The 44,159-nt window shown below is 72.9% G+C and carries 45 protein-coding genes and 1 pseudogene; 21 read left to right on the top strand and 25 right to left on the bottom strand.

Features of this window, described 5'->3' with window-relative positions:
- The 3 genes from ADY59_RS26540 to ADY59_RS26530 form a co-directional block, all read right to left on the bottom strand.
- On the bottom strand, positions 1-951 hold a 951-nt coding region (locus tag ADY59_RS26540; RefSeq protein WP_049567094.1), incomplete at its 3' end, for a serine/threonine-protein kinase.
- A gap of 25 nt (positions 952-976) precedes the next feature.
- Positions 977-1,909 (bottom strand): YihY/virulence factor BrkB family protein, encoded by a 933-nt coding sequence (locus ADY59_RS26535; protein ID WP_197093865.1) that lies wholly within the window; start codon positions 1,907-1,909, stop codon positions 977-979.
- A 60-nt stretch (positions 1,910-1,969) separates the two neighbouring features.
- Positions 1,970-2,344 (bottom strand): YccF domain-containing protein, encoded by a 375-nt coding sequence (locus ADY59_RS26530; RefSeq protein WP_049567113.1) that lies wholly within the window; start codon positions 2,342-2,344, stop codon positions 1,970-1,972.
- Between the two features lie 60 nt (positions 2,345-2,404).
- Between ADY59_RS26530 and ADY59_RS50330 the strand changes: the two genes are divergently transcribed.
- Positions 2,405-2,560, top strand: coding sequence for a hypothetical protein (locus ADY59_RS50330; RefSeq protein WP_156325748.1), 156 nt, complete (start codon positions 2,405-2,407; stop codon positions 2,558-2,560).
- On the opposite strand, the gene ADY59_RS26525 is transcribed toward ADY59_RS50330, so the two are convergent.
- Entirely contained in the window at positions 2,538-2,900 is a 363-nt protein-coding gene (locus ADY59_RS26525) for a glutaredoxin domain-containing protein (RefSeq protein WP_231618896.1), read from the bottom strand. The two genes, ADY59_RS50330 and ADY59_RS26525, sit on opposite strands and share 23 nt — an antisense overlap.
- Before the next feature lie 76 nt (positions 2,901-2,976).
- Here ADY59_RS26525 and ADY59_RS54105 point away from each other — a divergent pair, with 76 nt between their 5' ends.
- From ADY59_RS54105 to ADY59_RS26505, 4 genes are all read left to right on the top strand, one after another.
- Positions 2,977-3,060 carry a putative leader peptide gene (locus ADY59_RS54105; protein ID WP_311132608.1) on the top strand — a complete coding sequence of 28 codons (84 nt, stop codon included), beginning with the start codon at positions 2,977-2,979 and terminating at the stop codon, positions 3,058-3,060.
- Positions 3,061-3,161: 101 nt separating this feature from the next.
- Complete coding sequence (locus tag ADY59_RS26520; RefSeq protein WP_049567090.1) at positions 3,162-4,835, top strand: nitrite/sulfite reductase; 1,674 nt, start codon at positions 3,162-3,164, stop codon at positions 4,833-4,835.
- A 136-nt stretch (positions 4,836-4,971) separates the two neighbouring features.
- A complete protein-coding gene (locus tag ADY59_RS26510) occupies positions 4,972-5,700 on the top strand; it encodes a phosphoadenylyl-sulfate reductase (RefSeq protein ID WP_049567084.1) in 729 nt (242 codons plus the stop codon).
- A 113-nt stretch (positions 5,701-5,813) separates the two neighbouring features.
- Positions 5,814-6,557 carry a sirohydrochlorin chelatase gene (locus tag ADY59_RS26505; protein WP_231618899.1) on the top strand — a complete coding sequence of 248 codons (744 nt, stop codon included), beginning with the start codon at positions 5,814-5,816 and terminating at the stop codon, positions 6,555-6,557.
- Positions 6,558-6,614: 57 nt separating this feature from the next.
- Here ADY59_RS26505 and ADY59_RS26500 read toward each other — a convergent pair whose 3' ends face one another.
- Positions 6,615-7,277: a DUF1707 SHOCT-like domain-containing protein gene (locus ADY59_RS26500; RefSeq protein ID WP_082310412.1), complete on the bottom strand. Its 663-nt coding sequence runs from the start codon at positions 7,275-7,277 to the stop codon at positions 6,615-6,617.
- 154 nt (positions 7,278-7,431) lie between these two features.
- On the opposite strand from ADY59_RS26500, the gene ADY59_RS26495 reads away from it, so the two are divergent.
- Positions 7,432-8,775: an ankyrin repeat domain-containing protein gene (locus ADY59_RS26495; protein WP_231618895.1), complete on the top strand. Its 1,344-nt coding sequence runs from the start codon at positions 7,432-7,434 to the stop codon at positions 8,773-8,775.
- A 51-nt stretch (positions 8,776-8,826) separates the two neighbouring features.
- Here the strand turns inward: ADY59_RS26495 and ADY59_RS26490 are convergent, their stop codons facing one another.
- Both ADY59_RS26490 and ADY59_RS26485 read right to left on the bottom strand, forming a co-directional pair.
- Positions 8,827-9,720, bottom strand: coding sequence for a maleylpyruvate isomerase family mycothiol-dependent enzyme (locus ADY59_RS26490; RefSeq protein ID WP_049567071.1), 894 nt, complete (start codon positions 9,718-9,720; stop codon positions 8,827-8,829).
- Positions 9,720-10,277, bottom strand: a complete 558-nt coding sequence (locus ADY59_RS26485) for a sigma-70 family RNA polymerase sigma factor (protein WP_049567106.1) — start codon at positions 10,275-10,277, stop codon at positions 9,720-9,722. The genes ADY59_RS26490 and ADY59_RS26485 overlap by 1 nt, the downstream gene beginning before the upstream one ends.
- Positions 10,278-10,426: 149 nt before the next feature.
- Between ADY59_RS26485 and ADY59_RS26480 the strand changes: the two genes are divergently transcribed.
- Genes ADY59_RS26480 through ADY59_RS26465 form a run of 4 tightly spaced genes read left to right on the top strand, consistent with a single transcriptional unit; the run spans position 10,427 to position 14,913 of the window.
- Positions 10,427-10,852 (top strand): OsmC family peroxiredoxin, encoded by a 426-nt coding sequence (locus tag ADY59_RS26480; RefSeq protein ID WP_049567068.1) that lies wholly within the window; start codon positions 10,427-10,429, stop codon positions 10,850-10,852.
- 33 nt (positions 10,853-10,885) lie between these two features.
- A complete protein-coding gene (glgX, locus tag ADY59_RS26475; RefSeq protein ID WP_082310411.1) occupies positions 10,886-13,006 on the top strand; it encodes a glycogen debranching protein GlgX in 2,121 nt (706 codons plus the stop codon).
- 30 nt (positions 13,007-13,036) lie between these two features.
- Positions 13,037-13,753, top strand: coding sequence for a pyrimidine reductase family protein (locus ADY59_RS26470; protein ID WP_049567062.1), 717 nt, complete (start codon positions 13,037-13,039; stop codon positions 13,751-13,753).
- The gene (locus ADY59_RS26465) at positions 13,750-14,913 is read left to right on the top strand and encodes an ATP-dependent DNA ligase (protein WP_082310410.1); all 1,164 of its coding nucleotides are present in this window, start codon (positions 13,750-13,752) and stop codon (positions 14,911-14,913) included. The genes ADY59_RS26470 and ADY59_RS26465 overlap by 4 nt, the downstream gene beginning before the upstream one ends.
- Here the strand turns inward: ADY59_RS26465 and ADY59_RS26460 are convergent.
- Entirely contained in the window at positions 14,910-16,130 is a 1,221-nt protein-coding gene (locus ADY59_RS26460; RefSeq protein WP_269433645.1) for a beta-ketoacyl-[acyl-carrier-protein] synthase family protein, read from the bottom strand. The two genes, ADY59_RS26465 and ADY59_RS26460, sit on opposite strands and share 4 nt — an antisense overlap.
- Before the next feature lie 99 nt (positions 16,131-16,229).
- A complete protein-coding gene (gene pgeF, locus ADY59_RS26455; RefSeq protein ID WP_049567056.1) occupies positions 16,230-16,934 on the bottom strand; it encodes a peptidoglycan editing factor PgeF in 705 nt (234 codons plus the stop codon).
- A 72-nt stretch (positions 16,935-17,006) separates the two neighbouring features.
- Between pgeF and ADY59_RS26450 the strand changes: the two genes are divergently transcribed.
- Entirely contained in the window at positions 17,007-17,936 is a 930-nt protein-coding gene (locus tag ADY59_RS26450; RefSeq protein ID WP_049567052.1) for a U32 family peptidase, read from the top strand.
- Between the two features lies 1 nt (position 17,937).
- On the opposite strand, the gene ADY59_RS26445 is transcribed toward ADY59_RS26450, so the two are convergent.
- Positions 17,938-18,525 (bottom strand): GNAT family N-acetyltransferase, encoded by a 588-nt coding sequence (locus tag ADY59_RS26445; RefSeq protein WP_049567050.1) that lies wholly within the window; start codon positions 18,523-18,525, stop codon positions 17,938-17,940.
- Positions 18,526-18,670: 145 nt separating this feature from the next.
- Between ADY59_RS26445 and ADY59_RS26440 the strand changes: the two genes are divergently transcribed.
- Positions 18,671-19,540 carry a tetratricopeptide repeat protein gene (locus tag ADY59_RS26440; RefSeq protein WP_197093864.1) on the top strand — a complete coding sequence of 290 codons (870 nt, stop codon included), beginning with the start codon at positions 18,671-18,673 and terminating at the stop codon, positions 19,538-19,540.
- Here the strand turns inward: ADY59_RS26440 and ADY59_RS26435 are convergent.
- From ADY59_RS26435 to hemG, 7 genes are all read right to left on the bottom strand, one after another.
- Entirely contained in the window at positions 19,506-20,741 is a 1,236-nt protein-coding gene (locus tag ADY59_RS26435; protein WP_049567046.1) for a low temperature requirement protein A, read from the bottom strand. The genes ADY59_RS26440 and ADY59_RS26435 overlap by 35 nt on opposite strands.
- 72 nt (positions 20,742-20,813) lie before the next feature.
- On the bottom strand, positions 20,814-21,215 hold the full coding sequence (locus ADY59_RS26430) for an RNHCP domain-containing protein (RefSeq protein WP_049567041.1): 402 nt from the start codon (positions 21,213-21,215) through the stop codon (positions 20,814-20,816).
- 11 nt (positions 21,216-21,226) lie between these two features.
- Positions 21,227-21,586, bottom strand: a complete 360-nt coding sequence (locus ADY59_RS26425) for an RNHCP domain-containing protein (RefSeq protein ID WP_049567038.1) — start codon at positions 21,584-21,586, stop codon at positions 21,227-21,229.
- Positions 21,587-21,859: 273 nt separating this feature from the next.
- Positions 21,860-22,855 (bottom strand): non-homologous end-joining DNA ligase, encoded by a 996-nt coding sequence (gene ligD, locus ADY59_RS26420; RefSeq protein ID WP_049567035.1) that lies wholly within the window; start codon positions 22,853-22,855, stop codon positions 21,860-21,862.
- Positions 22,856-23,052: 197 nt separating this feature from the next.
- Positions 23,053-23,454 (bottom strand): peptide-methionine (R)-S-oxide reductase MsrB, encoded by a 402-nt coding sequence (msrB, locus tag ADY59_RS26415; protein WP_049567032.1) that lies wholly within the window; start codon positions 23,452-23,454, stop codon positions 23,053-23,055.
- Between the two features lie 327 nt (positions 23,455-23,781).
- On the bottom strand, positions 23,782-24,492 hold the full coding sequence (hemQ, locus tag ADY59_RS26410) for a hydrogen peroxide-dependent heme synthase (protein ID WP_442937729.1): 711 nt from the start codon (positions 24,490-24,492) through the stop codon (positions 23,782-23,784).
- Positions 24,489-25,892, bottom strand: a complete 1,404-nt coding sequence (gene hemG, locus ADY59_RS26405; RefSeq protein WP_049567027.1) for a protoporphyrinogen oxidase — start codon at positions 25,890-25,892, stop codon at positions 24,489-24,491. Before hemG ends, hemQ begins: the two co-directional genes overlap by 4 nt.
- Positions 25,893-25,998: 106 nt before the next feature.
- On the opposite strand from hemG, the gene ADY59_RS26400 reads away from it, so the two are divergent.
- Positions 25,999-26,979 (top strand): DUF4349 domain-containing protein, encoded by a 981-nt coding sequence (locus ADY59_RS26400; RefSeq protein WP_197093863.1) that lies wholly within the window; start codon positions 25,999-26,001, stop codon positions 26,977-26,979.
- 236 nt (positions 26,980-27,215) lie between these two features.
- On the opposite strand, the gene hemE is transcribed toward ADY59_RS26400, so the two are convergent.
- Positions 27,216-28,235 (bottom strand): uroporphyrinogen decarboxylase, encoded by a 1,020-nt coding sequence (hemE, locus tag ADY59_RS26395; protein WP_049567022.1) that lies wholly within the window; start codon positions 28,233-28,235, stop codon positions 27,216-27,218.
- A gap of 328 nt (positions 28,236-28,563) precedes the next feature.
- Between hemE and ADY59_RS26390 the strand changes: the two genes are divergently transcribed.
- From ADY59_RS26390 to ADY59_RS26365, 6 genes are all read left to right on the top strand, one after another.
- A complete protein-coding gene (locus ADY59_RS26390; protein ID WP_231618894.1) occupies positions 28,564-28,800 on the top strand; it encodes a hypothetical protein in 237 nt (78 codons plus the stop codon).
- A gap of 60 nt (positions 28,801-28,860) precedes the next feature.
- Positions 28,861-29,457: a DUF3000 domain-containing protein gene (locus tag ADY59_RS26385; RefSeq protein WP_049567020.1), complete on the top strand. Its 597-nt coding sequence runs from the start codon at positions 28,861-28,863 to the stop codon at positions 29,455-29,457.
- Between the two features lie 45 nt (positions 29,458-29,502).
- The gene (locus tag ADY59_RS26380) at positions 29,503-30,723 is read left to right on the top strand and encodes an HRDC domain-containing protein (protein WP_049567017.1); all 1,221 of its coding nucleotides are present in this window, start codon (positions 29,503-29,505) and stop codon (positions 30,721-30,723) included.
- A gap of 66 nt (positions 30,724-30,789) precedes the next feature.
- Complete coding sequence (locus ADY59_RS26375) at positions 30,790-31,935, top strand: Gfo/Idh/MocA family protein (RefSeq protein WP_049567014.1); 1,146 nt, start codon at positions 30,790-30,792, stop codon at positions 31,933-31,935.
- The gene (locus ADY59_RS26370; protein ID WP_049567011.1) at positions 31,932-33,095 is read left to right on the top strand and encodes a dihydrodipicolinate synthase family protein; all 1,164 of its coding nucleotides are present in this window, start codon (positions 31,932-31,934) and stop codon (positions 33,093-33,095) included. The genes ADY59_RS26375 and ADY59_RS26370 overlap by 4 nt, the downstream gene beginning before the upstream one ends.
- Complete coding sequence (locus tag ADY59_RS26365) at positions 33,092-33,943, top strand: sugar phosphate isomerase/epimerase family protein (protein ID WP_049567009.1); 852 nt, start codon at positions 33,092-33,094, stop codon at positions 33,941-33,943. Before ADY59_RS26370 ends, ADY59_RS26365 begins: the two co-directional genes overlap by 4 nt.
- Positions 33,944-33,949: 6 nt before the next feature.
- Here the strand turns inward: ADY59_RS26365 and ADY59_RS26360 are convergent, their stop codons facing one another.
- The 6 genes from ADY59_RS26360 to ADY59_RS26335 form a co-directional block, all read right to left on the bottom strand.
- On the bottom strand, positions 33,950-36,544 hold the full coding sequence (locus ADY59_RS26360; RefSeq protein ID WP_049567006.1) for a PEP/pyruvate-binding domain-containing protein: 2,595 nt from the start codon (positions 36,542-36,544) through the stop codon (positions 33,950-33,952).
- A gap of 62 nt (positions 36,545-36,606) precedes the next feature.
- Positions 36,607-37,527 carry an alkaline phosphatase family protein gene (locus tag ADY59_RS26355; protein WP_049567002.1) on the bottom strand — a complete coding sequence of 307 codons (921 nt, stop codon included), beginning with the start codon at positions 37,525-37,527 and terminating at the stop codon, positions 36,607-36,609.
- Positions 37,528-37,535: 8 nt separating this feature from the next.
- Positions 37,536-38,306, bottom strand: coding sequence for a sugar phosphate isomerase/epimerase family protein (locus tag ADY59_RS26350; protein ID WP_063780793.1), 771 nt, complete (start codon positions 38,304-38,306; stop codon positions 37,536-37,538).
- 57 nt (positions 38,307-38,363) lie between these two features.
- A complete protein-coding gene (locus ADY59_RS26345; RefSeq protein ID WP_053175175.1) occupies positions 38,364-39,356 on the bottom strand; it encodes a LacI family DNA-binding transcriptional regulator in 993 nt (330 codons plus the stop codon).
- 110 nt (positions 39,357-39,466) lie between these two features.
- Entirely contained in the window at positions 39,467-40,525 is a 1,059-nt protein-coding gene (locus ADY59_RS26340; RefSeq protein WP_049566996.1) for a hypothetical protein, read from the bottom strand.
- A gap of 145 nt (positions 40,526-40,670) precedes the next feature.
- Complete coding sequence (locus ADY59_RS26335) at positions 40,671-41,219, bottom strand: TetR/AcrR family transcriptional regulator (protein ID WP_049566994.1); 549 nt, start codon at positions 41,217-41,219, stop codon at positions 40,671-40,673.
- A 106-nt stretch (positions 41,220-41,325) separates the two neighbouring features.
- Between ADY59_RS26335 and ADY59_RS26330 the strand changes: the two genes are divergently transcribed.
- On the top strand, positions 41,326-42,051 hold the full coding sequence (locus ADY59_RS26330) for an SDR family NAD(P)-dependent oxidoreductase (RefSeq protein WP_231618893.1): 726 nt from the start codon (positions 41,326-41,328) through the stop codon (positions 42,049-42,051).
- Here the strand turns inward: ADY59_RS26330 and ADY59_RS26325 are convergent, their stop codons facing one another.
- Positions 42,052-43,494 (bottom strand): LCP family protein, encoded by a 1,443-nt coding sequence (locus tag ADY59_RS26325; protein WP_231618892.1) that lies wholly within the window; start codon positions 43,492-43,494, stop codon positions 42,052-42,054.
- A gap of 144 nt (positions 43,495-43,638) precedes the next feature.
- On the opposite strand from ADY59_RS26325, the pseudogene ADY59_RS26320 reads away from it, so the two are divergent.
- A pseudogene (locus ADY59_RS26320) lies at positions 43,639-44,159 on the top strand (hypothetical protein); the annotation flags it as partial.

Below are 44,159 nucleotides of genomic sequence, written 5' to 3'. Positions count from 1 at the left end.
CTGCGCCGCGGCGGCGGCCCCGCCCGCGCGGCTCGCCCCCGCGTGGCCCGGTCCCGCGTGGCCCGGGGACGGGGGCGCGGCGGCGTGGGTGCCCTGGGCGGGCCGCAGGACGGGGGTCCAGGTCTCCGACACCATCTGCGTGGCGGTGTCCACCGGGACCTCGGTACGGCCCAGCAGCCTGTCCAGCAGTTGCTGCGCGGTGGGCCGCCGGGCGGGGTCCTTGTCCAGGGCGCGCTCGGCCAGTGCCCGGATGCGCTCGTCCAGGCCGTCGAGCACCGGCGCGTGGTTGATCACCCGGTAGACGACCTCGGCGACGCCTCCGGTGCCGAACGGCGGCCGGCCGGTGCCCGCGTACGCCATCAGCGCCCCCCACGCGAAGATGTCGCCGGCGGGGGTGACGGGCTCGCCCTTGGCCTGTTCGGGCGACATGTACGCGGGCGTGCCCATGCTCCGCGCGACCGTGAAGGGCAGCTCGGCGGTGTCGGCGAGCTGGGCGATGCCGAAGTCGATGACGCGCGGCCCGACGGGGCTGAGCAGCACGTTGGACGGCTTGAGGTCGCGGTGCACGACTCCCGCCTGGTGGATGGCGGCCAGCGCGGTGGCCACGCCGACGGCCAGCGCCTCCAGGTTGGAGCCCGTCATGGGGCCGTGCCGCTGGATCACGCCCGACAGGTCGGGGCCGTCGACGAACTCGGTGACCAGGTAGGCGGTGCCGGCGTCGAACCCGGCGTCGAGGACCGGCGCGGTGCAGAACCGGGCGACCCGCCGGGCGGCCTCGGCCTCCTTGCCGAACCTGCGCCGGAACTCCTCGCGGGCGGCGAGCTCGGGCCGCATCATCTTCAGCGCGACTTGCCTGCCGGACTCGTCACGAGCCAGGTGGACGAAGCCCATGCCGCCCTCGCCCAGCTTGCGGACCAGGACGTACGGGCCGACCTTCTGCTGCGCCTCCATCGGGGCGATTATGGCGGAACGACGGCTATTTCGCACGGCCGAGGCCCGGCCAGAGCCGGTCGACCTCGGCGTTGAGAATGGCCCCGATGAGCACGGCCAGCGCCGTGATGTAGAGCCAGAGCAGCACCGCGATGGGCGCCGCGAGCGAGCCGTACACCGAGACGGGCGAGAACCAGGCGGCCAGCACGCCGCGCAGCACGGCGGCGCAGACGATCCACAGGATGAGCGCGAGGAGCGCGCCCGGCAGCTCCCGGTACCACTTCGTGCGGACCGGGACGCTCACGTGGTAGAGCACGGTCAGGAAGAGCACCGACCCGACGATCACCACGGGCCAGTAGAGGACGTCGATGAGCACGCCGTACTGGCCCGGCAGCACGCCCCTGAGCAGGGTCGGCCCGATGACCAGGATCGGCATCACGATGATGCCGATGACCAGCCCGACCACGTACAGGCCGAAGGACATCAGCCGGGTGCGGATGATGCCGCGCTCCTCGCCCAGGCCGTAGGCGACCGAGATGAGGTCCACGTACACGTACAGGGCGCGCGATCCCGACCACAGCGACAGCAGGAAGCCGAGCGAGATGATCGACACCTTGCTGGCGTCGTCGCGCAGCACGTCGGCCAGGAGCGGGCGGACGACGCCGGTGACCGCGTCGTCGGTGAACAGCAGCCCGGCCTGGTCGATCACCCACGCCTCGATGTCGCGCACCCGCTGCCTGCCGAGCCAGGTGCCGAGCTTGGCCAGGACGCCGATCAGCCCCAGGACGAACGGCGGCAGCGACAGCAGGGCGAAGAACGCGGCCTCGCCCGCCAGGCCGGTGACCCGGTAGTTGACGCCGGCGTTGGTCGCGGCGCGGGCGGTCGCCCACGACCTCGTGTCGCGCACCCAGCTCAGCCTCGCGCGGGCCTGGGAGGCGAGCCGCCTCTTGGACCGGCTAGGCGCATCCGTGGACGTCATGGCACCCAACGCTATTTCGCAGTGACTCTCGGGAACAGCTTACGTCCCCCTCGTCCTGCCCTAGTCGTTGTCGACGATGCGCGCACCCAGGGGGAGGAGGGAGACGGGGATCATCTTGATGTTCGCCACGCCCAGCGGGATGCCGATGACGGAGATGAACAGCGGGATGGACGTCACCACGTGCCCGATCGCCAGCCAGATCCCCGCCACCACGCACCAGATCACGTTGCCGACCAGGGAGAACACGCCGGCGTCCGGGTCACGCTCCACCGTACGCCCGAACGGCCACAGCGCGTAGGCGGCGATCCGGAAGGAGGCGATGCCGAACGGGATCGTGATGATCAGGATGCAGCAGACGATCCCGGCGAGCGTGTAGCCGATGGCGAGCCAGATGCCGGCGAAGACGAGCCAGATGACGTTGAGGATGGTGCGCATGGTCACAGCATGTCACCGTGCGTACCCGCCCACATCGGGGATCACCCTGATAATGCAGAGGTGATCTGCGAACGCTGCAAGGAACGACGTCACGATGAGTGCCGGGGCGGATCCTGGTGCGACTGCCAGCACCAGGAGCCGGAGCCCGATCCCGGCGAGCCCGCCGAGCTCGCCGAGCCCGCCGAGCCCGTCGTCAACTGGCTGCGCCAGGGCTAGCCGCCGCCTCCAGGAGCTGCCGCCTCGACGGGTTGACCAGCACCCGGCCGGCCACGGTGACGGTCGGCACGGTCTCGTTGCCGTTGTTGACCGAGCGGACGAACGCCGCCGCCTCGGGGTCGCGCCAGATGTTGACCTCGGTGTAGGCCAGCGGCGTGAACCGCAGGCCCATGCGCAGCCTCATGCAGTAGCGGCAGCCCGGCCGCCAGTAGAGGACGACGCCCGTGTGGTCCGCCCGGCCGTACGACGCCGACCGGCCCCGGCGCGGCAGGTTGGCCACCACCATCCAGGCGACGTAGAGGGCCAGGAAGACGAGCAGGGCCGTCATCAGGGGAGACATACCGCGAACGTACCCGACGCGTCCAGACTCTGGACCCGGTCTTGGACATCGATGGCCACCGGGGTATCTTCGAGGCATGCCAGCGGACCCCATGCTCGTCGGTCGACGCCACGTCGACCTTCAGCGTGTCCGCAGTGCCATCTGTTGCGACGCCCGGTAACCGCAGATTTCTTCCGCTGAGCGCGTCGCACCTCCTCTCCCCTGCACTCGATGACGAGGCAGGAGGAACGCTGGGCGCGCCCATAAGACAAAGGACGCGCAATGAGCACCCCTGCCAGCCGGCACCACAAGCGCCCGCGCGGCGAAGGTCAGTGGGCCCTCGGTTACCGAGAGCCGCTGAACAAGAACGAAGAGAGCAAGAAGAACGACGACGGGCTCAACGTCCGCCAGCGGATCATCGACATCTACGCCAAGCGGGGCTTCGACTCGATCGACCCGGCCGACCTACGCGGCCGCATGCGCTGGTACGGCCTCTACACCCAGCGCAAGCCCGGCATCGACGGCGGCAAGACGGCGATCCTCGACCCCGAGGAGCTCGACGACCGCTACTTCATGATGCGGGTGCGCATCGACGGCGGCCAGCTCGACGTGCGGCAGCTGCGGGTCATCGCCGACATCTCCGACGAGTACGCGCGCGGCACCGCCGACATCACCGACCGGCAGAACGTGCAGCTGCACTGGGTGGAGATCGAGTCGGTGCCCGACATCTGGGAGCGGCTGGAGGCCGTGGGGCTGTCCACGACCGAGGCGTGCGGCGACACCCCGCGCGTGATCATCGGGTGCCCGGTCGCCGGGATCGACGCCGAAGAGGTGATCGACGCCAGCGCCAGGATCCGCGAGCTGAACGAGAAGTTCATCGGCAACCCCGCCTACTCCAACCTGCCGCGCAAGTTCAAGACGGCGCTCAGCGGCTGCACGGCGCACTGCACGGTGCACGAGATCAACGACGTGGCGTTCGTCGGCGTGGTCAACGACCAGGGCGAGAAGGGCTTCGACCTGTGGGTCGGCGGCGGGCTGTCGACCAACCCGATGCTGGCCAAGCGGCTGGGCGTGTTCATCGCCCCCGAGCGCGTGGCCGACGTCTACGCGGGCGTGATCGGGATCTTCCGCGACTACGGCTACCGGCGGCTGCGGCACAGGGCGCGGCTGAAGTTCCTGGTCAACGACTGGGGAGCGGAGAAGTTCCGCGAGGTGCTGGAGAGCGAGTACGTCAAGGAGCCGCTGCCCGACGGCCCCGCCCCCGAGCTGCCCCGCGCCAACCGGCGCGACCACGTCGGCGTCTTCCCCCAGCACGACGGCAACTTCTACGTCGGCTTCGCGCCCCGGGTCGGCCGCCTCGACGGCGCCAAGCTGCGCCTGATCGCCGACCTCGCCGAGCGGCACGGCTCCGACCGGATCCGCACCACGGTCGAGCAGAAGATGGTCATTCTGGACATCGCCCCGGACCGGGTCGACTCGCTCGTCGCCGAGCTGGAGGCCAACGACCTCAAGGTCAACCCGTCGACGTTCCGCCGCCAGACGATGGCGTGCACCGGCATCGAATACTGCAAGCTGGCCATCGTCGAGACCAAGGCCAGCGCCTCCCGGCTGATCGACGAGCTGGAGCGGCGGCTGCCGACGTTCGACGAGCCGCTCACCATCAACGTCAACGGCTGCCCCAACTCCTGCGCGCGCATCCAGACGGCCGACATCGGCCTCAAGGGCCAGCTCGTCATGGACGCCGACGGCAACCAGGTCGAGGGCTACCAGATCCACCTGGGCGGCTCGCTCGGCGTCAGCTCCGGCTTCGGCCGCAAGGTCCGCGGGCTCAAGACCACCGCCAAGGGCCTGCCCGACTACGTGGAGCGGGTCGTGACGCACTTCGACGAGCAGAAGAAGGAAGGCGAGACGTTCGCCGACTGGGTGCAGCGCGCCGACGAGGCGGACCTCAAATGACCACCCGCGCCGTGCCGTTCCACTGCCCGTACTGCGCAGACGAGGACCTCGAACCCTACGAGGGCGACGGCGGCTGGTACTGCCGCGCCTGCTCGCGTGCCTTCAAGCTGAAGTTTCTCGGAATCGGGGTGAACATATGACGCTCGTCGACATCGAGGTAGGGCTGAGCCGGCAGCGCGGCACGCTCGACCTTCAGGACATCGTCGAGTCGGCCGCCGTCTTCCTGGAGGACGCGCCCGCCCGCGAGATCATCCGGTGGGCCGCGGCGACGTTCGGCGACCGCCTCTGCCTGACCTCCTCCATGAGCGACGCCCTGCTCATCGACCTGGTCAGCCGCGTCAAGCCCGGCGTGGACGTGCTCTTCATCGACACCGGCTACCACTTCGCCGAGACGGTCGGCACCCGCGACGCCGTCCAGCAGGTCTACGACGTGAACGTGATCGACATCAAGCCGTCGCGCACCGTCCAGGAGCAGGACCGCGACCTCGGCCCGCGCCTGTTCGGCCGCAACCCTGACCTGTGCTGCTTCCTGCGCAAGGTCGAGCCGCTCAACCGGGCCCTGGAGCCCTACCTGGCGTGGATCTCCGGCATCCGCCGCGACGAGTCGGCCAGCCGGTCCGGCACCAAGGTCGTCGAGTGGGACGCCAAGCGGCAGATGGTCAAGGTCAACCCGATCGCCTCCTGGACCCAGGAGGACGTCGACAACTACATGGCCGACAACGGGGTGCTGATCAACCCGTTGCACTACGACAACTACCCGTCGATCGGCTGTGCCCCGTGCACCCGCCAGGTCGCCGAGGGTGAGGATCCGCGCAGCGGCCGCTGGGCGGGGCTGGGGAAGGTCGAATGCGGCATTCACCTGTAACTCCCGGCCGCCGGCCCGTCCCGTTGGCAGACGGGGCGGGCCGTGGCGGACGTCCCGCCCGCCACGACACGACGCTCGCGGCGCACGGCGCGGGGCGGGGCGGGGTGCCGCTGGTGGCGGTGGCGCACGGGTCACGGGATCCGCGGGCGGCCGCGACGGTTGAGGCGCTGCTGGAGGAGGTGCGGCGGGCCCGGCCCGGGCTGCCGGTGCGCAGCGCCTATCTCGACCACTCGGCGCCGTCGCTCGGCCAGGCCCTGCACGGGCTCACGGAGGCCGTGGTGCTGCCCCTGCTGCTGACGGAGGCGTACCACAGCCGGGTCGACCTGCCGGCGGCGCTCAACGAGGCGCGCGCCCGCGATCCCCGGCTGCGCGTCCACTACGGCGCCACGCTCGGCCCCCATCCGCTGCTGACGTCCACCCTGGAGCGGCGCCTGGCGGAGGCGGGCGTCCCCCCGGGTGACCCCGACACCGCGGTCGTGCTCGTCTCGGCCGGCTCCAGCGACGCCCGCGCCAACGCGGTCATCGCCGGGATGGCCCGCGCCTGGGAGCTCGGAGCGGGTCCGGCCGCCCCGCCCGGTTGGGCGGGGGGGCGGGCCGGGGCGGCCGTCCCGCCCGCCGCCGGGCCGGCGCCCGCCGAGGCGGTCGCGCTGCTCAGGCGGGCGGGGGCGCCGCGGGTGGCCGTGGCGCCGTATCTGCTGGCCCCGGGCTACTTCGCCGACAAGGTCCGGCGTGACACCCTGGCCGCGGGCGCCGACGTGGTCGCCGGCGTGCTGGGCCCGGCGCCGGAGCTGGCCCAGGTGGCGCTGGAGCGCTACGAGGCGGCCCTGCTCACCTCCGCCGATGCGGCGGCCTCCTAAGGCCCTCAGCGGCCCGTACGGCCCCGTACGACCTGCGGCGCCGTACGGCGCCGGGGGTCAGTAGCCGCGGTCGAGGTGGCGGCGCTCGTTCCAGTCGTCGCCGTGCAGCTCCCGCCAGTGCTCGCGCCAGGCCGACCAGCGGCGCTTGAGCGGCTTGGCCCGGGAGTCGCCGAGCACCTTGACGTCGCCCATCACCGCGTAGGCGTGCACCCGGATCACCGGCGCGCTGGTGCCGGGCGCGGCCTCCTGCACGTCGACGCGCTTGTCACCCATGATGGCCACGCCGTCGAGGTCCACGTTGACCCCGTCGGGGACGATGATCTTGACGTCGCCCATCACCGACACGGCCATGATCTCCACCAGGTCGGTGCGCACCTCGGCCTCGCGCAGGTCGAGCAGCACGTCGCCCATCACGGCCACGGCGCCGAGCTCCTGGTCGATGCGCCAGGTGCCGCGCCGCTTGGTGTCGCCCATGATGCCCACGAACCAGCGCCGCTTCTTGCCCTCGCGCGGCCGGACCTGAGCCGGGGCGGCCGGGGCGGCGGGCAGGTCCTGGGTGAGCAGGGTGAGCTCGGAGTGCGTGGTGGCGGTGTAGGCGGCCTCGGTGCGGTCGGTCAGCTCGGCCAGCGTGAGCCTGCCTTCGACGGAGGCCTCACGCAGCAGCTCCACGACGGCTTCCCGCTCGGCGTCGGAGGCCCGAACCTCCCCAGGGTCAGTCATACTCGCAACATATCGCGTTTGCGGCGGTTTGCGATCCTCCGGGAGGAGGAATCGGCATCCGTCGAACCGTGCAGGCCCTCCTGCGCGTATCAGTTGATGACACGGGCCCCGGCTTGGTCCCGCGGCGCGGCCGGGCCAGGCTAGGGTCCCTGTCATGCATGAGGAACAGCTCTACCGGGCGGCGTTGAACGGCGAGACCGTGACGGTGGGCGAGCTGCTCGCCCAGGGCGCCGATCCCAACGTCGCCAGCGAGGGCGCGGACGAGGAGGGCGGGCTGCCGCTGTGCGCGGCCGCCGCCTGGGACCGGGTGGAGGCCGCCGGGGCGTTGCTGGCCGCCGGGGCCGAGGTCGACGGCCGGGAGAGCGGCGGCTGGACCGCGCTGATGTGGGCGGCGGCCAACGGCAGCTCCGACACGGCCCGGGTGCTGATCGAGGCGGGCGCCGACGCCGACGCCGCCAACGAGTCCGGTGACACGCCGCTGACGCTGGCGGCCCGGCGCGGGGCGCTGGGCGTGGTGCGTGAGCTGCTGGCCGCGGGCGCCGACCCGGAGAGGTTCGACGGCGACGGCGACACCCCGCTCGACATCGCCGCCGACTGGGTGGGCGTGCACCTGGAGAGCGCGCTGCTCGACCAGATCGGGCAGGACGACTGGGAGTACGTGGTCGCGCGGCAGTTCGCCAAGGACGGCACCGAGCTGGTGACGGTGGCGGGCCGCTCGGCCGACGGGTCGCAGACCGAGCAGGTGCAGGCGCAGCGCGGCCACGCGGCGATCGCGACGCTGCTGGAGGACGCGGCAGGCGTCTACACGCCGGTCGACCGGCTGGTGGCGCGCGCGCTGGCGCACCGCGACGTGGACGAGGACGCCGAGACGTGGTGGGCCGTCGCCGACACGCTGGGCAGGCGCGCCGACGACGAGACCTACGACGCGCTGGCGAAGCTGTGCGTGAGCGAGGACGCCCGGGAGCGCGAGTTCGGCGTGGACGCGATCGCCCAGTTCGGCGTGACCGACGAGGGCAAGCCCTACCTGGAGCGGACGCTGCCGCTGCTGCAGAAGATGACCACCACCGAGGGCAACCCGCAGGTGCTGCGCTCGGTGCTGGCCGCGCTCGGCCACCAGGGCGACCCGAGGGCGCTGCCGCAGGTGCTCGACATCATCGGCCGCCCCGATCACAAGCGCACGATGACCGACGCGATCGCGCTGGCCGACGTGCTGCCGCCGGATCACGCGCAGGGGCTGGCGCTGCTCATCGGCATGACCCGCGACGACGACCGCGAGGTGCGCGACTGGGCCACGTCCGGCCTGGCCGGGCTGGACGCCGACACGCCGGAGATCAGGGAGGCGCTCGCGGCGCGGCTCGACGACCCCGACCTGCGTACGGTCGCCGAGGCCACGCGCGGGCTGCGCGCCCGGGGCGACGAGCGGGCCGAGCAGGGCGCCAAGCGGGTGCTGGCGGAGTCCGACGACCCGTACGACGTGGAGCTCGTCACCGAGTCCTGAACGCCCGCCAGCGCCCCCTCAGCGCTTCCTCAGCGCTTCTTCAGCGCTTCCTCAGGGGCCCGACAGGGCGGGGGCGGTGGCGAGCACGTCGCGGGCCAGCGCGTGGTCGCCGGTCAGCTCGGCGGGGAAGCTCGCCGGGTCGCCGCGCCCGCCCAGCAGGAAGCAGAACGCGACGACGTCCGCCGTGATGCTCGCGTCGGGCGCGGCCGGCGGGGCGGCGTCCTCGACGCCGAGCGCGACGTGCCAGTCGCCGCCGCCGGGCCCGGTGAGCGTCACCCGCACGCTGCGACCGGCCGCGTCGAGCCCCGACAGCAGCATCGTCCAGGGCAGCAGCCTGGCGCACAGGTCGGCGACCGGGTGGATGTGGCCGGGCAGCGGGTGCGGCAGGCGGATGCGGGCGGTGCGGGCGGCGTCGTCGGTGTGCACCCACGTCTCCAGCATCCTGGCCAGGACGTGGTCGGCGGCGGGCGCCTCCAGCCCGTCGAGGGTGGCGGGGACGGTGGCGGGCAGGTCCGCCAGGTGGCGGCAGAGCGCGTCGGCCTGGGCCCGCCAGTCCCTCCGGGTCTGTTCGGGGTCGCGGGCGCTCTCGTACGCCTGCACGTGCGCGGTGCGGGTGGCCGAGTCGGTGGCGGTGAGCTCGGGACCCAGGACGGGCGCGCCGACGGAAGCGGCGAGCAGGCCGTCCTTGGCGGCCAGGTGCGCGACGAGTTCCTGGAGCGTCCAGCCTTCGACGATCACGCGGGACCAGTCGTCGTCCACGGCCGAGGCGAGCAGCGCGTCCATGGCGGCCACGCGGCCGGCGTACGGCTGGGCCCAGGGGGCGGTGGGAGCGGCCGGCCGGCGCCGCGCCCTGGCCCCGGCCAGCAGTTGCGGACGCAGCGTGCCCGTGGGCTCCACCGGGTCCTCCAGCAGCGCGTCCAGGTACAGACGCTCGAGCGGCTCCATCACACCTCTTCCTCTGCCAGCGCGTCGGCCAGGCGGCGCAGCGCCAGCCGGATGCGCGACTTGGCCGTGCCCTCGGGCACGCCCAGTTCCTCCCCCACCTGCCGGTACGTCCTGCCGCCGAAGTAGGCGAGCTCGACCACCTGGCGCAGGTTGTCGGGTAACGCCGTGACGGCCTGCCGGACCCGTTCGGCCTCGTCGGCGGCGAGCACCGTGTCCTCCAGCCGGTCCGGCGCCCGTTCGAAGAGCCGGGGGCCCAGCGCGGAGACGCGGCGCCGCTCCTCGGCCCGCACGTGGTCGACGGCGCGGCGGTGCGCGATCGTGGCCAGCCAGGCCCGCAGCGTGCCGCGGCCGGGGTCGTAGGCCAGCGGGCGCTCCCAGAAGATCAGGAACACCTCCTGCGTGATGTCCTCGGCGATCACCCGGTCCCTGGTGACGCGCAGGGAGAGACCGAAGATCAGCGAGGAGAGCCGATCGTAGATCTCCCCGAGCGCGGCCTCGTCGCCGCCGACCACCCGCTGGTGCAGCAGGCGGTCGTCGTACGGTGCCTCCACTGGCACCACACTCCCGTGATCCGGACCTAGGCGGCGGGTGTGCCGCGACCCGAGCATGTCACTATTCGCCGGAAAAGGGCAGACGGATGTCGTGGCCGGGTACGTTCACGGCCCCGGGATAGGATCGGAGATCCACGAACAGAGGGAGCATTCTCATGGCCACCACGCGCACCGCCACGACAGAGTGGAAGGGAGCCCTGATGGACGGTCACGGCACCGTCTCGCTCAACTCGTCCGGGGTCGGCGCGTTCGACGTGTCGTGGGCCTCCAGGTCCCAGGAGGCGGGGGGCAAGACCTCGCCGGAGGAGCTCATCGCCGCCGCGCACTCCGCGTGCTTCTCGATGGCCCTCTCGCACGCCCTGGCGGGCGCCGGCACGCCGCCGGAGTCGCTGCAGACCTCCGCGGACGTCACGTTCCAGCCGGGTGAGGGCATCACCGGCATCGTGCTCAGCGTGCAGGGCCGGGTGCCGGACGTCAGCGCCGGGGAGTTTCAGGAAGCGGCCGAGACGGCGAAGGCGAATTGCCCGGTCAGCAAGGCGCTCGCGGGCACGACGATCACTTTGCGCGCCGAACTCCTGTAGCTGCACCGCGTTCGCGTGCGACAATCGGGTCACATGCGCGAAGTCTGGCCTGGCGAACCCTATCCACTCGGTGGCACCTGGGACGGCGTGGGCACCAGTTTCTCGGTGTTCTCCGAGGTGGCCGAGCGGGTCGAGCTGTGCCTGTTCGGCGACGACGGCTCCGAGGAGCGGATCGACCTGCCCGAGGTCGACGGGTTCGTCTGGCACGGCTACCTGCCCGGGATCATGCCCGGGCAGCGCTACGGCTACCGGGTGCACGGGCCCTACCAGCCGGCCCTGGGCTACCGGTGCAACCCGGCCAAGCTGCTGCTCGACCCCTACGCCAAGGCCGTCGACGGCGACCTGACGTGGAGCGAGGCGCTCTTCCCCTACCACTTCACCGATCCGTCGCGGCCCAACTCGGCCGACAGCGCGCCTTACATGCCGAAGAACGTGGTGATCAACCCGTTCTTCGAATGGGGCAACGACCGCTCGCCGCGGGTCCCGTACCACCAGAGCGTGATCTACGAGGCGCACGTGCGGGGGCTGACGATGCGCCATCCGGGCGTGCCCGAGGATTTGCGGGGGACGTACGCGGGGGTGGGGCATCCGGCGATCATCGACCATCTGGTGTCGCTCGGGGTGACGGCGGTCGAGCTGATGCCGGTGCACCACTACATGCCCGAGCACTTCCTGGTGGCGCGCGGGCTGACGAACTACTGGGGCTACAACACGATGGCCTACCTGGCCCCGCACGGCGGCTACTCCAGCTCCGGGACGCGCGGTGAGCAGGTGCCGGAGTTCAAGGCGATGGTGCGGGCGCTGCACGAGGCGGGTATCGAGGTGATCCTCGACGTGGTCTACAACCACACCGCCGAGGGCGACCACATGGGGCCGACGCTGGGCTTCCGGGGCATCGACAACGCCGCCTACTACCGGCTGCACGACGGCGACCGGCGCTACTACCTGGACTACACCGGGTGCGGCAACTCGCTCAACGTGCGCTCGCCGCACGCGCTGCAGCTCATCATGGACTCGCTGCGCTACTGGGTGCTGGAGATGCACGTCGACGGGTTCCGGTTCGACCTGGCGTCGGCGCTGGCCAGGGAGTTGCACGACGTCGACCGGCTGAGCGCGTTCTTCGACCTGATCCAGCAGGACCCGGTGATCTCGCAGGTCAAGCTGATCGCCGAGCCGTGGGACGTGGGGCCGGGCGGCTACCAGGTGGGCAACTTCCCGCCGCTGTGGACCGAGTGGAACGGCAAGTTCCGCGACACGGTGCGCGACTTCTGGCGCGGGACGCACTCGGCGCTGCCGGAGTTCGCGTCGCGGCTGACCGGCTCGGCCGACCTGTACGAGACGTCCGGGCGGCGGCCGGTGGCCTCGATCAACTTCGTCACCTGCCACGACGGCTTCACGCTGACGGACCTGGTCTCGTACGACCACAAGCACAACGAGGACAACTGCGAGGACAACCGCGACGGCACCGACGACAACCGGTCCTGGAACTGCGGGGCCGAGGGGCCGGTGGAGGATCCGCGCATCGTCGGGCTGCGGCACCGGCAGCGGCGCAACTTCCTGGCGACGCTGTTCCTGTCGCAGGGCGTGCCGATGCTCTCGCACGGCGACGAGCTGGGCCGGACGCAGCGGGGCAACAACAACGCCTACTGCCAGGACAACGAGATCGCCTGGATCGACTGGTCGATGCTGCGCACCGAGTCCGACCTGCTGGCGTTCGTGCGCAGGCTGTCGCAGTTGCGGCGGGAGCATCCGGTGTTCCAGCGGCGGCGCTTCTTCCACGGCCGCCATCCGGACAACGGCCGGCGCGACCTGGTGTGGCTGACGCCCGGCGGGGCGGAGATGTCGGCGGACGACTGGCACATCGGTTACGCCAAGTCGCTCATGGTCTACCTCAACGGCGAGGCGATCACCGAGCCGGGGCCGCGCGGTGAACGGATCGTCGACGACTCGTTCCTGCTGCTGATCAACGCCCACCACGAGGACATGACGTTCACGCTGCCGGGCGAGGAGTTCGGCGGCACCTGGATCCCCGAGCTCGACACCAGCCACGAGACGCTGGAGAGCATGTTCGTCGACGAGGGGTGGCGGCCCGGTGACCTGGTCGCGGTCACCTCCCGCTCGCTGCAGGTGCTGCGCCAGCCCCGGCGTCCATGAGTTGTCGCAGGCGTGTGCCAAGGTAGAGGGGTGCGTCGCATCCATCCCGACATAGAAGACAATCCGGACATCGAACAGGCTTACGCCTACCCCGACCGGCCGTGGCTGCGCCTCAACATGGTGGCCAGCGCCGACGGGGGCGCGTGGGTCGACGGGCTGTCCGGCGGGCTGTCCAGCAAGGGCGACCGGCGTGTCTTCGGGATCCTGCGCGGGCTGGCCGACGTGATCGTGGCGGGCGCCGCCACCGTCCGGGCCGAGGGCTACGGCGCGGTCCACCCGCGCGAGTCGTGGCGCGAGCTGCGGGCGGGCTCGCCCGCCGCGCCGCCCATCGCGGTGATCACCCGCGGCCTCGGCCTCGACCTGGCCGGGCCGCTGTTCGGCGGCGTCAGCCGCACCATCGTCGTCACCTGCGAGAGCGCGCCCGCCGACCGGCGCAAGGCCGCCGCCGAGGTGGCCGACGTGATCGTGGCCGGCGAGGAGTCGGTCGACCTGCCGGCGGCCGTGGCCGCGCTGCACGACCGCGGCCTGACCCGCGTGCTGTGCGAGGGCGGGCCGGTGGTCAACGCCCAGCTCGCGGCCGCCGGGCTGGTCGACGAGCTGTGCCTGACGATCAGCCCGGCGCTGATCGGCGGCGACGCGGCGCGCGTCCTCGACGGCGCGCCCTCACACGTCAAGCTTGAGCTCAGCCAGGTGCTGGAAGAGGAGGGGGTCCTCTTCTGCCGCTACACGAAGGAGTCGGGCCCATGACAGAGCCGACCACGCCCCGGGGGAAGAAGGCGGCCAAGGAGCCGGAGCCGATCCCGGATCTCGACCTGCCCGTGCGCCCGCCCGTGGCGCCGATGCTGGCCAAGCCGGTCAAGGCCATGCCCCGGCAGGACGGCAACCTGTTCTACGAGCCGAAGTGGGACGGGTTCCGCTGCATCGTGTTCCGCGACGGCGAGGAGGTCTATCTCGGCAGCCGCAACGAGCGGCCGTTCACGCGCTACTTCCCCGAGCTGGTGGAGGCGGCCAGGGCGGAGCTGCCCGAGCGGTGCGTGGTCGACGGCGAGATCGTGCTGCCGCGCGGGTCGCAGCTCGACTTCGAGGCGCTCCAGCAGCGCATCCATCCGGCGGCCTCGCGGGTCAAGATGCTGTCGGAGCAGACGCCCGCCTCGTTCGTCGCCTTCGACCTGCTGGCGCTGGGGGACGAGTCGTTCATGGAGACGCCGTTCGCGGAGCGCCGCCGGCGGCTCGTGGAGATATTTCCGGAAAAAGGCGGATCCATCCGCCTCACTCCGGTGACGGCCGACGACAGCCAGGCGGCCGAGTGGTTCGACATGTTCGAGGGCGCGGGGCTCGACGGCATCATCGTCAAGCCCGGCGACCAGCCCTACATCCCCGACAAGCGGACCATGTTCAAGGTCAAGCACGAGCGCACCGCCGACGTGGTGATCGCCGGCTACCGCGAGCACAAGTCCGGCCCCATCGTGGGCTCCATCCTGCTCGGCCTCTACGGCGACGACGGCCGCCTGCACCACGTGGGTGTGGCGGCCTCGTTCCCGATGGCCCGGCGGGCCGAGCTGGTCGAGGAGCTCAAGCCGTACATCGCCGACCTGTCCGAGCACCCGTGGGGGCACTGGGCCGAGCAGGCGACGGCCAACATCGGCCAGCCCGCGGCCGGCCCCGCCACCGGCGGCCAGCGGGTGCCGGGCGCGATCTCGCGGTGGAACGCCAAGAAGGACCTGTCGTTCATCCCGCTGCGGCCGGAGCTGGTGATCGAGGTGGCCTACGACCAGATGGAGGGCGACCGGTTCCGGCACACCGCCCAGTGGCGGCGGCCGCGCCCCGACCGCACCCCGCAGTCGTGCACGTACGAGCAGCTCGAACGGCCCGTCTCCTACGACCTGGACGACATCCTGGCCCGTTAGGCGGTGAAGGCCAGGCTGGTGTTGTGCCCGCCGAAGCCGAAGGAGTTGACCATCGCCGCCCGCCACCGGCCGTGGCGGGGGGCGCCGCCGACGAGGTCGAGCCCGACCTCGGGGTCCGGGTCGTCGAGGTTGCGGATGGCGGGGATCACGCCCTCACGCAGGCTCAGGATCGCGGCGATGGCGCCGAGCGAGCCCGAGGCGCCGCACAGGTGGCCGGTCATCGACTTGACGGCGGTGACGGCCGGGTGGACGCCGACGGCCTCGCTGATCGAGGCGTTCTCCGTCAGGTCGCCGCTCGGCGTGGAGGTGGCGTGGGCGCTGACGTGGCCGATGTCCCGCGGGCCCAGGCCGGCCGAGGCCAGAGCCAGACGGATGGCGCGCACCTGGCCCTCGGGGGCGCCTGCGGTGATGTGGTGGGCGTCGGAGGTGGTGCCCGCGCCGGCGAGCGTGGCGTGCGGGCCGGCGCCGCGCGCCGCCGCGAACCCGTCCCGTTCCAGCACCAGCACGGCCGCGCCCTCGCCGAGCACGAACCCGTCCCGGCCCGCGTCGAACGGCCGCGACGCCTCCTCGGGCGCGCCCGCGTATCTCGACAGCGCTCTGGCCTGGGCGAATCCGGCCAGGGTGAGCGGGTGCACGCACGCCTCGGCACCGCCTGCGACCACCACGTCGGCGCGGCCCAGGCGGATGAGGTCCAGGCCCAGCGCGATCGCCTCGGCCCCGGAGGCGCAGGCGCTCACCGGCGTGTGCGCGCCGCCCCGCGCGCCGAGCTCCATGCTGACCACGGCGGCGCCCGCGTTGGGCATGAGCATCGGCACCGTGTAGGGCGACACCTTGCGCGGGCCGGACGCCTCCAGCAGGTCGTCCTGGGCCAGCAGGGTCAGCACCCCGCCGACGCCGGTGCCGATCACCACGGCCAGGCGCTCAGGCTCCACCTCGGGCGCCCCGGCGTCGGCCCACGCCTCCCGCGCCGCGACCAGGGCGGCCTGCTGACAGCGGTCCAGCCGGCGGGCGGGCACCCGGCCCAGCACCTCGGCCGGGTCGACGCGCATCCGGGCGGCGATCCGCACGGGCAGGTCCACCGCCCAGTCTTCCTCGATCAGCTCGGCGCCGGAGCGCCCTTCCAGCATCGCGGCCCAGGTGGAAGCCACGTCACCACCCAGCGGTGTGGTGGCGCCCAGGCCGGTGACCGAGGCGCCCGCCGTCAACGTGTCATGCACTGCTTGTCCCCCTTCGTCCTGCATTCACGATGTCAGGACGCGTCCGTACGGGGAGGCGTGATGATCGACGAAAAAGTGGCGGCGGATTTGTCGGCGACGCTAGGCGAGCCAGATGAGGCCGGCGAAGCGGCCGGGGTCGTCGCGGCGGTGCGAGTAGAGGTCGGCGGTCTCGATCGTGCAGCGGTCGTCGTGCCGGACGTCGGCGACGCCGGCGGCGCGGAGCTGGGCCTCGATGCCGGCCCGCAGGTCGAGGGCCGGGGTGCCCCAGGAGGTGGTGGAGCGGGTCTGCGGCACGACGGCGGCGACGCGGTCGCGCAGCTCGGCGGGCACCTCGTAGCAGCGGCCGCAGGCGCCGGGGCCGATCAGCGCGGCCATCCGGCCCGGCACCGCGCCCTTGTCGGCCATGGCGGCGACCAGGCCCGCGGCGACGCCGGCCTCGGTGCCGGGGCGGCCGGAGTGGGCGGCGCCGACCAGCCGCGCCACCGGGTCGGCCACGAGCACCGCCGGGCAGTCGGCGCCCAGTGACGCCAGCGCGAGGCCCGGCTCGGTGGTGAACACGCCGTCGACCGGCGGCGGGTCGTCGCCGAACGGCTCGCTCACGTAGGCGATCTCGGCGCCGTGCACCTGGCGCATGAACACGATCGCGCGCACGCCGAGCTCGGCCGCGACGCCCTCGCGGTTGGCGCGCACGGCGGCGGGGTCGTCGCCGGTGAGGCCGCCGAGGTTGCGCGTGCCGTGCGGGCCTGTGCTGACGCCGCCGTGACGGTCGGTGACGGCGACGCGCACGCCGGGGACCAGCTCCATGCCCCGATCCTATGACCCGCCGGGCACGCACCTGAAAGGCTGGATTCCCCCTGTGATGTGAGGAGAGGCACGATGACGAGTCTGGACGACCTGCACGCGCTCATGGCCCGGCTCGGGTACCCGGTGATCCAGGCGGCGCCCGTCTCGGCGGCCCGGTTCGCCGACGGCTCGCCGTACCGGTTCGAGATCCCCAGCGTGGAGGGGCCCGCGGTGCTGGAGGCGGTGGTCGCCGAGGCGGAACGGCTGGGCGTGCCGCTGGAGCGCACCTCGCAGGGCAGCGGCGTGATGATGCTGTCCGACGCGGAGATCACCGCGATGGCGCGGATCGGCGCCGAGCGGGGCATCGAGGTGAACCTGTTCCTCGGGCCGCGCGCCGCCTGGGACATCGGCGGGCAGGCCAAGCTGACGCAGGCGGTGGGCGCGGCGGCGCGCGGCAACGCGATGGTGGCGGCGTGCGTGGCCGACGCGGAGCGGGCCTGCGCGCTGGGCATCCGCAGCCTGCTCGTGGGCGATTTGGGCACGCTGGAGGTGCTGCGGCGGCTCAAGGACGACGGCACGCTCCCGGCGAACCTGGTGCTGAAGACGTCCGTGCTGCTGCCGCTGACCAACGGGCCGACGGCGGCCCTGTTCGAGCGGCTGGGCGCCTCGACGGTCAACGTCGGCACCGACCTCACCGTGCCGCAGCTCGCCGAGATCCGCGCCGCGACCGGCCTGCCGATCGACCTCTATCTGGAGGTGCCGGATGATCAGGGCGGTTTCGTACGGTTCTACGAGGCCGTGGAGATCGTACGGGCCGCCGCGCCGGTCTACCTGAAGATGGGGCTGCGCAACGCGCCCGGCATCTACCCGTCGGGCGGGCACCTCGGGGCGGTGCCCAGGGAGCTCGGGCGCGAGCGGGTGCGCCGGGCCGCCCTGGTGCAGCGGCTGATCGAGCAGCTCGACCCCGAGCTCGCCAAGCGCTCCGGCGACCGCCTGCCCGGGCCCGGCGTGCCGGAGCTGTGAGCTAGGGCCTGCGGCGCGGCGACGAGCCCAGGCCGCCCGGGGCCGAACCGTGCAGGACGAGGTCCGGCGCCCGGCCGAGGCCGAGGTACATGTGCACCTCGTCGAAGCGTTCGCGGCCCACCTCCACGACGTTGGGCAGACGGCCCCACTCGGTGAAGCCGAGCTCCTCGTACAGCTCGATCGCGCCGTGGTTGTTGCCGCGCACGCTCAGCGTGAGCGTCTCCAGGCCGGCGGCGCGGGCGCCGGCGGTGAGCGCCGAGACGACCAGCCTGCCCAGGCCGAGGCCGCGGGCCGACGGGTGGGCCATGATCTTGCCGAGCTCGGCCGAGTGGGCGAACACCGCGAGCGGGGAGCGCCGCCACAGGCCCATCGCCTGGACCGTGCCGTCCACCCGGGCCAGGGCTAGGCGGGCGTCGCCGTCCCTGACGGCCTTCAGGAGGTCCTCCAGCCAGGGGTCGGTCCGCTCGCGGCCGGGGGGCTCCACGAAGCCGATGGCGCCGCCGTGGCCGGCGACGTCGTGCATCACGCGGTGGACGGCGGACTGGAGCTCTTCGTCGGCGGTATCCGGCCAGGTGAGGTCAATGCGCACAGTTGGCCATTATGTCGGGATATTTCAACTTATAGGTGGGCCCGGAAGCGGGGATTCGGACAGCCGGTACGGGCGCCGCCGGAGTGCTCGGATCCGCCGGGAAAAGGCGTCCGGCATCGGCACGCGGCGCGATAGATTTCCGGACATGAGCGAGGGGATCATGCCCGAACTGTCGGAGGCGGCGGCCCAGTCGCGCGCCTCGGTGCTGCGCAGCCGCGCCGAGTCGTACATCGCGCTGGGGCGCCACGACGCCGCGATCGCCGACCTGACCGAGTCGATCGCGCTGGCGCCCGGCAACGCGCGGGCATGGCGGCTGCGCGGGGAGAGCCACCGGATCGTCGAGCGTTACGAGGCGGCCGTGGCCGACTTCGACGAGTCGCTGCGGCTGGAGCCGGACAGCTCCTACGCGCTGGGCTCACGCGGCCAGGCGTACGCCTCGCTCGGCCGGCTGGAGGAGGCCATGGCCGACTTCGAGCACGCGCTGACGCTCTCGCCCGAGTCGCTGTGGATCCTGGAGGCCAAGGCGGACGCGCTGGCCGACCTCGACCGGCTCGACGAGGCGCTGGACGAGCACGCCAAGATCATCGCGCTGAACGAGGAGCTGGCCTACTCGTGGCTGGCCCGCGGCGACCTCTACCAGCGGATGAGCCTCTACGCCGAGGCCATCGCCGACTACGGCCGCGCCCTGGAGGTCGACCCCGGCTACGTCCGTGCGCTGAGCAGGCGCGGCGAGGCGCTGCGCATGATCGACCGCTACGAGGAGGCGCTGGCCGACCTCAACCGGGCCGTCGAGCTCGACCCCGACCACGACCGCGCGCTGGGCAGCCGGGGCGCGGTGCTGAGCGAGCTGGGCGACAACGAGGCAGCGCTGAAGGACCTGAACCGGGCCATCGAGCTCGACGAGGACTACATCTGGGCCTACCGGGTGCGCGGCGAGATCCTTCAGGACCTCGACCGGCACGAGGAGGCGGTCGCCGACTTCACCCGCGCCCTTCACCTGGAGTTCGGCGACTGAACCGCCCGGGCCCTGCGGCGACGGCGGCGACGGTCAGCAGCACGCAGACGGCCGCGATCCCCGCGACGACCGCGGACACCCCCGCCGCCGGTGCCGCGAGCGGCAGGAGCAGGATGGCGGCGGCGCACGCGGGCACGGCGGCCGGATGGGCGACACGCTCGCGCACGACGGGCCCGTGGATCACCCGGAGCAGGACGAGGAACACCGCGGCCGGGATCGCGACCGCGTAACCGATGGACGCCGGCGACGCCGCGACGTCGTGCCCGGTCTGCTCGGCGGCCACCTCCAGCCCGGCGCCGAGCGCCGCCAGGGCCGCGAAGAGGCCGTAATGCCCGTATCCCCACAGGTAGGACAGGTGACGGCGTGCGGCTAGCCCTTCACCGGCGGGCCGCAGGAAGTAGATCCACCACAGCGCGAACAGCAGGACGAGCCCCGAGACGGCCATGACCACCAGGCGGCCGCTCGTCTCGGCCGCTTCGAGCGCGCCCGCGACACCCCTGGTCGCGGCGAGGACGCTCTCGCCCAGCAGGATGATGGTGAACAGCCCGTAGCGTTCGGCGATGTGGTGCGGATGCCAGGTGGTGCCGCCGGCCCGTTCCGCCCAGATCGGCACCGCGAGCTCGGCGACGGCCAGCGCGGCGAAGAGCGGCAGCCGCGCCTCCGGCGGCACGGCGCCCGTCTCGGTGAGGGCGAGACGCAGCACCCAGCCCGCCTGCACGACGGTGATGCCGGCGGCGTAGCGCAGCGCGGTGCGGCGTCCGGCCGGGTCCTCGGCACCGGCGCGCACCCACTGCGCGACCAGCGCGATGCGCATGATGAAGTAGCCGAGCGTGACGGCGCCGAAGTCGGCGTGGTCCGCCGCGGCCGGCACCCCGGCCGCGAGCACCAGCACGCCGCCCATCTGCACCATCGTCAGCAGCCGGTAGGCCACGTCGTCGGTGTCGTAGGCCGAGGCGAACCAGGTGAAGTTCATCCACGCCCACCAGATGGCGAAGAACACCTGGAGGAACGGGACGAGCCCGGCCAGGCCGTGACCGTCGGCGACGTGGTGCGCGAACTCGGCGGTGGCGGCCGCGATCGCCACCACGAACGTGAGGTCGAACAGCAGCTCCAGCTCGCTCGACGCGCGGTGCGGCTCGTCGACCGCCCGCGGGCGCATCCTGGCCCGGATCCCGCCCCGGGCCGGCTCCTGTTCTCCCATGTCACGTCCCTCCCCCGGGAAGGCGTTCCCGAAATGCACGCGTACGGGACCCCGCGGGAAGGGGTCCCGTACTCAGAGCGTGAGCAGCGCCCTGACCGGCAGGCGCCGGTCGGACAGCGGCCGCATCGCGATGCGGAGCAGGGCGAGCGCGTTGTCGTCGCCCGCGATGCGGTTGGCGCTGAGCCCGCCGCAGGACTGGCAGTGGTGGATGATCAGCCACTCGCCGTCCTGCCGCACGGAGACGCTCAGCGCCGCCATGCGACCCCGGCAGCCCGCCCGCCGGTCACCGGGGATCCGGTGGTCGACGTGCAGGCTCGTCAGGCAGTGCGGGCAGTGGTTGCGATGCGCGGTGCCCGGCGCGAGCACGGGCACGTCGAGCCGGCAGCCGACGCATCTGAACGCGTCGCCCGGCTCGCCGTGCCTGACGTCCTTGCGCCGCTGCGGCCTGCGCGGGTCCGGTTTCCTGCGAGGCATGTCCGCTCCCGTCACAGGTCGCCGAACGTTTCCAGCGGAAACGGCGGCTGAGCGAGCGGGCGTACGGCCATGCGCATGAGGATGAGCTGGTTGTCGTCGCCGGAGATCGGGTTGGACGTCAGCTCACCGCACCGGGTGCAGCGATGGATGACCATCCAGTCGCCGCTGCGCAGCACCGCGATCGAGATCGGGGTCATGCGCGCCCGGCACCCGGACGGCCCGCCTTCGGCACGGTCGAGGACGTGCAGCGAGTGCAGGCAGCTCGGACAGTGGTTGCGCCGGGCCCCGTCGGGCCCCGCGGCGGTCACGGTCAGCCCACAGCGGACGCACGCGAACGTGTCGGTGACGGTACGGATCTTGTTGTTGGACACCCTGGGTTCTCCTTGCCGGAATGGTGAAGAAAGAGCAGCAAGGAAGCGCCGTGCGGGCCTCGCCCCAGGTCAGGGGCAGATGCGGATGACGGTGTGACGAGGCGCGCATGGCGCGGGCCGGAACATAAACCCCTTACCTTCCCCAGGGCGGCGAAGCCCGAAGTTCGACGACAGCGGCGAGCGTAACGCCGGGGCGCCGGGGATCGCCAGCGAATTATCGGTGACGCCCCGGGTGGTGCCCGCCGACCGGATGGCGGGCCGCGGCCCGTGACGTCAGTCGCGGGCCTTGCTGGGCTGGACGCGCTTGGGCTCGCCGGGCATCTTCGGATAGTTGGGCGGATAGGGCATGTCGCCCCGCCCGTCCTTCTCGTACAGCTCCAGCAGCGGCTCGATGGAGTGGACCCGGTCGTCGATCGCGGCGTGCACGTCGCCGAGCTCCGCGAAGCGGGCCGGGACGGTGCGGATGTCGAAGTCGCGCGGGTCGGCGTCGGCCAGCTCGTCCCAGGTGAGCGGCGTGGAGACGGGGGCGTGCGGCTGGGCGCGCACCGAGTAGGCGCTGACGACGGTGCGGTCGCGGGCGTTCTGGTTGAAGTCGATGAAGACGCGCTCGCCCCGCTCCTCCTTCCACCAGGCGGTGGTCACCAGGCCGGGGTCACGCGCCTCGACGGCCCTGGCCAGCGCGATGCCGGCGTGGCGCACCTGGACGAAGTCCCAGCGCGGCTCGATGCGGACCGCGATGTGCGCGCCCCGGTTGCCGGACGTCTTGACGAAGCCGGTCATGCCGAGCTCGTCGAGCACCTCGCGGGTCAGCCCGGCGGCCCGGCGCACCGCGTCGAACTCCAGCCCCGGCTGCGGGTCGAGATCGACGCGCAGCTCGTCGGGGTGCTCGACGTCGGCCGCGCGCACCTGCCACGGGTGGAAGTCGATGGTGCCGAGGTTGGCGCAGTAGGCGACCGCGGCCACCTCCGTCACCCGCAGCGAGTCGGCCGTGCGCCCGCTGGGGAAGGTGACGGTGACCGTGCGGAGCCAGTCGGGATGCTTGGCCGGCATCCGCTTCTGGTAGATGGCCTCGCTCTGCACCCCGTCGGGGTGCCGCTTGAGGTTGGTCGGCCGGTCCTTGAGCGCGCGCAGCACGCCGCCGCCCACGCTCACGTAGTATTCGACCAGCTCACGCTTGGTGGCGCCGATCTCCGGGAAGTAGACCTTGTCGGGGTTGGTGACCTTGACGGTCCGCTCCCCCACCTCAAGCTCGATGTACGGCGATGCCATGCGTCACAACCTACCCGGCGGCTCCGACAGAACGCCGCCTCACCGCACCCGTACGCGGGTCTTGGCACAGACGTCGCAACGCTGGGTGACAACGCGGCCGATCGTCTCGATCGTCACCCAGCGGTGACGAAGGTGGACAGGGCGCACGGGCAATTTTTACCCTGGCCTGGCGATCGATACGCGGTGTCGCCGGACGATCACTGCGAGGGGTCGAGCCGGAGCGACACCGAGTTGATGCAGTAGCGCTCGTCGGTCGGCGTCGGATAGCCCTCGCCGCGGAACACGTGCCCCAGGTGGGAGTCGCAGCGGGCGCAGCGCACCTCGGTGCGCACCATGCCGTGGCTGCGGTCCTCGATCAGCGTGACCGCGTCGTTCCCCGACGGCTCGTAGAAGCTGGGCCAGCCGCAGTGCGACTCGAACTTCGTGCCGGAGGTGAACAGCTCGGCCCCGCACGCGCGGCACGCGTAGACGCCCTCGGCCTTCGTGTCGACGTACTCGCCGGTGAAGGCCGGCTCGGTGCCGGCCTGCCTGAGCACGCGGAACTCCTCAGGAGAGAGCTGGACCCGCCACTCGGCCTCGCTCTTGACCACCTTGTCCATACGACCAGGGTACGAGATACGGCAAAAGGAGATCTCCACAGGGGGAAGCATCCAATCTGGGGCGAACTTGCGTCTTTGTCGACAAGGGGGTGTCATCGCCTCCTCCATGGGGTGAGATCACTCGCAGGATCGCCCGAGCGGCACAGCCCACGCCCGTGCTGGCGCCGCCGGCGATCACCCGGCCGGCCGGGTGGCGCGCCAGCGCCCGGAACGGCTCGCGAGCGGTCTCGTGAAGCCCGTCCCGTCGAGCCCCCGGTCCCGCCACCGAGGCGGCTCCGGGACGGGCCCCCATCCGGTCCGCCCGGCACGCGGCCGTACGCGCGCCGCTCAGGGCAGGGCGTTGACGAGCTCCTGGACGGGCTTGCGGACGCCGGTGTAGAAGGGGATCTCCAGCCGGGTGTGGCGGCGGGCCTGGGCGGCGCGCAGCTCGCGCATCAGGTCGACGATGCGGTGCAGCTCGTCGGCCTCGAAGGCGAGCATCCACTCGTAGTCGTTGAGCGCGAAGCACGCCACCGTGTTGGCCCGCACGTCGGGGTAGCCGCGCGCCATCCGCCCGTGCTCGGCGAGCATGGCGCGGCGCTCGGCGTCGTCCAGCAGATACCACTCCAGGGAGCGCACGAACGGGTAGACGCTGACGAACGCCCTCGGCTCCTCCTCGGCGAGGAACGCCGGGATGTGCGACTTGTTGAACTCGGCGGGCCGGTGCAGCGCCATCGCCGACCAGACGGGCGTGCTGTGGCGGCCCAGGCCGGTGCGGCGGAAGCGGGAGTAGACGTCCTGCAGGTCCTCGGCCGAGGAGGCGTGCCACCAGAACATGTAGTCGGCGTCGGCCCGGAACCCGGCGACGTCGTAGAGCCCCCGGGTCACCACGTCCTTGCCGGCCGCCTGCTCCAGGAGCTCCTCGACCTCGTCGGCGATGTTCTCCCGGCTGCCGGGGACCGGGTCGGCCGCCTTGAACACCGACCACATCGTGTAACGGATCACCTGGTTGAGATCGCGGGCCTTCGGCCGCGTCGTGCCCTCTGTCATGCCTGTCATTCTCCTCCCCTGGCCAGATGGTCGAGAATCCGGGAGGCGGCCGTGCGGGCGGTGGCGACGCAGGCCGGGATGCCGAGCCCGTCGTAGGCGGCGCCGCACACGGCGAGTGCGGGCTGCCCGGCCACCGCCGCGTGCACGCGGGCGACCCGGTCGAGATGGCCCACGTTGTACTGCGGCAGGCCGCCGCCCCAGCGGGTGACGCGGGTGTCGACGGGCAGCTCGCGGACGCCCATGACCTCGGCCATCTCGGCCTGGGCGAGCGCCACCAGGTCGGCGTCGTCACGCTGGAGCAGGTGCTCCTCGCCGACGCGGCCGATGGAGCAGCGCAGGATCACCAGGTCGCGCGCCAGGTGCGGCCACTTGACGGAGCTGAACGTGACGGCCTTGACGGCCCGCCCCTCGACCGGCGGGACGAGGTAGCCGCTGGTGGACGGCGGCTCGGGGAACGCGGCGGTCGTGTAGGCGAGGGTGACGACGGCCATGCTGGCGTACTCGATCCTGGCCAGCTCGCTCGCCGCCTTGGGCACCTCGGCCCTGAGCAGCCGGCTCGCGGCCGGCCCCGGCACGGCGACGACGACCGCGTCGGCCTCGATCACCTCGGGCCTGGGCACCGGCCCGGTGACGAGCCGCCAGCCCTGCTCGGTGCGGGTCAGCTCGCGTACGGTGACGCCGGTCCTGATGTCGGCCCCCGACGCCTTGGCCACGGCCTCGGGCAGGCTGCCGACGCCGTTCCTGAGCGAGGTGAAGACCGGGCCGGCGCCCTTGGGCGCCTCCTGGGTGATCTGCCGGGCGGCGGCGAGCAGGGAGCGCTCGGACCGGGCGGCGGCGGCCACCCTCGGCATCGTGGCCTCCAGCGACAGCATGTCGGCGCGGCCCGCGTAGACGCCGCCGAGCAGCGGCTCCACCAGCCGTTCGACGATCTCGGCGCCCATCCTGGCGCGGATGTAGGCGGCGACGGACACGTCGGTGCGCACGAGGGTGGCGGGCAGGATCTGGTCGAGCGGCACCCGCAGCAGTCCGGCGGGCGAGACGATGCCGGATCTGGCCAGCTCGGTCAGGTCGCCGGGCACGCCCATGAACTGGCCCTTGGGCAGCCGCCGCAGCGTGCCCCTGGTGTAGACGGCCGACCCGGCGGAGCCGGGGGTGACCAGGTCGTCGCCGAGGCCGACGGCCCTGGCGAGCTCCTTGCCCTCGGGCCGCCTGGCCAGCATGGACTCGGCGCCCGCGTCGACGCTGACGCCGGCGACCTCGGACGCGTACAGCTTGCCGCCGATCCGGGACGCGCCGTCGAGGACCGTCACCTTGACGCGCTCGCCCGCGCCCTGCCTGAGGTGCCAGGCGGCGGCCAGCCCGGAGATCCCGCCACCGATGACGACCACGTGTGCCTGTTTGCCTGCCACGTTCCAGACGCTACCGTCTCCCCCGCGTGGCCCGCCTTCCGGGGCGTGTGACCGTACCGTGACGCGATGGTTCAAACCGGCGCGCGGAGGGACCCGTCTTAGGGGCATGAGGAGATCGCAGATCGTGCTCACGGCCGCCTGCGCGGCGCTGTTCCTGTCCGGGTGCGGCGGGGCTGCGGAGATGAACGGGGCCTCCGCCCCGATGGCGCAGACCGACTCCGTCGAGGCGCAGCCGCGGGAGATCGCGGCCGAGGAGGCCCCCACCTCGGCGCGGGCCACGCAGGCCGCCAAGCGTCCCGCGAACCTGGCCTCGGGCGTCGAGGTCACCCAGCAGGACCGCCAGGTGATCTACACGGCCAGCATGACGGTGCGGGCCGAGAACGTCACCGTCGCCGCCCAGCAGGCCAAGCAGACCGTCACCACGGCGGGCGGCTACCTGGCCAAGGAGGAGAGCAGGTCGGCCGACGACGCCAGGGCGTCGGCGCTCCTGGACTTCAAGATCCCGCCCGCCCGCTACGCCGATGTGCTGGCCACGCTGGGCAAGGACCTGGGCAAGCAGCTCAGGCTGGAGCAGGGCACCGAGGACGTCACGCTGAAGGTCGCCGACGTGGAGAGCCGGCTGAAGTCGGCCGGGCAGGCCCTCGACTCGCTGCGCGCGCTGCTGAAGCGGGCCGACACGATCGGCCAGGTGCTGCAGGTGGAGCGGGAGATCGCCGGCCGCGAGGCGGACCTGGAGTCGCTGCAGGCCCAGCAGAAGGAGCTGGCCGCCCAGGTCGGCATGGCCTCGCTGTCGCTGCGGCTGGTCGGCCCGGTCGCGGTGGTCGAGGAGCCGTCGGACGAGCCCGCCGGTTTCCTGGGCGGGCTGAAGAACGGCTGGAAGGGGCTGGTGTCCTTCGTGAAGGTGCTGCTCACCGCGCTGGGCACGGTGCTGCCGTGGCTGGTCGTGGTGGTGCCGCCGCTCGTGCTGGCGATCATCCTGCTGCGGCGGCGGCGTCGCTCCGGGGGCGGCGGCTCCGGCGGCGCGGGCGGCCCCGGCGGCCCGGAACCCACGCCCGTCCAGCCGGTGAAGGACGCCGCGCCCGCGTGACCGTCGCTCCTCGTCGGCGCACGCTCGTGAGCCGCCCTCGGCGGGGGCCCTACAATACTCAGTACGTCGAAGCATGGGCACAGCGTTCGGCGGATCGGCCGCGGGCGGAGCTCACCGCGACGCAGGCGGTCATCCCGGCGGGGGCGGGGACGGGTGCCGGCGGTCGCCCAGGCGCAGCGGGGGCGGCGACCGCCGGCATGATCCCGCCGGCGGTGGTGCCGCTGCGCCCGCCCGGTCTAGCTGCTCTCGTGAACCAGGTCGGTCAGGCGCTTGAGCTGGTCGGGGTCGGTGTTGGGGAGCACGCCGTGGCCCAGGTTGAACACGTGGCCCTCGGCGGCCGCGCCCTCGCGCAGGACCTCGCGCGCCTTGCGCTCGACGACCTCCCAGGGGGCCAGCAGGATCGCCGGGTCGAGGTTGCCCTGCAGAGCCTTGCCGGGCCCGACCCTGCGGGCCGCCTCGCCGAGCGGCACCCGCCAGTCGACGCCCACCACGTCGGCGCCCGCCTCGCCGAGCACGCCGAGCAGCTCGCCGGTGCCGACGCCGAAGTGGATGCGCGGCACGTCGGGCAGGCCCTCGAAGATGCGGCGGGTGTGCGGCAGGATGAACTCGCGGTAGTCGGCCGGCGCCACCGCGCCCACCCACGAGTCGAACAGCTGGATCGCCGAGGCGCCCGCGGCCACCTGGATGCGCAGGTGCTCCAGCACGATGTCCGTCAGCCGCGCCATGAAAGCGTGCCACAGCCGCGGCTCGCCGTACATCATGGCCTTGGTGCGGTCGTGGTTCTTCGACGGGCCGCCCTCGATGAGGTAGGAGCCGAGCGTGAAGGGCGCGCCGGCGAAGCCGATCAGCGGGGTGCCGCCGAGCTCGCCGGTCAGCGCCCGGATGGCCTCGGTCACGTACGGGACGTCGCCGGGCTCCAGGGGGCGCAGCGCCTCCAGGCCGCGGGCGTCGCGGATCGGGTCGGCCACGACGGGGCCGACGCCCGGCTTGATGTCGAGGTCGACGCCGATGGCCTTGAGCGGCACGACGATGTCGCTGAAGAAGATGGCCGCGTCGACGCCGTAGCGGCGGACCGGCTGCATGGTGATCTCCACGATCAGGTCGGGCGTGGCGCAGGCGGTCAGCATCGGCACGCCCTCGCGGACCTTCAGGTATTCGGGCAGCGAACGCCCGGCCTGCCGCATGTACCAGACGGGGGTGTGCGGGACGGGCTGACGGCGGCAGGCACGCAGGAACGCTGAGTCGGCGAGATTCACCCCTCAAGGGTGCCATGCGGCGGCCTCGCCCCCGCCACCGGAAGGCGGTGTCGGAAAAGTATGCCTGGCGCGCCCCAATTCATGATCAGATAGCGGAATGCATGTTTACCGGCCGGCCCGGCGTCGGCGTCCCACCCGGGTCGCGCACACCCCATGGGCGACCAGAGAGGCGGTCTCGGCTGGGCCAAAACTTCGCAAACGCACCGCGCGGCATCGATTCAGCGACCACTTTCGGGACACGCCGAGCGCGTTGCGGGGAAATGTCGGCGGCTCGTGCCAACGTCGAAGCCACGTCCCGAAGAAAGGCCCCGGTTCGATGACTGGTGCGATGACCGCGTTGTGGAGTTCCCCGGAGCGCCTGGCCGTGCTTCAAGGGGAGCACCGTTATGGACACCGCTATGGACACTGCGTGACGTGCGCCGGCGAGCGGCTGTTCGAGCGGCCGGTCTGCCTCGACGGGCACGAGCCCGGCGAATGCCCCGAGTGGGCGTGCGCCGAGTGCGGGCACGCGATCTGGCTCGGCCTGGCCGAATGCGCCCGGCCGCTGGTGACGGCCGCGGTTTGATCGCCACCGATGAGCACCCCCGTGGTCCCCTTCCGCCCCGCTTCCACCTACTCTTCGACTATGACCCTCGGTGACCGCCCACCGGCGCCCGCTGCCTTCAGGCGCGCTGTCGAGAGCCTGCGGCCGGCCGAGGTCAGGCCGGAGATCGAGCTCGAGGACCTGCCCGCTCCGCAGCGGCTCGCCCCGCACTCGGCCGCCATCGGCGCGTCCGTCTACCGTGACGACGACGAGCTCGCGGTCGGGCGGCTGATCCTGCTCTACGACCCCGACGGCCAGCGCGGCTGGGACGGCCCGTTCCGGCTGGTCGCCTACGTGCGGGCGGACATGGAGCCGGAGATCACCTCCGACCCGCTGCTCGGCCCCGTCGCGTGGAGCTGGCTGACCGAGGCGCTCGACGCCCATCACGCCGACTACTCCGCCGCTGGCGGTACCGTGACCAGAGCGGTGTCCGAGGGGTTCGGCAACAAGGCCGAAGACCCGGTCACCACCGAGCTCGAGCTGCGGGCGTCCTGGTCCCCCGCCGAGGAGGACCTGTCCGGCCATGTCGCCGCCTGGTGCGATCTCATGTGCGTGGCGGCCGGGATCCCGCCGCTTCCGCCCGACGTGGCCGCCATGCCCCGCCGACGCGATGATCCGGAGAGTGACCGAACGAAGTGAGGGCACAAGTCAACACAGCAGCGTGGTCGTGAGGGCGGTGCGCTCATGACAGAAGAACGAACCGTGGTCCCGCTGCTCGAACCGCGCGAGGGCATCCCGCCGGTCGTCGCCGACGCCGCGTCGCTGGCCCGTGCCGTCGCCGCGTTCGGCGCGGGCTCCGGCCCCGTGGCCGTCGACGCCGAGCGCGCCTCGGGCTACCGCTACGGCAACCGCGCCTATCTGGTGCAGTTGCGCCGGGCCGGCGCGGGCACCGCGCTGATCGACCCGGTGGCCTGTCCCGACCTGTCGGAGCTCGACACCGCGCTGGCCGGCGCGGAGGTCGTGCTGCACGCCGCCTCCCAGGACCTGCCGTGCCTGATGGAGATCGGGTTCAGGCCGCGCCGGATGTTCGACACCGAGCTGGCGGGCCGGCTGCTCGGCTACGAGCGGGTCGGGCTCGGCACGATGGTGGAGACGGTGCTCGGCCTGCGCCTGGAGAAGGGCCATTCGGCCGCCGACTGGTCGACCAGGCCGCTGCCGGAAGACTGGCTGCGTTACGCCGCGCTCGACGTGGAGGTGCTGGTCGAGCTGCGTGACGCGCTGCACGAGGAGCTGGCCGGGAGCGGCAAGCTGGGGTGGGCGCGCGAGGAGTTCGCCGCCGTGCTCGGTACGCCGCCGCCCGCGCCGCGTTCCGACCCGTGGCGGCGCACCTCCGGCATCCACAAGGTGCGCAGCGTGCGGGCGCTGGCGATCGTGCGCGAGTTGTGGACGATGCGCGACCGGATCGCCCGCGAGAACGACCTGGCCCCCGGCCGGGTGCTGCCCGACGCCGCGATCGTCAGCGCCGCCCTGGAGGGGCCGCGCACGAAGAAGGCGCTCACCGAGATCTCGGCGTTCACCGGGCGCAGCGCGCGCCGCTACATGAACGACTGGCTCGCCGCCGTGACCAGGGCGCGCGCCCTGCCCGACGGGCAGCTTCCGCAGCCGAGCACGCCCGGCGACGGGCCGCCGCCGGTCAACCGGTGGCCGGATCGCGACCCGGCCGCCGCCAAGCGGCTGGCCGCGGCCCGCGCGGTGGTGTCGGCGCTGGCCGACGAGCACCACATGCCCACGGAGAACCTGTTGCAGCCCGACGCGGTGCGCAGGCTCACCTGGGAGCCGCCGGAGGAGATCACCGAGGAGAGCGTGACGGCCAGGCTGCGCGGGCTCGGCGTCCGCGAATGGCAGCTCGGGCTGGCCGCTCGCCCCCTGGCCGTGGCGCTGGCCAGGCTGGAGTCCCGGGACTAGGCACTTGACGCCCCCGGCGGCTCCGCCGTACCGTTCGGGAAAGCGCTTTCCTTCGAAAGGACCCCCATGAGCGTGCGCACCATCGGCGTCGTGATGAACGGCGTCACCGGACGGATGGGCTACCGCCAGCACCTGGTCCGTTCCGTTCTGGCGATCAACGAGCAGGGCGGTGTGACACTCTCCGACGGCAGCCGGGTCGAGCTGAAGCCCGTCCTGGTCGGCCGCAGCGCCGACAAGCTGGCCAGGTTGTCGGCGCTGCACGGCATCCCCGACCACACCACCGACCTGGACTCGGCGCTCGCCGACGAGGACAACCTCATCTACTTCGACGCCCAGGTCACCTCCGCCCGCGTCAAGGCCGTGCTGAAGGCCATCGAGGCGGGCAAGCACGTCTATGCCGAGAAGCCCACCGCCGAGTCGGTGCAGGAGGCGGTCGCGCTGGCCGAGGCCGCCGCGGCGCGCGGGATCAAGAACGGGGTCGTGCAGGACAAGCTGTTCCTGCCTGGTCTGCTCAAGCTCAAGCGGCTGATCGACGGCGGCTTCTTCGGGCGGATCCTGTCGGTGCGCGGCGAGTTCGGCTACTGGGTGTTCGAGGGCGACTGGCAGGAGGCCCAGCGGCCCTCGTGGAACTACCGGGCCGAGGACGGCGGCGGCATCGTGCTCGACATGTTCCCGCACTGGCACTACGTGCTGGAGAACCTGTTCGGCCGGGTCGAGTCCGTCTACGCCCAGGCGACCACGCACATCCCCGAGCGGGTGGACGAGCGCGGCGAGACCTACCAGGCGACGGCCGACGACGCCGCGTACGGCGTGTTCGGCCTGGCCGGCGGGATCGTGGCGCAGATCAACTCCTCCTGGACGGTCCGGGTGAACCGGGACGAGCTGGTGGAGTTCCAGGTGGACGGCACGCACGGCAGCGCCGTCGCGGGACTGCGCGACTGCCGGGTGCAGCACCGCGCCGCGACGCCCAAGCCGGTCTGGAACCCCGATCTGCCCGCCACCGCCCGCTTCCGTGAGGGCTGGCAGGAGGTGCCGGACAACGGGGAGTTCGACAACGGCTTCAAGATCCAGTGGGAGCTGTTCATCCGGCACGTGCTGGAGGACGCGCCGTTCCCGTACGACTTCGCGGCGGGCGCGCGCGGCGTGCAGCTCGCGGAGCTGGGGCTGCGCTCGTCCGCCGAGGGCCGCAGGATCGAGGTGCCGCAGCTGTGAGGATCGACCTGCCGGGCGGCGCCTACACGCTGCGGGAGCCCGTGACGTGGCCGGTCGTGGACTCACCCGCGACCAGCCGGGTGGTGTACGCGGCCGCGCACGTGGTGGCCGACCCGCTCGGCGACAACACGCCGGGCGCCCCGGCCGCCGTCGACTGGGACGCGACGCTGCGCTTCCGCCGCCATCTGTGGTCGTACGGGCTGCGGGTGGCCGACGCGATGGACACCGCGCAGCGCAACATGGGCCTGGACTGGGCGGCGACGCGGGAGCTGATCCGGCGCAGCGCCGCCGAGGCGCGCGCGTTCGGCGACCCGGCGGCGCTGGTGGCCTGCGGCGCGGGTACCGACCACGCACCGGACGCCGGTGACCTGGACGCCATCACCTCGGCCTACGCCGAGCAGGTGGAGACCGTGCAGGCGGCCGGCGCCGGCGTGATCATCATGGCGTCGCGGCAGCTGGCCCGGGTGGCCGCCGGGCCACGGGACTACCACCGGGTCTACGGCAAGCTGTTCGGGCTGGCACAGCGGCCGGTGATCCTGCACTGGCTGGGCGAGATGTTCGACCCGCAGCTGGCCGGCTACTGGGGCTCGCGGGACGTGGCGGCGGCCACGGAGTCGTTCCTGGAGCTGGTGCACGCGCACGCGCCCATGGTCGACGGGGTGAAGGTGTCGCTGCTGGACGAGGAGCACGAGGTGCGGCTGCGGGCCGCGCTGCCCGAGGGGGTCAAGCTCTACACCGGCGACGACTTCAACTACCCGTCGCTGATCCGGTCCGGCTCGCACGCGCTGCTCGGCATCTTCGACGCGATCGCGCCCGCGGCCGCGATGGCGCTGCGGGTGCTCGACGCCGCCGGGGCCGCCTGCGACGAGGCGGGCCGGGAGCGGCTGCTGGCCCAGTACGACGAGATCCTGGCGCCGACGGTGCCGCTGTCACGCAAGATCTTCGAGACGCCGACCTACCACTACAAGACCGGGATCGTCTTCCTGGCCTGGCTGAACGGCCACCAGGACGCGTTCGCGATGGTGAACGGCGCGCAGTCGGCGCGTTCGATCACGCACCTGGCGGAGGTGTTCAGGCTGGCCGACCAGGCGGGCCTGCTGGCGGACCGGGAGCTGGCCGTGCATCGGATGAAGGCGCTCCTGGAGGTGAACGGGCTGTGAGCCTGTCGCTGAACCAGTGGACGACCCGGCGCTGGACGCTGGCCGAGGCCGTCGACGGGTGCGCCCGGCACGGGCTGGAGGCGATCGGCCTGTGGCGGGAGAAGGTGGCCGAGCACGGGCTCGCGGCCGGCGCCAAGCTGGTGCGTGAGGCCGGGCTGCGGGTGTCGTCGCTGTGCCGGGGCGGCTTCCTGACGGCCGGCGCGCTGTCCGCCGGGGAGGGCCGGGCCGCGCTCGACGACAACCGCCGGGCCGTGGACGAGGCCGCCGAGCTGGGCGCCGCCTGTCTGGTCATGGTGGTGGGCGGGCTGCCCGGGGTGAAGCCGGGCGAGCCGCTGCCGGACGCCTTCTCGCGGGACGTGGCCGGGGCCAGGGAGCGGGTGGCCGAGGCGCTGGGCGTGCTCGCGCCCTACGCCGGGGAGCGGGGGGTGCGGCTGGCGCTGGAGCCGCTGCACCCGATCTACTGCCCGGACCGGGCGGTGCTGTCGACGCTCGGGCAGGCGCTCGACCTCGCCCTGGCCCACCCCGAGGAGCAGGTCGGCGTCGTGGTCGACACCTTCCACGTGTGGTGGGACCCGGCGCTGTACGACCAGATCGCCCGGGCGGGCAGCCGGATCGCGTCCTACCAGGTGTGCGACTACCTGCATCCGCTGCCTGCCGACGTGCTGCTCGGCAGGGGGATGATGGGCGACGGGGTGATCGGCTTCCCGCCGATCACCCGGGCCGTGGCCGCGGCCGGCTACACCGGCGACGTCGAGGTGGAGATCTTCAACGCCGACCTGTGGGCCGCCGACCCCGACGAGGTGGTGGCCACGATGAAGGCCCGCTACGACAGCGTGGTCATGGCGTAGTGACGGTCATGGCGTAGTGACGGTCCCGGCGGCGCCGTCGACCGTGACGGTCTCGCCGGTGGTGATGCGGTGGGTGGCGCCGGCCACGCCGACGACGGCCGGGATGCCGTACTCGCGGGCCACCACCGCGCCGTGCGACATCGCGCCGCCCATCTCCATCACCAGGCCGCCCGCGGTGAGGAAGAGCGGGGTCCAGCCCGGGTCGGTGGACGGGCAGACGAGGATCTCGCCCGGCTCCAGGTGCGCGCCGACCGGGTCGAGCACCACCCGGGCGGTGCCGGTCACCGTGCCCGCCGAGGCTGCCGTGCCGGTCAGCGCGCCGTCGGCGGCGGCCATGGCCGAGGTCACGGTGGCGGTGGCCAGCGCCTCCGGCTCGGTGCCGTCGGACAGCAGCATCCTGGGCACGTGCCTGCGGCGCGACTCCCGCTCGTGCGCCGCCCGCCGCCCGGCCACCAGGTCGCGCAGGTCGCCTCCGGCCGGCGCGGACCTGGCCTCCTTCAGGGTCAGGAAGTACACGTCGGCGGCCGAGTCCAGCACTCCGGCGGCGACCAGGTGCTCGCCGACGGCCAGCATGCTGTGCCGTACCGCCGCGATGACCTTGACGAGGTAGAACTTGGGCAGCTCGCGCAGCCCGGCGAGCTGCCGGGTGCGGCGCAGCCCGAAGCGGACGGCGGCGGCACGCGCCCGGCCCCTGCGACGGGCGGCGGCCACGATGCGGGCCATCGCCGCCTCCGCCTCGGCGGCGCCCTTGGCGAACAGCTCGTCCGGCGTGGGGCCGTCGCCGCCCGCGCGCAGGTAGTTGGCCAGCACGCCGAGCAGGTGGGACGGGTCGTCGGACCAGCGCGGGACGCCGACGTCGATCTCGGCGACGCCGCGGTGCCCGTAGGCGTCCAGGAAGACCTCGACGCCCCGCTGGCCGCGCGGCGGGAGCTCGCCGGCGCGGTAGAGACGGACCAGCTCGGGCACCGGCAGCGTGCGGAAGGGCTCCGGCTCGACGCGGGTGGCCAGCGCCCACAGCTCCAGGTCCATCTCGGTGGTCGGATTGTTCGGGACGCTGCGCAGCACGTCCTGCATGTCCCCGATGGGCACGCCGGAGAGCCTGGACGACAGCGCGAACAGGCCGTAGCCGGTGAGCGCGAACGGCATGATCGAGATGATCGCCGGGAAGGTGGCCGTCAGCATCCGCTCGGCGTGGGCCAGCCGGTCGGCCGGCGTGGCGGTGGCGGCGGCGGCGGGCCGCCGGTCCAGCTCCTCCCCCAGGCGCCTGGTGCGGGCCAGCGCCCGCTCTGGCCGGGTCAGGGCCTGGAACACCCGCCCCGGGACCCGCACGCGCCGGGCGAAGCGGAATGCGGCGCGGGCGAACGGGCGGCGGCTGGTGTGGATCACCGAGAGCCTCGGGTCGCGCGTCAGGTCGTCCACGAGCACGGCCGTGCGGGCCTCGCCGACCCGCAGCAGCTTCGGCAGGATGACGCGCCCCACGCGGCTGCGCAGCGGGGTGGTGAGGTCGAGCCAGAGCCGCTGCCCGGACTCCGTCATGGCGCGCGGCCCGTCGTGCGGGTCGGCCGGCGCGAACCCGAACAGGCCGGCGGCCCCGGAGCCGACCAGCCTGAACACCGCGATCCCCATCGGGGTGATCGGCCCCATCACGCCCTGGGCCACGTTGAAGGAGAAGTACGCCCGCAGGCCGTCGGCGCGCCGCTCCGGCAGCGGGTAGAGGGTGGTGATCGGCCTGGCCTGGGTGAGCCAGATCCGGCCGCCTGCGTCGATGGCCCACTCGGTGTCCTGCGGTGCGCCGTAGTGCTCCTCGACGCGCGCGCCGAGCGCGGCCAGCTCGCGCACCTCGGCGTCGGTCAGGCACAGGCCCTCGTGCCCGGTCTCCACCCGCTCGGTGCCGCCGCCGGGCAGCGGGCGGATCGCCACCCGCTTGTCCCCGGCGTGCCGCTCGACGGACTCGCCGTGGACGACGAACCGGTCCGGGTTGACCGCGCCGGACACCACGGCCTCGCCGAGCCCCGGGCCGGCGTCGATGACCGTCTCGCGCCGCCGCCCCGTCACCGGGTTCGCGGTGAACATCACCCCGGCCACCCGCGCGTCCACCATGGTCTGCACCACGACGGCCAGCGTCACCGAGGCGTGGTCGATGCCGTTGGACTCGCGGTAGGCGACGGCGCGGTCGGTCCACAGCGACGCCCAGCAGCGGCGCACCGCGTCGAGCAGGGCCTGCTCGCCGACCACGTTGAGGTAGGTGTCCTGCTGACCGGCGAAGCTGGCGAACGGCAGGTCCTCGGCGGTGGCCGAGGAGCGCACCGCGACGGGCTCGCCCGGGGTGTACGCCTCCAGCACGGCCTTGGCGACGTCCGGCGGCACCGGCGTCTCCAGCAGCCGTGACCTGGCCTTCTCCGCCAGCCCGTCGCCGCCCGCGGCGATGATCCCGTCCAGGCCCGCGGCGGCGGCCGCCTGCCGGTAGGCCCGGGTGGTCAGCACCCAGCCGGGCGGGACGGGCAGCCCGGCGCGGGTGAGCTCGCCCAGGTTGGCCGCCTTGCCGCCCACCTCGTCCAGCATGCCGCCGTCGATGCGGGAAAAGTCCAGTGCCGTCGTCATCGGTCGTTCTCCTGCCGTCCACCGGGCCGTCATGACGAGTGTTACCCGTTCGCGGCAGAAATTCAACAGGTGATGAAAATCGATCGCCCGTCGAGGTCCCAGGCGGGGTCCGGCTCGATGCCCAGTTCGGCCAGCGCCGTCGGGGCCACGTCCACCAGCCTGGCCTCGGGCAGCTCCACGCCGCCGAGGTCCTCGCCCAGCCGGGCGGCGATGACGAAGACCGTGCGCTCCTCGTCCGTGGTCCCGCCGTGGCCGCCCTCGTCGACGTGGCCGTGGTCGGTGGTGACGATCACGGTCCAGCGCTCACCGGCGAACCCCGGCCGGGCGCGGATCGCGTCGAGGAACCGGCCCAGGAAGCCGTCCTGGAGGAGGAGCGCGGCGGTGTACTCGGGGGCGTGCGGGCCCAGGTCGTGCGCGACCTCGTCCGTGTCGCCCAGGTAGACGAAGGTGAGGTCGGGGCCGGCGTCCGCCAGGTGGCGCTCGGCCCTGGCGGCGATCTCCCGGTCGGCCGAGGCGAAGGTCAGCGCGAACCCGTCGAGCACCACCCGGGTCCCGATGGCGCGCCCGAACGCCCCGTGCTCGTCCAGCGCCGCCCAGGAGAACAGCGCGGCCGTGTCGAGGTCGGGCCGGGCTTCGAGCGCCCGAGTCAAAAAGTCCGGATATTTCACGAACTGCTGGCCGCTGAACCCGTTGTCCACGACGCCGTGCTTGTCGGGCCACACGCCACTGGCGATCGACGACCACCCGGGCCCGGAGTCGGTGCGCGCCCTGATCGCCCCCGGCGCCGTCGCGTGCGGCTCCGGGACGACCTCCCCGGGCGATCCGGTGCGGGGCGCCGCCCGCTCACCGTACGGAAGCCTGCTCGTCCCGTACGTTCCCGACGTCATCAGCGAGGTCAACACGGGGGGCCGCAGGGCGAGGACGCGGTCGAAGCGCAGGCCGTCCATCCCGACGACCAGCACCTTGGTTCTCAGCTCGGACATCCCCCCATCTAAGCGCCGAAACGCCGCACCCACGCGGCGGCCCCCGGCAGGATCTCCTCCACCGGCGCCACCTGCGGATACCAGGTGCGCTCCCACTCCAGCGACACCCAGCCGCGATAGCCGTGCCCGCGCAGCAGCTCCCCCGCCTCCTCCAGCGGCACACTCCCCTCGCCCATCGCCACCGGTGTCGTGTCGGTGGCCGATACGGCGTCCTTGACCTGCACATAGTCCAGGTACGGCGCGAGCGCCGCCAGCGTGTCCGCCGGAGCCTCCCCGTTGCGCCACGGATGCAGCAGATCCCACAGCGCCACCGCCTGCGAGACCCCCGCCTCCTTCAGCAGCCGCGCCACGGCAGCCCCGGTGGCCAGCTGGTCGTGCGTCTCCACCAGCACCTTCAGCCCGAGCGCCGCCGCCTCACCGGCCACCTGCCGCAGCCGCCGCGCCCCGACCGCCGGGTCGTCACCCCTCGGGAACACCCGGACCCCACCGGCGCCCAGCTCGGCGGCCAGTTCCAGATCCGCCCGCAGCGCCCGCACGACCGGCTCGTCCTCCCCCGGCTGGCAGATCCCGACATAACCGGCCAGCGCCGAGATCTCCAGCCCGGCGCCCCCGACCCGCCGCCTGACCTCCCGCCGCTCCTGCGGCCGCAGCCCGGCGTGCACCCCGGTGTCCGGATGCAGCCGCAGCTCCACCCCGGCGCACCCGAAGCGCGTCGCGACCTCGATCGCCTCCCCGAGCCCGGCGCCCGGCATCCCCAGCGTGCTGACCGACAACCTCATGACCATCTCCTCACTTCCTCACGACCCCACCGGCCGGACGCCCGTACCTGGCCCTGGTCAGCGGAGGGCTCTGACGCTTTCGCGGAGGACCACCTCGCCGGCCACGTGCTCGACGACGCGGGTGTCGGCCGCCCGCAGCGCCAGTTCGAGGGCGCGGGCCCCCATGTCCTTCAGCGGCAGCCGTACGGTGGTCAGGGACGGAACCTGGTCACGCAGCGTGACGATGTCGTCGAACCCCGCCACCGACACGTCGTCCGGGACGCGGACGCCGCGCTCGCGGTAGGCGGCGAGGGCTCCCACGGCCATCACGTCGTTGACGGCGAAGACGCACGTCGCGTCGCCCGTCTCACCGGCGGCGGAGTAGCCGCCGTCGCGGTCGAAGGGCCCGTTGATCACGTGGGGGGCGGGCAGGCCGAGGTCGCGGACGGCCGAGACGAAGCCGGCGCAGCGGTCGGCGGCCGTCATCAGGTGCGGCGGCCCGGCGAGGACGGCGAAGCGGGTGTGGCCGAGCTCCGCCAGGGAGCGGGCCAGGGCGGCGGCGCCGTCGTGGTTGGCGGGGGCGACCGTGTCGACGCCGAGGAGGTCCTGGCCGACGCAGGCCACCCTGCCGCCGCCGGCCTGGTAGGCGGCCAGTTCGGCGGCCAGCCGGGCCGTCACCCGCTCGTCGGCGAGCCGGGACCCGGCCAGGAGCACCGCCCGCACGCGCTGGGCCCGCAGGGTGGCGACGTAGGCGATCTCCTGCTCGGGGTCGCGGTGGGTGGTGCCGACCATGACGAGCAGCCCCTCGCCGGCGGCGGTCCGCATGGCGCCGTCGGCGAGGGCGGCGAAGTAGGGGTCGGTGAGGTCGTGGACGACGATGCCGATCACGTTGCCGGCGCCGCGGGCCAGCGTCTGGGCGGCGATGTTGGCGCGGTAGCCGAGCTCGTCGGCGGCACGCTCGACACGCGCCCGCAGCGTCGCGCCCACCTGGCGGGTGCTGCCGTTGAGCACCCGCGAGGCGGTCGCGAGCGAGACGCCCGCCTGCTTGGCGACGTCCTCCAGCGTGACCACGAGACCTCCTGGGAAAGCGATTTCCAGTGTGCCAGACCGGCACCTGGATCCGCATCCTCGCACGCCTCACCCCCGGATGACAGCACGCCCGCCACCGGGGGCCGGTCCCGTCAGGCCCAGGGGAACAGGATGTCCAGCAGGCCCTTCTTGCTCTCCGACGGCTGCGGCTTCGGCTGCTCGGTGGGCTGGGCCGGCTGGGTGGTCTTCTGCTCGGCCGGGGTCGGCGCCTTGGTCGGCTTCGGCTTCTCCTCCTGCTCCTCCGGCCGGGACTCCGGGTCGTCCTCGCCCGTCTCGTTCATCTGCTTCACCTGCGGCTGGGTGGCGCGCGTGGTGGGCCTGGCGGACGGGCGGACCGTACGGGTCGTCTCGGGCTCGTCCATCACCGGGGAGCGGGTGGGGCGGACCCGGGACTGCGTCGGCTGCTGGGACGGGGTTACGGTCGCGGAGACGGTGGGCTCCGGCGGGGCCGTATCGGTGGCTTCGTCGATCGGGACGTCCGAAACCGCGTCCTGGGGGACGGTGGGCGAGCTCAGGTTGCCGACGCTGGCGCACTTACCGCCCGCGCACGGGTCGTCGGAGGACGTGCCGGTGAGCATCCAGCCGGCGGCCGCGCCGACCAGCACCACGGCGGCCGCCGCCATCAGCAGGACGCGTGTGCGGCGGCGTACCTCCCGATCGCCGCCCGCGTGCTCGTCGCCGGAGGTGTCGGTCCAGCCCGAGCCGAGGAAGCCACGCCTGGGCTCCTCGGGCTCCTCCCCGTAGCTCTGGTCGAGCGGCAGGTACGGCGGCTCGTCGCCGTCCCGGTCCACCTGGTGGGGGCCGCTGTCCTCGTCACCGGCATAGCGGGGGTCGCTGAGGGCGTCCCCGGTGTACTGGGGGCCGCTGGCGGCGTCGCCCGTGTACAGGGCATCGCCCGCGTCGGCGGTGTAGGACGGGTCGCTGAAGGCGTCGCCCACGTACGGGGAGGCGGCCGGCACGTCGCCGCCGGCGGGCTCGGACGCGCCCTCGGCCGGCAGGACGTACGTCTCGTTGCCCGAGACCTGGATGGCCGGCTGCTCGTCGGTGTCGTCGGTGCTCCAGCGCGGGGACAGCACGTCGCCGGTCAGCTCGGGGTTTAACGCTCGCCCCTGCCCGTCCTCGTAGGACTTGTCGTTCTCGTCGCGCGCCACGCTGTACCTCTCTAGTACGAATACGGACCGCGACCTTTCTTAACAGAATCAACCCCAACTTGTCCGGAAATTTCACCTGTTTCGCTAAAACTACGCTCCGTAACTTTCGTCACTCCAGCACCACCACCGACCGGCGGCGGACCGTTCAGAGGCCGGCGACGAGCGCGTCGAGGGCGGCCTTGACCCGCCCGACCGGCACCCCCTGGTCGCGCACCTGGCGGGCGAGCAGCGGCGCGGCGAGCGGCGCCAGCAGCGCGTCGGCGAGACAGGACGCGTCGCCCTCGGGACGGACCTGACCGAGCAGCATGGCCAGGTGCCCGCGGTATGCCTCGTACGCGCCGCCGAACCGCGCGTACGGGCCCGCGGTCTCGGCCATCACCAGCAGGTCGAGCTGCGCCACCGTCCGGTCGGCGAGCGCGCCGAGAAAGGCGCGGACCCGCTCCCGGGGCTCCGCGCCCGGCCCGAGCGGCGGCGGCCCGTCCAGGAAGGCCGCCTGGAACTCCCGCTCACGCTCGTCGATGAGCGCGTAGGCGAGCCCGGACCGGTCGCCGAAACGCCGGTAGAGGGTCCCGACGCCGACCCCGGCCGTCGCGGCGACCTCGGCCATCGACAGCCCGCCCACCCCTTCGGCGGCCACGATGGCGGCCGCCGCGTCGAGGATCCTCTCCCGGTTGCGGGCCGCGTCACGTCTCACGCCCCCATCCTCCCCCGAACCCGCCGCCGGTCGCGCACTTGCGTTCCGGAATGTGTTCCGCTTACCGTAGAAGCGGAATCAATTCCGTTTGATGCAGGAGGCAGCGATGAGAGTCGCCTTGGTGACCGGTGGCAGCAGGGGCATCGGCGCGGCGATCGCCCGCAGGCTGGCCGCCGACGGGCTCGACGTGGCGATCACGTACGCGTCGGCCGCCGACAGGGCGGCGCGGGTGGTCAAGGACGTGGAGGCCGCCGGGCGGCGCGGCCTGAGCCTGCGGGCCGAGGCCGCGCGGGCCGAGGACCTGGTGGCCGCCGTCGAGGACACCGTCGCCGCCTTCGGCAGGCTGGACGTGGTGGTCAGCAACGCCGGCATCGCGCCGTACGGGCCGCTGGAGGAGGTGACGCTCGACGAGGTGGACCGCACGCTGGCCGTGCACGCGCGGGCGGCGTTCGTGCTGGCACAGGCGGCGGCGCGGCATCTGCCCGAGGGCGGCAGGATCGTCACGATCGGCAGCAGCCTGGCCGAGCGGGTCCCGTACCCGGGCTGGACCCTCTACGCGATGAGCAAGTCGGCGCTGGCCGGGCTGACCAGAGGTCTGGCCCGCGACCTCGGCCCGCGCGGCATCACCGCCAACCTCGTGCACCCGGGCTCCACCGACACGGAGATGAACCCGGCCGACGGCCCGGACGCGGACGGCGAGCGCTCCTACACGGCCCTGGGCCGCTACTGCGACCCGGAGGACATCGCCGCGACCGTCTCGCACCTGGCGGGCGAGGGCGGCCGGGCGATCACGGGGGCGGCGATCGCGGTGGACGCCGGCGTCACCGCCTGACTAGAGGCACGGGTTGGTGCTGGTGTCGACGACCTTGTCCTTGAGCGAGTCGGGGATCGCCGACACCACCCGCACGCCGGGCCAGTCGGCGCCGATGACGAGCTGGACGGACGGACCGGCGGCCGGCGGCGGGGAGGCGGCGGGCTTGTACGGCTCGATGGACAGCGGCTTGACCTTGCCCGCCTCCGGGGTGCGCTTGTCCTTCGACAGCCGGGCGGCGACCGCCTCGCCGTACGCGGGCCCCTGGACGGTGTCCTTCTTGGCGTAGCGGATCGAGGTGGTGGCCGCCTGGGCGGCGTTGCCGACGTGGGTCACGGCGAAGCCCTGCGCGGCCAGCTCCGCGGCCACCTCGCCGGCCTTGCCCGGCTCGCCGGTGGCGTTGAGCACCTGGACGCGCACCTGCTCGTTCTTCACCTTCGGCGCGCTGGAGGCGGTCGGGCCCTTGGTGGCCGTCACCTCGACGTCCTCGCGGACCCGCTTGAAGAAGTCAGACGCCGCCGGCTCGCTGAACTGGACCCGGTTGGTGTCGGCCGGGTACGGCTCGGTGGGCACCGTGATGCCCTTGAGCTCCTTGGCGCTCAGGCCGCTGACGCTGTTGGCGATCTCCAGCGCGCGGTTGATCGTGAGCTCGCTGTCCACGGTCACGGCGGCGATGGCGGCGCGCAGGAAGGCGTCGAGCGCGATCGGGTCGGTGAGCAGTCCGCCGTCGGTGACCTTCTGCATCACCTTGGTGAGGAACACCTGCTGGCGCTGGATGCGGCTCAGGTCGCTGCCGTCGCCGAGCGCGTAGCGGGTGCGCACGTAACCGAGCGCCTGCTCGCCCTTCACGACGTGCTTGCCGGGGCCGAGCACGAACTTGGCCTGCGGGTCGTTGACCGCCTTGGGCAGGCAGATCTCGATGCCGTCGATCGCGTCGATGATGCCCTTGAAGCCGGTGAAGTCGACCTTCACGAAGTGGTTGATGTGGATGTCGGTGAGCGCTTCGAGCGTCCTGATCGTGCAGGCGACGCCGCCGTCGTTGAACGCGGAGTTGATCTGGCCGATCCCGGCGGGCCTGACGCCGCCGTTACGCAGCTCGCACTGGGGCATCATGACCATCGAGTCGCGCGGGAAGCTGATCATGGTGGCCTTGTCCCGGTCGGGCGAGATGTGCAGCAGCATGATCGTGTCGGTGCGCTCGCCCTTGCCCTGCGACAACGCGCCGTACTTCTTGTTGTCGCCGTCGCGCGAGTCGGACCCGATGAGCAGCACGTTGAGCGCGCCGGTCTCCCTGGGGCGGTCCGTCCCGAGCTTGCCCGTCAGGTCATCCTGCTTGAGGCCGCCGTAGATGCTGCGGTAGTAGCCGTAGGCCCCCAGGGTGGCCGCCACCAGCACCACGGTCAGGACGACGCCCACCCAGCCCGCCGGGGTGAGCCGCCCGGCCCGCGAGTCCGCGATGTCCACGCTGCGCCCCTCACAAGATGATCAGATCGGGCAGCATACTGAGAAATCGGCCGCGTCATAAAATGATCACCGGTAGACCTAGGGCTCCATGCGAACTCGGCGAATCCGGGACGTCACACACCGTTGTCCCGCATCATGACATCCATGCTTTCGACCAAGATCGCGTCCCCTCCCGGCGCGTCCTCGGTGGCCGCGCTGCGCCGGCGGGCGCGGGCCGCCGGGCGGGCCGCCCGTATCGCGCTGACCTCGTCGATCGCGCTGCTCTGCGCCGTTCAGCTGGTCGCCGAGCGGGCTCCGGCCGGGCAGGACACGCTGCCGCTGGCCGTGCTCGCGCTGGCCGTCCTCCTCGCGGCGCTGCCCGCGCTGGCCCTCACCCAGGCCGTCTGGGGCGCGCGGGCGCGCGCCGTCCGCCGCCGGGAGAGCGAGCTGTACGCCGCGCCGCCGCCCGCTCCCGGGCGCGCGCTCAGCCGGCTGGCGGTGGCGGCCGGCTGGGCGGTGCTCGTGCTGCTCGGCGGTACGGTGCCGCAACTGTTCGCCGACGCGGGCCGGAGCGTCCCGGCCGAGGCGCTGACCGGCGCGACCGCAGCCCTGCCGGCCACCGCCGCCGCCGTCGCCTGCTTCGCGGCCTGGCGGGCCGTCACCCGCCGCGGGCGTCGCGCCCGAAC

This window comes from Nonomuraea sp. SBT364, assembly GCF_001083785.1.
Taxonomy (GTDB): Bacteria; Actinomycetota; Actinomycetes; order Streptosporangiales; family Streptosporangiaceae; genus Nonomuraea.
This window is presented reverse-complemented; position numbering and strand designations above follow the sequence as displayed.

What these genes read in the sequence shown, in the direction of transcription:
- ADY59_RS26535 (WP_197093865.1), bottom strand. Translation starts at nt 1,909, where the DNA reads ATGACGTCCACGGATGCGCCTAGCCGGTCCAAGAGGCGGCTCGCCTCC.
- ADY59_RS26530 (WP_049567113.1), bottom strand. Translation starts at nt 2,344, where the DNA reads ATGCGCACCATCCTCAACGTCATCTGGCTCGTCTTCGCCGGCATCTGG.
- ADY59_RS26525 (WP_231618896.1), bottom strand. Translation starts at nt 2,900, where the DNA reads ATGTCTCCCCTGATGACGGCCCTGCTCGTCTTCCTGGCCCTCTACGTC.
- ADY59_RS54105 (WP_311132608.1), top strand. Translation starts at nt 2,977, where the DNA reads ATGCCAGCGGACCCCATGCTCGTCGGTCGACGCCACGTCGACCTTCAG.
- ADY59_RS26520 (WP_049567090.1), top strand. Translation starts at nt 3,162, where the DNA reads ATGAGCACCCCTGCCAGCCGGCACCACAAGCGCCCGCGCGGCGAAGGT.
- ADY59_RS26510 (WP_049567084.1), top strand. Translation starts at nt 4,972, where the DNA reads ATGACGCTCGTCGACATCGAGGTAGGGCTGAGCCGGCAGCGCGGCACG.
- ADY59_RS26500 (WP_082310412.1), bottom strand. Translation starts at nt 7,277, where the DNA reads ATGACTGACCCTGGGGAGGTTCGGGCCTCCGACGCCGAGCGGGAAGCC.
- ADY59_RS26495 (WP_231618895.1), top strand. Translation starts at nt 7,432, where the DNA reads ATGCATGAGGAACAGCTCTACCGGGCGGCGTTGAACGGCGAGACCGTG.
- ADY59_RS26490 (WP_049567071.1), bottom strand. Translation starts at nt 9,720, where the DNA reads ATGGAGCCGCTCGAGCGTCTGTACCTGGACGCGCTGCTGGAGGACCCG.
- ADY59_RS26480 (WP_049567068.1), top strand. Translation starts at nt 10,427, where the DNA reads ATGGCCACCACGCGCACCGCCACGACAGAGTGGAAGGGAGCCCTGATG.
- glgX (WP_082310411.1), top strand. Translation starts at nt 10,886, where the DNA reads ATGCGCGAAGTCTGGCCTGGCGAACCCTATCCACTCGGTGGCACCTGG.
- ADY59_RS26465 (WP_082310410.1), top strand. Translation starts at nt 13,750, where the DNA reads ATGACAGAGCCGACCACGCCCCGGGGGAAGAAGGCGGCCAAGGAGCCG.
- pgeF (WP_049567056.1), bottom strand. Translation starts at nt 16,934, where the DNA reads ATGGAGCTGGTCCCCGGCGTGCGCGTCGCCGTCACCGACCGTCACGGC.
- ADY59_RS26450 (WP_049567052.1), top strand. Translation starts at nt 17,007, where the DNA reads ATGACGAGTCTGGACGACCTGCACGCGCTCATGGCCCGGCTCGGGTAC.
- ADY59_RS26440 (WP_197093864.1), top strand. Translation starts at nt 18,671, where the DNA reads ATGAGCGAGGGGATCATGCCCGAACTGTCGGAGGCGGCGGCCCAGTCG.
- ADY59_RS26435 (WP_049567046.1), bottom strand. Translation starts at nt 20,741, where the DNA reads ATGGGAGAACAGGAGCCGGCCCGGGGCGGGATCCGGGCCAGGATGCGC.
- ADY59_RS26430 (WP_049567041.1), bottom strand. Translation starts at nt 21,215, where the DNA reads ATGCCTCGCAGGAAACCGGACCCGCGCAGGCCGCAGCGGCGCAAGGAC.
- ligD (WP_049567035.1), bottom strand. Translation starts at nt 22,855, where the DNA reads ATGGCATCGCCGTACATCGAGCTTGAGGTGGGGGAGCGGACCGTCAAG.
- msrB (WP_049567032.1), bottom strand. Translation starts at nt 23,454, where the DNA reads ATGGACAAGGTGGTCAAGAGCGAGGCCGAGTGGCGGGTCCAGCTCTCT.
- hemQ (WP_442937729.1), bottom strand. Translation starts at nt 24,492, where the DNA reads ATGACAGGCATGACAGAGGGCACGACGCGGCCGAAGGCCCGCGATCTC.
- ADY59_RS26400 (WP_197093863.1), top strand. Translation starts at nt 25,999, where the DNA reads ATGAGGAGATCGCAGATCGTGCTCACGGCCGCCTGCGCGGCGCTGTTC.
- ADY59_RS26390 (WP_231618894.1), top strand. Translation starts at nt 28,564, where the DNA reads ATGACCGCGTTGTGGAGTTCCCCGGAGCGCCTGGCCGTGCTTCAAGGG.
- ADY59_RS26385 (WP_049567020.1), top strand. Translation starts at nt 28,861, where the DNA reads ATGACCCTCGGTGACCGCCCACCGGCGCCCGCTGCCTTCAGGCGCGCT.
- ADY59_RS26380 (WP_049567017.1), top strand. Translation starts at nt 29,503, where the DNA reads ATGACAGAAGAACGAACCGTGGTCCCGCTGCTCGAACCGCGCGAGGGC.
- ADY59_RS26375 (WP_049567014.1), top strand. Translation starts at nt 30,790, where the DNA reads ATGAGCGTGCGCACCATCGGCGTCGTGATGAACGGCGTCACCGGACGG.
- ADY59_RS26360 (WP_049567006.1), bottom strand. Translation starts at nt 36,544, where the DNA reads ATGACGACGGCACTGGACTTTTCCCGCATCGACGGCGGCATGCTGGAC.
- ADY59_RS26355 (WP_049567002.1), bottom strand. Translation starts at nt 37,527, where the DNA reads ATGTCCGAGCTGAGAACCAAGGTGCTGGTCGTCGGGATGGACGGCCTG.
- ADY59_RS26350 (WP_063780793.1), bottom strand. Translation starts at nt 38,306, where the DNA reads ATGAGGTTGTCGGTCAGCACGCTGGGGATGCCGGGCGCCGGGCTCGGG.
- ADY59_RS26330 (WP_231618893.1), top strand. Translation starts at nt 41,326, where the DNA reads ATGAGAGTCGCCTTGGTGACCGGTGGCAGCAGGGGCATCGGCGCGGCG.